49 protein-coding genes, 1 tRNA gene, 1 pseudogene, 1 CRISPR repeat array and 1 other annotated feature (1 of these 53 running past the window's edge) are annotated in these 57,671 nt (G+C 39.5%); of the genes and pseudogenes, 15 read left to right on the plus strand and 36 right to left on the minus strand.

Annotated features, from left to right (window positions below; translation table 11 throughout):
- Positions 1 to 172: 172 nt before the first annotated feature.
- From WKT03_RS08425 to WKT03_RS08435, 3 genes are all read right to left on the minus strand, one after another.
- The gene (locus WKT03_RS08425) at positions 173 to 871 is read right to left on the minus strand and encodes a CvpA family protein (protein ID WP_117808663.1); all 699 of its coding nucleotides are present in this window, start codon (positions 869 to 871) and stop codon (positions 173 to 175) included.
- Positions 868 to 2,142 carry a DUF5711 family protein gene (locus WKT03_RS08430; RefSeq protein WP_118616189.1) on the minus strand — a complete coding sequence of 425 codons (1,275 nt, stop codon included), beginning with the start codon at positions 2,140 to 2,142 and terminating at the stop codon, positions 868 to 870. Before WKT03_RS08430 ends, WKT03_RS08425 begins: the two co-directional genes overlap by 4 nt.
- Positions 2,143 to 2,212: 70 nt before the next feature.
- Positions 2,213 to 3,475: a LysM peptidoglycan-binding domain-containing protein gene (locus WKT03_RS08435; protein ID WP_340391546.1), complete on the minus strand. Its 1,263-nt coding sequence runs from the start codon at positions 3,473 to 3,475 to the stop codon at positions 2,213 to 2,215.
- Between the two features lie 232 nt (positions 3,476 to 3,707).
- Here WKT03_RS08435 and yyaC point away from each other — a divergent pair, with 232 nt between their 5' ends.
- Positions 3,708 to 4,283 (plus strand): spore protease YyaC, encoded by a 576-nt coding sequence (gene yyaC, locus WKT03_RS08440; protein ID WP_021943380.1) that lies wholly within the window; start codon positions 3,708 to 3,710, stop codon positions 4,281 to 4,283.
- Here the strand turns inward: yyaC and WKT03_RS08445 are convergent.
- Entirely contained in the window at positions 4,262 to 5,377 is a 1,116-nt protein-coding gene (locus tag WKT03_RS08445) for a hypothetical protein (RefSeq protein WP_117822879.1), read from the minus strand. The two genes, yyaC and WKT03_RS08445, sit on opposite strands and share 22 nt — an antisense overlap.
- Positions 5,378 to 5,648: 271 nt before the next feature.
- Between WKT03_RS08445 and WKT03_RS08450 the strand changes: the two genes are divergently transcribed.
- Positions 5,649 to 6,059, plus strand: coding sequence for a CBS domain-containing protein (locus tag WKT03_RS08450; protein WP_117808666.1), 411 nt, complete (start codon positions 5,649 to 5,651; stop codon positions 6,057 to 6,059).
- Positions 6,060 to 6,131: 72 nt separating this feature from the next.
- Here WKT03_RS08450 and WKT03_RS08455 read toward each other — a convergent pair whose 3' ends face one another.
- Both WKT03_RS08455 and WKT03_RS08460 read right to left on the minus strand, forming a co-directional pair.
- A complete protein-coding gene (locus tag WKT03_RS08455; RefSeq protein ID WP_118675614.1) occupies positions 6,132 to 7,793 on the minus strand; it encodes a 2-isopropylmalate synthase in 1,662 nt (553 codons plus the stop codon).
- Between the two features lie 108 nt (positions 7,794 to 7,901).
- Positions 7,902 to 8,140 (minus strand) — a binding site (T-box leader).
- A gap of 135 nt (positions 8,141 to 8,275) precedes the next feature.
- Positions 8,276 to 8,425: a hypothetical protein gene (locus tag WKT03_RS08460; RefSeq protein WP_021943377.1), complete on the minus strand. Its 150-nt coding sequence runs from the start codon at positions 8,423 to 8,425 to the stop codon at positions 8,276 to 8,278.
- A 229-nt stretch (positions 8,426 to 8,654) separates the two neighbouring features.
- Here WKT03_RS08460 and WKT03_RS08465 point away from each other — a divergent pair, with 229 nt between their 5' ends.
- On the plus strand, positions 8,655 to 9,329 hold the full coding sequence (locus WKT03_RS08465; protein ID WP_118675613.1) for a uracil-DNA glycosylase: 675 nt from the start codon (positions 8,655 to 8,657) through the stop codon (positions 9,327 to 9,329).
- A 138-nt stretch (positions 9,330 to 9,467) separates the two neighbouring features.
- Here WKT03_RS08465 and WKT03_RS08470 read toward each other — a convergent pair whose 3' ends face one another.
- Positions 9,468 to 10,124 (minus strand): HD domain-containing protein, encoded by a 657-nt coding sequence (locus WKT03_RS08470; RefSeq protein WP_021943375.1) that lies wholly within the window; start codon positions 10,122 to 10,124, stop codon positions 9,468 to 9,470.
- 367 nt (positions 10,125 to 10,491) lie between these two features.
- On the opposite strand from WKT03_RS08470, the gene WKT03_RS08475 reads away from it, so the two are divergent.
- Positions 10,492 to 12,639 (plus strand): Tex family protein, encoded by a 2,148-nt coding sequence (locus WKT03_RS08475; protein WP_118675612.1) that lies wholly within the window; start codon positions 10,492 to 10,494, stop codon positions 12,637 to 12,639.
- Positions 12,640 to 12,772: 133 nt separating this feature from the next.
- Positions 12,773 to 14,494: a polysaccharide pyruvyl transferase family protein gene (locus WKT03_RS08480; RefSeq protein ID WP_173784140.1), complete on the plus strand. Its 1,722-nt coding sequence runs from the start codon at positions 12,773 to 12,775 to the stop codon at positions 14,492 to 14,494.
- A gap of 157 nt (positions 14,495 to 14,651) precedes the next feature.
- Here the strand turns inward: WKT03_RS08480 and WKT03_RS08485 are convergent, their stop codons facing one another.
- Together WKT03_RS08485 and WKT03_RS08490 are read right to left on the minus strand one after the other, a co-directional pair.
- Positions 14,652 to 16,889, minus strand: a complete 2,238-nt coding sequence (locus WKT03_RS08485) for a transglutaminase domain-containing protein (protein ID WP_340391553.1) — start codon at positions 16,887 to 16,889, stop codon at positions 14,652 to 14,654.
- 173 nt (positions 16,890 to 17,062) lie between these two features.
- Positions 17,063 to 17,599 (minus strand): annotated as a pseudogene (locus WKT03_RS08490) (thiamine pyrophosphate-dependent enzyme).
- Here WKT03_RS08490 and WKT03_RS08495 point away from each other — a divergent pair.
- The 4 genes from WKT03_RS08495 (at position 17,558) to WKT03_RS08510 (ending at position 21,059) form a co-directional block, all read left to right on the plus strand.
- On the plus strand, positions 17,558 to 17,851 hold the full coding sequence (locus WKT03_RS08495; RefSeq protein WP_340391555.1) for a LysR family transcriptional regulator substrate-binding protein: 294 nt from the start codon (positions 17,558 to 17,560) through the stop codon (positions 17,849 to 17,851). The pseudogene WKT03_RS08490 and the gene WKT03_RS08495 overlap by 42 nt on opposite strands.
- Positions 17,852 to 17,927: 76 nt before the next feature.
- Entirely contained in the window at positions 17,928 to 18,248 is a 321-nt protein-coding gene (locus tag WKT03_RS08500; RefSeq protein ID WP_340391794.1) for a LysR family transcriptional regulator substrate-binding protein, read from the plus strand.
- A gap of 573 nt (positions 18,249 to 18,821) precedes the next feature.
- The gene (locus WKT03_RS08505) at positions 18,822 to 19,913 is read left to right on the plus strand and encodes a fibronectin type III domain-containing protein (protein ID WP_340391556.1); all 1,092 of its coding nucleotides are present in this window, start codon (positions 18,822 to 18,824) and stop codon (positions 19,911 to 19,913) included.
- 195 nt (positions 19,914 to 20,108) lie between these two features.
- A complete protein-coding gene (locus WKT03_RS08510) occupies positions 20,109 to 21,059 on the plus strand; it encodes a PIN domain-containing protein (RefSeq protein WP_119962638.1) in 951 nt (316 codons plus the stop codon).
- Positions 21,060 to 21,222: 163 nt separating this feature from the next.
- Here WKT03_RS08510 and WKT03_RS08515 read toward each other — a convergent pair whose 3' ends face one another.
- From WKT03_RS08515 to WKT03_RS08595, 17 genes are all read right to left on the minus strand, one after another.
- On the minus strand, positions 21,223 to 21,546 hold the full coding sequence (locus WKT03_RS08515) for a hypothetical protein (RefSeq protein WP_340391558.1): 324 nt from the start codon (positions 21,544 to 21,546) through the stop codon (positions 21,223 to 21,225).
- Entirely contained in the window at positions 21,543 to 21,935 is a 393-nt protein-coding gene (locus tag WKT03_RS08520) for a hypothetical protein (protein WP_340391560.1), read from the minus strand. The genes WKT03_RS08515 and WKT03_RS08520 overlap by 4 nt, the downstream gene beginning before the upstream one ends.
- Positions 21,936 to 22,040: 105 nt before the next feature.
- Positions 22,041 to 29,561: direct repeats of the CRISPR family, unit length 30 nt; unit sequence ATTCACATTCCACCATGTATCTATTAAAAC.
- A 169-nt stretch (positions 29,562 to 29,730) separates the two neighbouring features.
- Positions 29,731 to 30,009, minus strand: a complete 279-nt coding sequence (gene cas2 / locus WKT03_RS08525) for a CRISPR-associated endonuclease Cas2 (protein ID WP_117808676.1) — start codon at positions 30,007 to 30,009, stop codon at positions 29,731 to 29,733.
- Positions 30,010 to 30,012: 3 nt separating this feature from the next.
- Positions 30,013 to 31,005: a type I-B CRISPR-associated endonuclease Cas1b gene (gene cas1b / locus WKT03_RS08530; protein ID WP_117808677.1), complete on the minus strand. Its 993-nt coding sequence runs from the start codon at positions 31,003 to 31,005 to the stop codon at positions 30,013 to 30,015.
- A gap of 12 nt (positions 31,006 to 31,017) precedes the next feature.
- Complete coding sequence (locus tag WKT03_RS08535; RefSeq protein WP_242996181.1) at positions 31,018 to 31,512, minus strand: CRISPR-associated protein Cas4; 495 nt, start codon at positions 31,510 to 31,512, stop codon at positions 31,018 to 31,020.
- 9 nt (positions 31,513 to 31,521) lie between these two features.
- Positions 31,522 to 33,891: a CRISPR-associated helicase Cas3' gene (gene cas3 / locus WKT03_RS08540; protein WP_340391564.1), complete on the minus strand. Its 2,370-nt coding sequence runs from the start codon at positions 33,889 to 33,891 to the stop codon at positions 31,522 to 31,524.
- Between the two features lie 29 nt (positions 33,892 to 33,920).
- Positions 33,921 to 34,628 (minus strand): type I-B CRISPR-associated protein Cas5b, encoded by a 708-nt coding sequence (gene cas5b / locus WKT03_RS08545; protein WP_243000418.1) that lies wholly within the window; start codon positions 34,626 to 34,628, stop codon positions 33,921 to 33,923.
- The gene (cas7i, locus tag WKT03_RS08550) at positions 34,612 to 35,490 is read right to left on the minus strand and encodes a type I-B CRISPR-associated protein Cas7/Cst2/DevR (protein WP_117785336.1); all 879 of its coding nucleotides are present in this window, start codon (positions 35,488 to 35,490) and stop codon (positions 34,612 to 34,614) included. The genes cas5b and cas7i overlap by 17 nt, the downstream gene beginning before the upstream one ends.
- Entirely contained in the window at positions 35,483 to 37,165 is a 1,683-nt protein-coding gene (gene cas8a1 / locus WKT03_RS08555; protein ID WP_340391567.1) for a type I-B CRISPR-associated protein Cas8b1/Cst1, read from the minus strand. The genes cas7i and cas8a1 overlap by 8 nt, the downstream gene beginning before the upstream one ends.
- A gap of 20 nt (positions 37,166 to 37,185) precedes the next feature.
- Complete coding sequence (gene cas6 / locus WKT03_RS08560; protein WP_262530192.1) at positions 37,186 to 37,908, minus strand: CRISPR-associated endoribonuclease Cas6; 723 nt, start codon at positions 37,906 to 37,908, stop codon at positions 37,186 to 37,188.
- Between the two features lie 552 nt (positions 37,909 to 38,460).
- Positions 38,461 to 38,853: a pyridoxamine 5'-phosphate oxidase family protein gene (locus WKT03_RS08565; protein WP_340391571.1), complete on the minus strand. Its 393-nt coding sequence runs from the start codon at positions 38,851 to 38,853 to the stop codon at positions 38,461 to 38,463.
- A 35-nt stretch (positions 38,854 to 38,888) separates the two neighbouring features.
- Positions 38,889 to 39,509 (minus strand): flavin reductase, encoded by a 621-nt coding sequence (locus WKT03_RS08570; RefSeq protein WP_340391573.1) that lies wholly within the window; start codon positions 39,507 to 39,509, stop codon positions 38,889 to 38,891.
- 236 nt (positions 39,510 to 39,745) lie between these two features.
- The gene (locus WKT03_RS08575) at positions 39,746 to 40,375 is read right to left on the minus strand and encodes a manganese catalase family protein (protein ID WP_021943636.1); all 630 of its coding nucleotides are present in this window, start codon (positions 40,373 to 40,375) and stop codon (positions 39,746 to 39,748) included.
- Positions 40,376 to 40,639: a spore coat protein CotJB gene (locus tag WKT03_RS08580; RefSeq protein ID WP_008401169.1), complete on the minus strand. Its 264-nt coding sequence runs from the start codon at positions 40,637 to 40,639 to the stop codon at positions 40,376 to 40,378.
- 3 nt (positions 40,640 to 40,642) lie between these two features.
- Positions 40,643 to 40,966, minus strand: a complete 324-nt coding sequence (locus tag WKT03_RS08585; protein ID WP_021943635.1) for a spore coat associated protein CotJA — start codon at positions 40,964 to 40,966, stop codon at positions 40,643 to 40,645.
- Between the two features lie 148 nt (positions 40,967 to 41,114).
- On the minus strand, positions 41,115 to 41,432 hold the full coding sequence (locus WKT03_RS08590; RefSeq protein WP_021943634.1) for a type II toxin-antitoxin system RelE/ParE family toxin: 318 nt from the start codon (positions 41,430 to 41,432) through the stop codon (positions 41,115 to 41,117).
- Positions 41,422 to 41,682: a type II toxin-antitoxin system prevent-host-death family antitoxin gene (locus WKT03_RS08595; protein WP_021943633.1), complete on the minus strand. Its 261-nt coding sequence runs from the start codon at positions 41,680 to 41,682 to the stop codon at positions 41,422 to 41,424. Before WKT03_RS08595 ends, WKT03_RS08590 begins: the two co-directional genes overlap by 11 nt.
- 195 nt (positions 41,683 to 41,877) lie before the next feature.
- Between WKT03_RS08595 and WKT03_RS08600 the strand changes: the two genes are divergently transcribed.
- Together WKT03_RS08600 and WKT03_RS08605 are read left to right on the plus strand one after the other, a co-directional pair.
- The gene (locus WKT03_RS08600) at positions 41,878 to 42,456 is read left to right on the plus strand and encodes a nucleoside recognition domain-containing protein (protein WP_340391577.1); all 579 of its coding nucleotides are present in this window, start codon (positions 41,878 to 41,880) and stop codon (positions 42,454 to 42,456) included.
- Between the two features lie 294 nt (positions 42,457 to 42,750).
- Positions 42,751 to 43,275, plus strand: a complete 525-nt coding sequence (locus tag WKT03_RS08605) for a nucleoside recognition domain-containing protein (protein ID WP_117808741.1) — start codon at positions 42,751 to 42,753, stop codon at positions 43,273 to 43,275.
- A gap of 31 nt (positions 43,276 to 43,306) precedes the next feature.
- Here WKT03_RS08605 and WKT03_RS08610 read toward each other — a convergent pair whose 3' ends face one another.
- Entirely contained in the window at positions 43,307 to 45,112 is a 1,806-nt protein-coding gene (locus WKT03_RS08610) for a metallophosphoesterase family protein (protein WP_340391580.1), read from the minus strand.
- Positions 45,113 to 45,372: 260 nt separating this feature from the next.
- Between WKT03_RS08610 and WKT03_RS08615 the strand changes: the two genes are divergently transcribed.
- Complete coding sequence (locus WKT03_RS08615) at positions 45,373 to 46,989, plus strand: CTP synthase (RefSeq protein WP_021943629.1); 1,617 nt, start codon at positions 45,373 to 45,375, stop codon at positions 46,987 to 46,989.
- A gap of 503 nt (positions 46,990 to 47,492) precedes the next feature.
- Here the strand turns inward: WKT03_RS08615 and WKT03_RS08620 are convergent.
- From WKT03_RS08620 to WKT03_RS08630, 3 genes are all read right to left on the minus strand, one after another.
- Positions 47,493 to 49,364 carry a heavy metal translocating P-type ATPase gene (locus WKT03_RS08620; RefSeq protein ID WP_340391582.1) on the minus strand — a complete coding sequence of 624 codons (1,872 nt, stop codon included), beginning with the start codon at positions 49,362 to 49,364 and terminating at the stop codon, positions 47,493 to 47,495.
- A 104-nt stretch (positions 49,365 to 49,468) separates the two neighbouring features.
- Entirely contained in the window at positions 49,469 to 49,687 is a 219-nt protein-coding gene (locus WKT03_RS08625) for a cation transporter (protein WP_021943627.1), read from the minus strand.
- A gap of 24 nt (positions 49,688 to 49,711) precedes the next feature.
- A complete protein-coding gene (locus WKT03_RS08630) occupies positions 49,712 to 49,999 on the minus strand; it encodes an ArsR/SmtB family transcription factor (protein WP_226801041.1) in 288 nt (95 codons plus the stop codon).
- A 378-nt stretch (positions 50,000 to 50,377) separates the two neighbouring features.
- Between WKT03_RS08630 and WKT03_RS08635 the strand changes: the two genes are divergently transcribed.
- Positions 50,378 to 50,578 (plus strand): DUF378 domain-containing protein, encoded by a 201-nt coding sequence (locus WKT03_RS08635; RefSeq protein ID WP_008401155.1) that lies wholly within the window; start codon positions 50,378 to 50,380, stop codon positions 50,576 to 50,578.
- A 640-nt stretch (positions 50,579 to 51,218) separates the two neighbouring features.
- Here the strand turns inward: WKT03_RS08635 and WKT03_RS08640 are convergent.
- From WKT03_RS08640 to WKT03_RS08660, 5 genes are all read right to left on the minus strand, one after another.
- Positions 51,219 to 52,160, minus strand: coding sequence for a CPBP family intramembrane glutamic endopeptidase (locus tag WKT03_RS08640; protein ID WP_340391585.1), 942 nt, complete (start codon positions 52,158 to 52,160; stop codon positions 51,219 to 51,221).
- A gap of 69 nt (positions 52,161 to 52,229) precedes the next feature.
- Positions 52,230 to 52,610: a RidA family protein gene (locus WKT03_RS08645; protein WP_008401150.1), complete on the minus strand. Its 381-nt coding sequence runs from the start codon at positions 52,608 to 52,610 to the stop codon at positions 52,230 to 52,232.
- 26 nt (positions 52,611 to 52,636) lie between these two features.
- Positions 52,637 to 53,749, minus strand: a complete 1,113-nt coding sequence (gene aroB, locus WKT03_RS08650) for a 3-dehydroquinate synthase (protein WP_445293052.1) — start codon at positions 53,747 to 53,749, stop codon at positions 52,637 to 52,639.
- Between the two features lie 94 nt (positions 53,750 to 53,843).
- Positions 53,844 to 54,677 (minus strand): CvfB family protein, encoded by an 834-nt coding sequence (locus WKT03_RS08655; RefSeq protein ID WP_340391589.1) that lies wholly within the window; start codon positions 54,675 to 54,677, stop codon positions 53,844 to 53,846.
- A complete protein-coding gene (locus WKT03_RS08660) occupies positions 54,674 to 55,402 on the minus strand; it encodes an acyl-[acyl-carrier-protein] thioesterase (RefSeq protein WP_021943622.1) in 729 nt (242 codons plus the stop codon). Before WKT03_RS08660 ends, WKT03_RS08655 begins: the two co-directional genes overlap by 4 nt.
- Positions 55,403 to 55,616: 214 nt before the next feature.
- Between WKT03_RS08660 and WKT03_RS08665 the strand changes: the two genes are divergently transcribed.
- Positions 55,617 to 55,689, plus strand: a tRNA-Gln gene (locus WKT03_RS08665).
- A 397-nt stretch (positions 55,690 to 56,086) separates the two neighbouring features.
- On the opposite strand, the gene WKT03_RS08670 is transcribed toward WKT03_RS08665, so the two are convergent.
- On the minus strand, positions 56,087 to 56,938 hold the full coding sequence (locus WKT03_RS08670) for an amidohydrolase family protein (RefSeq protein ID WP_117808690.1): 852 nt from the start codon (positions 56,936 to 56,938) through the stop codon (positions 56,087 to 56,089).
- A 282-nt stretch (positions 56,939 to 57,220) separates the two neighbouring features.
- Here WKT03_RS08670 and WKT03_RS08675 point away from each other — a divergent pair, with 282 nt between their 5' ends.
- On the plus strand, positions 57,221 to 57,671 hold the 5' portion of the coding sequence (locus WKT03_RS08675) for an N-acetylmuramoyl-L-alanine amidase family protein (RefSeq protein WP_340391592.1). 284 nt of this gene lie beyond the right edge of the window; 451 of the gene's 735 nt are visible here — the first part of the coding sequence; its start codon is at positions 57,221 to 57,223; the stop codon falls past the right edge of the window.

Raw genomic sequence — 57,671 nt, forward strand, 5'->3', positions numbered from 1 at the left:
ACTTTCCAGATGAGAATCATCATGAAATCATTTGTCGTTGTTTGTTGCTGTCTCGAACAGCAACTCTGATATACTAACACATATCGTTAATGTTTGTCAACAACTTTTTTCGATTATTTTCAATCTTTTTTTGTTGCTCAAGCTGTTCTCGCGACCAGCAAGTGATACTATACTAAATCTTTTCCAAGATGTCAACTATTATTTTCAAAAAAATATCTTTTTTGTAAAGCCATGCCAAAAGCGGACTTTCATCGATCATCTGTATGACCTGATATGCCCAGCTAAATGTTGACAACAGCGTCACAATCCCCATAAAGATCCAGACAATCAGGATTCCCTGTCCGGCACCAAATATTGCACCTCCGGCTTTGTTAATGCTTTTTACGATTGGTATATAGTTTGCAACATCAAGCACCATAATCAATATATGAAGAAGAAGCAACAACACCAGGAGTGTAAGCACATAGGAAATTCCCCGCATTACCATCGCTGTTAAAGACTTTGCAATATAACTGCATACATTATCCACCCCACTCTCCAGGAACGTTTCTCCGTTGCAGTTTGCAATCAGCCAGCCTTTCACATTATCCGGAAGGTCCAGATTTTCTATCGTATCAATCTCTTCATTTCTTGTTGCCGTCTTTGTTTCTTCCGGCAGTTCAAATTTTTCTATGATTTTCTGTTCTATGACATCATCCAGAACGGTATACTGACACAACAGTTTATTCACGCCAGGATATAATATAGCAGTAAGAAGAACTGCCAGCACAATTCCTATCGCGCTGGCAGCACTTTTAAAAAAGCCTTTTCTATATCCACGAAATACCAGTAGCAAAATAAATGCCAGAATTCCGAGAACTAACAGATTCATTTTTTCTCCTTTTCGTTCTTTAACTTTAATTTGATCACCTGGGTTTCATTTTCAAATATCGCAATATACTCCAGCTTATTTTTGGATGGCACAATATTGATCAGATTCTTATTAAAGGTCGTTGCAAACTTTCTTGCTCCATTCAGATAATAAATACTGCAGTCGAATTCCCCCGAAATGATAAGTTCATCATCTGTTGCATATATATTGGAAAATGAATTGTTATAATCCGTTTCTGCTGTCAGCTTACCACTCATATCATAGATATAGATATGGTATCTGTTGTCACTATCTTCGTTATCTGCCGTGATATAACCCAGATATTTTGTATTTGCAAATACACCAAGCATCTCACGGTTCTCCAGATCGATCTCCGCTTTTTCACTTGGTTTTTCAGACATGGCGTATACAACGATCTTATTATCACCAAAACAGACAACTGTGTCATTGTCTACAAAATCTATGTATGGAAATATGGTGTCATCAAAGGTAAAGCCACCCATCAGACGATCCGCATTCTCATTCTGTCCCACAGATCCGAAATTATAGGCTGCAAGATAATCCGGCACAGAAGTCCCGTCTACCTTCACATAACTGGTAAATAACTTGGCTCCGTCATCTGATATTGCAATATCCAGCGGATACCCACTGTTCTCGATCGATGTCTTCATCTCATATATACTCTTGCTGTCTTTATCGTAAGCATTGATATAATTTTCTTTTTCTCCCGACAGGATCACTACATAAACGCCCTGTGCTGCCACGTCGATATTGGTAATATCATAGTTCAGTGTCTGGTTACTGACCTTACCGGATTTATTAAATACATACACATCTCTGCCATTCAGATCTGCAACTGCAGCATAGTCTCCATTTACAACTACCTGCGGCATCTTCATGGAATAGCTGCAGTCCCAGACAGTATTACCACTCTGATCAATATAGGATACTCCATCCTTTGTTACCTTCAGGACATTATCACTGAACAATACATAATTGGCTATATTATCTCCGGATGTCTCGGTAGATGTCACCACGTCATATGCTCTATATTCTCTTGTGCTGATGTATCTGCGCACGGATACGATCGTTACCGCTGCAATTAATATCACAAGTAAAAGGATCAGCAGCTTTAATCTTCCTGACATTCCTGGTGTTACTTCTATTATGTTGCTGTCTGTATCCTGTGTCCTGTCCTGTTTTTCAAAACGACGTTTCCCAAAAGCAGGTTTTCTTTTTTTATTCAGTTCTTCAGTTGTTTCTTTTGTCATACTATACCTCTATATTATCTGCAATTTTAAATAAGAGTTTTTCTTTTCACATGTGGACAGTATATCATTTTTAGTTTACAGATGGAATAGCTATTTTTTCCCCCGGATAGATTGTATCTCCTTCTTTAATTCCATTTGCATTCATCAGGGCATCCACATATTCCGGAGACTTGTACATCTTGATCGAAATACTCATCAATGTATCTCCTTCTTTAATCGTATAATACTGCAGAATTCCCTCTGCCATTGTCTCCTGGGTATTTTCCTGAGTATTGTCCTGTGAAGTTGTCTGTTCCGTTGTTATCAGACTCTCTGTATCCGGTTGATCTACCTGCGTTTTGTTCTGTGCCCCATTTGATCCTGTTACTCCTGCTTTATCTGTGCCGGCAGACTCTGTCTGCGTTTCCGTAACAGCCGATGTTCCGGCAGTCGTACTGTCTATATCTTTTGTATATATTGTCTGTTCTGTGTTGCTGTTTGAAAATACTTGTACCTCGGAATCTCCATTTTCCAGTTCCATTTTTCGGATCGTAGATTCGATGTTCTTCATTTTATCATAGTTTCCGGATACAGCAACTCCCATGGATAGTACAAATAAAGCTGCAAAAGAGGCTACTGCATACCGGACATAGGTGCGGTTCTTTTTTGGTTTTTCAGGTGTGTCACCGCGCATGGCGCGGAAATTCTTTACAAGCTCCGCATCCTTCCGTACTGCTGCGTTCTGCTTGTCCTCACAGGACATATTCTTACGGCTGATAATGTAGCTCTGCATTGCTTCATTTCTGACATAATAAATATAGTATCCACGTTGCCGCATCAGCCGGTTCTTCTCACATACATAAAAGGCATCATCACATTCCAGAGAATCCATAACAAACAGTACCTTATCTCTTCCCCGAAAATTTTCCAGATGAAGTCTGGTAATCTTGTCATTGATTTCTGTTGAAAATCCCATCCTGGATAAAAACCATCCCACAACTGACAGATTTTCAAAATATTTATTGATATCCGCATAGAGCTTGCTCCAGATATGATCATCAAATTTAATCTGTTCTACATCAAACTCCAGATTCTGTGCTTCTACCGCTCCACTGATGAACAAGGTCTCTGTATCCCCGTCTTTAAAATATTCCCCAAGCAGGATCGCACCGCGGGAGGTTGTATTTCCCGGCTCTGCAATCTTGCGAAGAAATGTCATTACATAATCTTCTATGTATATCTTCTTTTTATCCGGGGCATTTCCTATCTGTCTGATATTCTTTGGCATTCTGTAGTGACCATCATTTTTTGCATTTTTTTCTGCTGTCGCCTTGTCATATACAATCTCTATCATGATAACACTCCCCATTCTTTTATTTACTTTCGTTCTATCGAAAGTTCTCTATTTTGAGATTAATTCTGATAATAGCATTCCAGATAGCCTGTACTTATCAAATTTTGTCAACAGATCCTTCAATCCATATTTTTTCTTTTTTATTATTTCGACATTTTATTTTTCAGCTTTGTGTAAACTTTATCAATCCTGGTAATACTTTATAGTAAGATACATTTTCTGGAAGGTGTTTATGAATATCAGCAAAAAACAAACGAAACGAAAAACTGAATATTTTGATCCCAGCCGTAGCCATACCTGTAAAGCACTTGGGGATAAGATCATAGAAATGATATATGAAATGGATGGTGCTTCCAAGGATATCATCGTTATCTGCATCGGCACAGACCGCGCAACCGGAGATGCCCTTGGTCCTCTGGTCGGTGATTATATCCTGGCTCACAACACAACCTATCAGGTTGCAGGCACGCTGCAATACCCTGTCCATGCTTTAAATATCAAGGATACCATCGAACACATTTATGCGGACTTTGACAATCCTTTTGTAATTGCTGTCGATGCCTCTCTTGGCATGTCAAAGGACATGGGACTGGTCACGCTCACCAACTCCCACCTTTTTCCCGGAAAAGGCGTAAATAAAAAACTTCCGGCAATAGGCGATATGTCCATTACCGGAATTGTGAATCTGTCTGGTCATACCGGAGCAAATCTTCTCCAGAATACCAGATTATATACAGTTAAACAAATGGCAGAATACATCGGAAAGGCTTTGATCTATGCCGATCATCATCTGTCATCTCCCTTATAAACTTTGATAGCCTCAGATACTGTACTTGCTGATCCTTCTTCCATAATTGAGATCAGATCAGATAATTTCTCTTCTGTACAAAAATCCTTTCCGAGATATGTTTCATATTTGTTCGTGATCATAAGCTCGTATTCAGATATCTTCTTCTGCGTATCACCGAAATCATTTTCCAGTGTATCACGTTCGGATTTCAACCGGTCCAGTTTCTCTTTTCTGCGTCCGGTAATCTCATCCGTAATCAACTGCTTGGTTTCTTTCTCGAATGTACGAAGCGCATCCAGTTTTTCATCACTGATCACTCCACCTGCATCCTCTAATTCCTGAATCTTTTTATCATATTTACCCAATCTGTAAATACTCTCATCCTTATCCTTTGCAATTGAATTCTTGATCGCTTTTACAGCCTTCTCATTGGCTATGATCTTATCGCGGGTTCTTCTTCCCTCCCGGATCAAATCCCTATGTTTCACCTTTGTCAGGTTAAATACAATAAAATAAATAATAAACTCAGCAATTATGATCAATGCTGCAATCAATACGCACATTGCAGTATGACTTCCTGTCTTAAACTTTGTATTCATCAAAACCGCTATCACTGCTGCAGGAATTCCTCCACATGCAACCAAAAGAATTACAAACAGCTCCAGAAATTCGCTCATGCCTTTTGGGGAAAACAGACAATAATACATCTTCGTATTACAAAACGGCGGAACATGGTTCTTTTTGAATAAGGTCTTGATAGTCGCATTCAGCTGACGATTCTCCTCCCGGATATCTGCCGTCTCCTTATTGATCCTATCTTCCATTCTCTGGCTTTTCTTTTTATCCTTCTTCGTCTGCACTTGACGGATCTTGGAATTATTTACATCGATCTGTCTGTCATAGCTTGCAGCGATCTGTTCTTTTCTTTTCTTTAACGTGGCACTGATCTCATCGCCGGTCGCCCGTTCTTCCCGGACGATTGCCCGTTTATTCTTCTTCTGGAGCAGTTTGATCTCCTCCAGCTTATCTTTTAAATCTTCTAATTCGGAGATTGTATCACGTGCTTCGATCAGGTATTCCTGATCTTCATCATATACGTTATCCGCAGCCATAGTTTTCCTCCTGTCTGTAAATGTACACGCACAAGCCTGCACTATATTTATTTTAACAAATAACCCCTTATTAAACAACCAGAAGTTTTTTCTCTGGTTTCTCTGTAATCTGTCACACTTTTTTCAAACAAAATTAAGAGAATGTAAATTGCAAACCGTGTCCACTTCTTCTATAATAGAAAAAACAACTACCGGTACAACAAAAACAATACCGGCAGATATGACTTTTAAACAGCATATATTTTACATAAAGGAGGATTTAACCTGACCTATGAATATTTTATTTTTTCTGACTCCCAAGAGCGAGGTTGCATTTATAGAAAATACATTTACTTTAAGACAGATTCTTGAAAAGATGGAGATCCATCGATATTCAGCAATCCCGATTCTGTCGGGTAACGGCGAATATGTCGGAACAATCACCGAGGGTGATATTCTCTGGTTCTGCAAGAAAGCCGGATTAAACCATCTGTCCGAATCTGAAGATATCCATCTGTCCGACATTCCGAAAAAATTCGAATATGCCTCCGTATCAATCAACTCAAACATGGAAGATCTGATTGCCCGTGCAATGGCACAGAACTTTGTTCCGGTAGTCGACGACCACAACAAGTTCATCGGTATCGTAACCCGAAAAGATATTATCGGCTACTGCTATAAAAAGCTGAGCCAGACTTCATAGTCTTTTTTCAAAAAAATTAAAAAGCCATCCAACCGATACTATTATTATACCGGCTGAATGGCTTTTTATTTATTATAACACGCCTGTTCTGTTGATTGCTGAGATTAAGGCATATACAGATGCATCAATAATATCATCCTTAATGCCTGCACCCCAGGTAACTGTTCCATCTTTTCCTTCCAGACCTACATAAGCGACTGCCTGTGAGTTAGAGCCAACCTGTAATGCATGCTCCTCATAGCAGATGATCTTGAAGTCAATGTCAAAATGCTTTTTAATTGCATTGCTGACAGCATCCAGACGTCCATTTCCTTTACCATGATATACTTTCTTCTCACCATATTTCATGATCGTGATCTCCGTTGAGATTCCATCGCCCTGCACAAAATGGCATTCTAACATCTGAACCGGGCCTTCAATATTGACATATGTACGCTGGAAAATATCCAGTACTTCTGCAGCGGATAATTCTTTATGTGCCTTATCGGATACATCTTTAACTGTGTATCCAAGGTCTTCACGGAATTTGGCCGGAAGATCAAAGCCATACTTGGACTGAAGAATATAACCGATTCCACCCTTTCCTGACTGACTGTTGATACGGATAACATCTCCGTCGTACTTTCTTCCGATGTCTTCCGGATTCAGAGGCAGGTATGGTACTGTCCACATGCCGTCTCCCTGATCTTCTCTGTACTTCATACCCTTTGCGATCGCATCCTGATGAGATCCTGAGAATGCCGCAAAGACTAATTTACCTGTATATGGAGAACGCTCGTATACATGCATATTTGTCACGCGCTCATATAATTCTGTCAGCTTTGGAATGTCGGACAGATCCAGTTCAGGATCTACTCCATGTGTGAACATGTTCATCGCAAGTGTGATGATATCTACATTACCGGTTCTTTCACCATTTCCAAATAAAGTTCCCTCGATTCTGTCTGCACCTGCAAGAATACCAAGCTCCGCATCTGCTACGCCACAGCCACGGTCATTGTGCGGATGTAAGGACAGGATAACATTTTCTCTGTCAATCAGATGTTCGCTCATGTACTCGATCTGACTTGCATATACATGTGGCAGTGACATCTCTACGGTTGCAGGAAGGTTGATGATAACCTTACGATCCGGGGTAGGCTTCCATTCTTTAATAACTGCATTACATACTTCCAGTGCATAATCGATCTCTGTTCCGGTAAAGCTCTCCGGTGAATATTCAAATGGATAGTTCACTCCATGTTCTTCTGCCATCTGATTCAAAAGTTTTGCTCCATCGACAGCAAGCTGTAAAATCTCTTCTTGGGATTTCTTAAATACCTGTGTTCTCTGTGCATAAGATGTTGAATTATACAGGTGAACGATTGCATTCTTTGCGCCGTCAATTGCTTCAAATGTCTTCTTAATAATATGTGGTCTTGCCTGTGTCAGTACCTGAATGGTTACATCATCCGGTATCATATCCTTCTCGATCAGGGTACGGCAGAACTCATATTCTGTTTCTGATGCTGCAGGGAAACCGATCTCGATCTCTTTGAAACCGATTCGTACAAGTTCCTTGAAGAACTCCAGTTTCTCATCCAGATTCATCGGAACGATCAGTGCCTGATTTCCATCTCTTAAATCTACACTACACCAGATCGGTGCCTTATCAACGTATTCCTTTTCTACCCATTTTGTAGACTTTTCCGGCGGCATATAGTAGCCTCTTTTGTAATGCTCAAAATTCTTCATGTTTAACCTCCTGTTTCTGTTTTCTGTATAAGCTCCTGTAACGGCTTTTGTTCTCCGATTCATATATTACATAAAATATGGCAATAAAAAAACCTACATCTCATCACCTATAGAGACGTAAGTTATACGCGGTACCACTCTATTTCATACATGTTGTATGCTCTCGTTACAGATACAGATAGAATCTCTTATATCCTCCTGCTATAATGGTCAGGTTCCATCCCATCCTACTTCCTTTCAGCGGGCTACTCTGAGGCGAGTTCAAATCTGTTCCACTGTTGTCTCACACCAACCGACAACTCTCTGAATGCTTCATAGATTCTACTATTCCTCTTCATCGTATTATCTGTATCGACTTTAACACAGTGTCTCGCTGTCTGTCAACCCCATTTTTACAGAAAAACTCCGTCATGAAAAGATCTGCAAAAAATATGCACGCGGCAACTGTTCTTCCTGTATCCGCGTGCATAGGATTGTCATTCCTACCATACAATATGACGTTTGTTCTTCAAGAGACAACCGCCTGATGCGATCATCAATATACCGGATGCAAGTCCAAGCACCAGAACCACTACGCCTAATGCAATATTTATTGCGCCTGAAGTTTTCATTGTCTTATATGCTTTCTCCATTTTCAGCACCCCTTCTGCAAAAATTTCATTTGAAAAGATGATACCACAAAGTCTCTCACCTGACAATGTTTCAGAGTAAAATTACACCTTAAAATTTACATTAAATATTCTTTATGTTACACTATTTTTAAAAATGAACACATATGCTATTCTTTTTATTTTCAGAATGCAGAATGTCGTCTCGAAATGAAAAACGTATCCTATACACTATAGATAAGGAGTCTGAATTATGCCAGCTATTTCAAATGACTGGGCTGCGGAACTGAAGCCCGAATATAAAAAAAAATATTATAAAGAACTGTTTAATTTTGTCGGACATGAATATGCCACAAGAGAGATCTTTCCTCCTGCCGATGATATATTCAATGCGTTCCATCTGACACCATTATCAAAGGTCAAATGTGTTATCATCGGTCAGGATCCTTACCACAACGTAGGGCAGGCGCATGGTCTGAGTTTCAGCGTAAAGCCGGGTGTCGACATCCCGCCTTCTCTTGCTAATATCTATCAGGAGCTTCACGATGACCTTGGCTGCTATATACCCAATAATGGTTATCTTGTCAAATGGGCAGAGCAGGGTGTCCTGATGTTAAATGCTGTTCTGACCGTCCGGGCGCATCAGGCAAATTCCCATCAGGGACATGGCTGGGAACAATTTACAGATGCCTGTATGGAGATCTTAAACCGCCAGGATCGTCCGATCGTATTCATCTTATGGGGATCGTATGCACAAAAAAAAGCTTCGATGTTAAACAATCCGAATCATCTGATCTTAAAAGCTCCGCATCCAAGTCCGTTATCTGTCTATCGTGGTTTCTGGGGAAGCAAGCCTTTCAGCAAAACGAACAACTTCCTGACCGAGCACGGTGTTGAACCGATCGACTGGCAGATTGAAAACATATGACAATAAATCTGCCAAGCAAATAAGCAACGTGTCTGTATAAAGACAACGCTGCTTATTTATTTGGCAGATAAACAGATATGCGCAAGAAGGGCGAATAGCTGTACGATTTCGAAAGTCCGACGGACAGAGAAATCGGTATTATTGAATTGTCTCCCGCTTCTTGTCCAGTTCTGCCTGAACAACAGCAAGTTGTTCGATAATTTTATCTTTTAACATAGATATCTCGGAAGCATAGTTCTCTCCCAGATTGTCTTTTACCTGTTCTAACCGGTCAAGGATATCGGTATAAGTCTGATTTACTTTTCTCTGGATCCATTTGCGATTGGATACAAAAAGGATAGTTCTTAGATTATGCAGTCTGTCTGCAAGTTTGATCATGACCACCTGTGCCGGGGCGTGGTCAAATAGACGTTTTGAATAGTCAGAGAAGGTCTCTCCTTCAAGTTTACTTAATAAATATACATGATCCCTGATATCCGTACCAAAGATCTTTTCAATATCTTCAAATGTACAGTCCGTATCTTCTACCGTATCATGCAATAACGCAACTACAAGTACAGTTTCATCCTCTACATGGCATTCGTCCTTTAATATATGGTAAACGCCAAGAATATGTTCATCATAATACGGCACTTTGCCATCTCTTCCAAGACGTGTCTGCCCCTGATGACATTGCCTGGCAAATGCCATTGCAGTCTTCACGCAATCTGCTTCTGCTGCTTCTGTCTGACAGCCACATTCTTCTATATAAGAAATTGTTTCATTCCTGTCTGCTGTATTTGTAAAACCCTGCATGTTCTGCTCCATTCTGTACCTTAACTGGTATTTAATATGATATAACCGGACATGTCCACCCGCACCTTGTATCTATTTCAGTATAACACAGCCGCCCATATCTTTCCAGCAAATCTGTCATTTTATAGATACTTCATTTTTTCATCTGCTTCGTTTTTCTGTCTTGTACTTTTCCATAATTTGTCTGTCTCCAAGCTTGAATCCTGCCGGAATTTCGCATATACTAGATTCTGCTTTCCCGTAATATTCAACTATATAATGTTCCAACCTGTCCGTGCGGGTTGCAACAAGCGGACTTGAACGCACAATATATATGTCATTGCCTGTTACGGTGAATGATACAAATTAAGAAAGAGGTTTCACGATTATGGATATTATTTTGAAAATCAGTCAGGAACTTATGTGCCGGCAGGAGCAGGTAGCTGCTGCCGTTAAATTGATAGATGAGGGATGCACGATCCCTTTTATTGCAAGATACAGAAAGGAAGCTACCGGTTCTTTAAACGATGAACAGCTTCGTACTCTGGATGAACGGCTCACTTATCTCAGAGGACTGGAAGACCGGAAGGAAAAGGTCCTCGCTTCGATCGAAGAACAGGGCATGCTGACCGATGAACTAAAGAAGTCAATTCTGGCTGCTGAAACACTCGTTGCAGTGGAAGATCTGTATCGTCCTTATAAACCAAAGAGAAAAACGCGTGCGACAATCGCACAGAGCAAAGGTCTTACCGGACTTGCCAACATCATCTCCCTTCAGATGACAAATAAGCCGATTCTGGAGGAAGCACTGGCTTATGTATCCGAGGAGAAAGAAGTCCACTCTGCAGAAGAAGCCATCGCCGGAGCTATGGACATTATTGCAGAATCTATTTCAGATAATGCTGAATATCGTACAGAAATCCGAAGCCTTACAATGGACAAGGGTATTTTAATGACAACTGCCAAGGACCCGGAAGCAGAATCCGTATATGAAATGTATTATGATTTCAGCACACCCGTACGCAAAATGACCGGATACCGTACACTTGCGATCAACCGTGGAGAAAAGGAAAAATTTCTCTCTGTTAAGATTGAAGCACCAGTTGATGAGATCACCGGTTATCTGATCCGTCAGGTGATCGTACGCGACAATCCAAATACAAATGACATTTTAAGGAACACTATAACTGACAGTTATGAACGTCTGATCGCACCTTCTATTGAGCGCGATATTCGAAGCAGTCTGACAGAAGCTGCTGAAGATGGCGCGATCAAGGTATTTGGCAGCAACTTAAAGCAGCTTTTAATGCAGCCACCGATCAATGGTCATGTGGTTCTCGGCTGGGATCCTGCTTTCCGTACCGGATGTAAGCTGGCAGTCGTTGATGCAACCGGAAAGGTGCTCGCCACTAAGGTTATTTACCCAACTGCCCCTCAGAACAAAGTGGAAGAATCCAAGAAGATCTTAAAAGATCTGATCAAGAAATATCATATTTCCCTTATCTCAGTTGGAAACGGTACTGCTTCCCGTGAATCCGAAGCGATCATTGCAGATCTTATCCATGAGCTGGATACAAAGATTCAATATGTGATCGTAAACGAAGCCGGCGCATCCGTCTACTCTGCAAGTAAACTTGCAACAGAAGAATTCCCGAACTTTGATGTAGGCCAGCGTAGTGCTGCTTCAATCGCAAGAAGACTTCAGGATCCGCTTGCTGAGCTGGTCAAGATCGATCCAAAAGCGATCGGTGTCGGTCAGTATCAGCACGATATGAATCAAAAGAAGCTGACAGAAGCATTAGACGCTGTTGTAGAAGATTCCGTAAACCAGGTCGGTGTCGATCTAAATACCGCTTCCGCTCCTCTGATGGAACATATTTCCGGTATCAACAAAACCCTGGCAAAAAATATCGTAGAATACAGAGAAGCAAACGGCCGTTTTAAGAACAGAAAAGAACTGTTAAAGGTTGCTAAACTTGGCCCGAAAGCATTTGAACAGTGTGCCGGATTTATGAGGATCACTGGTGGTACAAATCCACTGGACGCAACCTCTGTCCACCCGGAAAGCTATGAGGTTACTGAAACACTGATCCAGCATCTCGGTTATTCCATGGATGATCTTGCATCCGGTCAGTTAAAGGGCATTACAAAAGCAGCCGGTGATATCAAAGCACTCGCAAAAGAACTGGGTGTCGGAACAGTAACCGTCACCGACCTTGTAAAAGAACTGGAAAAACCAGCCAGAGATCCTAGAAGCGAAATGCCACAGCCGATCCTGCGTGGTGATATCCTTGAAATGAAGGATCTGAAGGAAGGCATGATCTTAAAGGGAACCGTCCGCAACGTAATCGATTTTGGTGCATTTGTCGATATCGGTGTTCATCAGGATGGTCTGGTGCATATCTCCCAGATGTCCGATAAATTCATCAAGCATCCATTGGATGTCGTCAGCGTCGGTGACATCGTAACGGTTAAGGTTATGAGCGTGGATCTTGCCAAGAAACGGATCCAGCTTACAATGAAAGGAATTAACTGATCGATTTCCCACGACAAATGTCTGATTCTGTCTTTTACGCTTGATTTATATATAATTATAAGATAAAATAAAACTATATGTGGCCTGTTAAGGTTTATAAATTACTTGTAAAGTTCAGGGAGGAACTATCGTTTTGAAGATAGGGATTATTTCAATAAATACACATACGAAAGCACTTAATTTTGCGTGTCCTTTACACACATATGCTTTCCAGCAATTTTTATCAGATCATGGCATCGAAAGTACAGTCATTGACTATATGCCTATCTACAATAACAAAGAATACGATCCGGTCTATCCTCTGCATTTTTATCTGCAACATGGCTACAACAAAGCTCTGACAGAAATAATGCCGGAAGGCCTTACAAAAGATGAACAAAAGGTCTGGACACATAAGCATAACCTGAAAATACTTACGATCAATAAATTTGCCAAGTTGTACACGATATGGCCAAAGCGGTATCAGAAATTTGAGAACTTTATCAATGCTCATTATATCCGCACCAAAGAAACCTATCACCATGACGATCTGGATGATCAGAAACTGGATTTTGACTGCTACATCTGTGCTACGGATGTTATCTGGCAGTACAATCCGGATAAAGGCTTTGACCGTGGATTTTTTCTGGCTGCCGAGCCTATGAAAAACGCTCCGAAGATCGGATATGCTGTCAGTCGTGGTGTCTTTAACGGCTGGACAAAAGAACAGGAAAAAGAATTTATCGAATATACAACGCCATTCGAGGCAATTGCTGCGAGAGAGTCAAGCTTTGCCGAACACATTCATGAACTGACGGGGAAAGATGTTCCGGTTGTACTGGATCCTGTATTCTTAAAGGATAAAAAATTCTGGCACGATATTGCGATCCCGCCCAGAAATCAGGAACGCAAATATGTCCTGCTCTACGCTGTAATGGAGCGTGCGATCGACTCCATCCAGAAGGCTCTGGCATTTGCAAAGGAAAAAGGTCTGGAACTTATCATTCTGTCCTCCTATGAAAGCAATGTCCATCTGCCAAAAGAAGGCGATTACAAAGTCATCTATAATGTTGGTCCGGATGAATGGCTTGGATATATAGAACAGGCAGAATACATCTTTACAAATTCATTCCATGCCTGTGCATTCTCGATCTTATTTGAAAAGCAGTTTTATGTTGGTGCAAGACATGGCGATAAAGTTGATACAATCTTAAAGACCTTTGATTTAGAGGATCGCCGTTTTACAAAAACCTATGACAGTACAAAATCAGCAAAACCGATCGATTATAGCAAAGTTGGTCAGCTTCTGGAGGAAAAACGAAAAGCCTCCGGTGATTTCATACTGAATGCGATCCATTCTGTTGAAAAGAAATACAATCTGGCAGATACGCATTTTAAGAAGGAACCATTTAACCTGATCTATGCTTCCTCTGCTAAGAATAAAAATCTTGTCTGTCGGTTATTTACTTTTGGATTGAACAAATCGATCCGGGAAAAATCGATTGAATTCCGTCCAAATGAGAAATATGACGGCAACGCAGTTGTAAAACTGGCAAAGAATCCATTCCGTTATAAAGGCTTTACCTTCCTTGGATGGTATTGCCGTACAACTTTTCACGGTATCTACAAATGGTACTGTACGGACGGACAGTTCCACACCGCAGCCGAGATTCTATATCATGATGATATCGAATTATGTCGTTTTCAGGATCAGGAACAGACGGATGCCTTTACAAGGAATCGTTTCCTGACCGGAAATTCATTCTTCCTGCAGGCGGTATGGCAAAATAATGAAAACGGACATATTATTCCGAATATCGAGCGAAGCCTGCGTGCCTCTTTCAAAGAATATATGGTACAGGCTCGTAAAAAATAAATAATGACCCGGATTTTATCGGATAGAAACACAGGAGACCGTGTACAACTCATGCTTGTATACTGTCTCCTGTTTTAATTCGTCTTTATTTCTATTTTTTGATTCTTTTTTATTTTGTCGGTTCTTTGCCCTCGTTTATATTCTGAACAAGCATGTGTCATCTGGCAAGATAGGTCTGTGCTGTCTGCTGATATATAACCATAGCTTTCATAACCTGTTCCAGTGTGCTTCCATATGTCTGAGCCGACAACACCGTATACGCATAACTTAAAACACCATATGTTATCGCTCCACTCTCTCCTGCTGCCAATGTATTCATCTGTGTAATGTTCTGAATATGCACGGCAGGAATTTCTATATAAAACATATTGGATCCGACGGATACCGGAGTTACTGCATTTCCATTTAAGGTAAATGTTATATCACTCAGCTCCACATCACCTGCTTTTGTAAAATAATGACGGATCAGTGTTCCTGAACGTAGCACCAAGGAGCTTCCATAATAGGAAATTCCATCCGGCATATTTCCTGCCTGCACGGACTGATAGGATGCAAGTGCAGTCAGATCCATGCTTCCTATCTGACGTTCCGTCTCCGGCAGAATTGCATTTGCCAGATCACCGGTATGATAACCAAACAATTCCTGTGCGGCAGTTCCGTAATTCAGCATTGCCTTCACGACCGGAAGTTCTGCTGTATAGGTACTACTCCGGTCTAACATATATCCCGCATAATCCTGAACCGAATACCGATATATTGTTCCACAGGCAGTTCCATCGGACAGAAATACCTGTGCCCGGATATCATCCGCCATCTCCTTTGCTGCCACATAACAGGTAAATACATAATACTGTTTTCCATTTACTGTCTGCTTCTCTGCATCCGTCACCTTCTGCTGCTTTGTGCTTCCATCCGGCATCGTAAATTCCATATATGCACCGCTGTCATTTAAAACTATATTTGTAAACCGCAGATAAAAGCAGATTCCCGTCTCCTCCTCCAGCCGGAGCGAATATCCGGCAAGTAATGCGCTCATACCATCTAACATTGCATTACACAGATCACAGATTCCATCTCCATCCTGATCTTCATGATACAGGTCTGTACTCAGCTCCGGATAGACAAATTCATATGCGCCATTTGCATCCCAGGCGCCTTCTGCTATATGACAGCTTCCGAAATCGGTCTTTGCAAAATGATCCGGCTTCGTTGCAGATCCAACCAAAAAGAAATCATAATAGGTCCGGCTGGTCTGGTCATCCCAGGTCGCATCTACTCCATACCAGATACCGTCCTCCATTTGAACCAGATCCCACATATGGGCTCCGCCGGTATCTGTCACTCCGGTCACAAGCACACATGGTATTCCATATGCATCGCACAACAGCTTAAAGCCTCTGGAATATCCTGCACAGACCGTCTCCACCGTTCCATCACCATTCGTGTCACGAAATGCACTGTAAGCCGATTGATATTCACTGCTTGTCGTATTAGATTTTGCATAGGATGTACTGTTACAGATATAATCATGAATCTCTTTTGTGGTCTGATATCTGGATGTACTTCCCCCGAGCTTCTTATTGATCGATTCCGTTGCTTCCGACACGATCGTATCCATCTCCGCCTTTGTAGCATCCACCGACGGTTCTTTGATATAAGTCGTAATATATGGAACTGTTATATCTTTTACCATACTGTTATCTTCATCCAGTTCCGACGGATTATATGAAATTCCATTTATTTTGTATGACATGTAATAGGTTGCACCCGACAGCCAGCTAAGCTCCGGATGGTCATAGATCAGGGCAAGAAATGCCGGAGTCAGCATGTCACGTTCCCAGCTCAGCACCTGTGGATGAAAGGTGTCCGGCATGACCATCTTATTATCCGATGTGATCGTAATCTTCTGATCCTTCCACACGCTGGAATAATTCAACGTGATCGTACTCGTTGTAGAGCCATCTTTATAGGCATCATATAAGATATTATAGATTTCTTTTGACACATCATCCAACTGATCATAATACCGGTCCGTTGCTGTCCTGTCTTCCCGAAGATTATAGGCGGATATTCCATTTCCCATCGTGACCGCATTTACGTCACCCAGGACTTCTTCCCAGCCATACTCATCCTCTTCCGGCTCCGCAGCCAAAATCTCATCTTTATCTGTTTCTTCTTGTCGATCTTCAACCTGTGTAGATGTATCCGCTTCTTCCTCTGTCTGTTCTTCCGTTTCTGACAGAGTATCGTGCGTTTTATTCGTTGTTATCTCTGCCGTTGTTGTTATCTCTGCCGTTGTTGTTCCCGCTGCAAATACGGTTCCGCCGCCCGTTGCCGCCGCTGCGATCATGGCAAGCCCTGCCACAAATATTTTCAGTTTCCTATATCTTCTCATAGCATCACCCCTGTATCAATCTGCTGTGCATCCAGTCTGTGCACCCTCTTGTTTTATACTGTATTCCGTACCTTTTATACTGGTTCTATTTTATCATAGATGGTAAGAGGATACTATGAGATTTTTTATTGCTAAATAGCTGCATGATGTGCTTCGCGCATTTCATACATTTATCATTCCAATTCTGCGATCATCTGTTTTAAGTGTCCCGTCAGTTTTGTATTCTCTGCATAGTCAACCGGGCAGTCAATGATACAGACTTTACCAGATGCAAATGCCTGTTCCAGAACATCCTTCAAATCTTCTGTTTTATCTACACGAAGTCCGACTGCATGCATGCTCTCTGCCATTTTTACAAAATCCGGATTTGTAAAATCTACAAAACAGTGATCGCCAAACCGGTCATCCTGTTTCCATTTGATCAAACCATAGCTGTCATCCCGCATGACCAGAACGACGATCGGAACATTCATCCGAACAGCTGTTTCAATCTCCTGACAATTCATCATGAAACCACCATCACCTGTAACAGCAAGTACCTTTCTTTCCGGATATAACATCTTCGCTGCGGTTTAACCGGGAACCGCTATACCCATCGTTGCAAAACCATTTGAGATCAGACAGGTATTTGGCTCATAGCAGTTATAATGTCTGGATATCCACATCTTATGGGCTCCAACATCAGATACCAGAATATCCTCCTTACCCATAACGGATCGGATATCGCAGAGGATTTTCTGCGGTTTAACTGGGGTGCACTTCTGCTTCCAACGATCTTAACGAAGTTCCAGACCGACTACCCGGATATCAACATCCAGGTTATCGAAGATAATTCGATCGAGCTGCAGAACATGTTGGTAAAAGATGATATCGACCTGATGTTAGAACAGCTTCCGTTTGCCGATAATATTGCATACTATACCTTAGGGGGAAGATCATCTGTACCTGCTGGTTACGGATGAATATCTAAAAAATTGTTTCGGACCGGACTTCAGTCACGTCAAGAGCATCCTGATCAGCACCGGAAGGATCCAGGTTCTGGAACCTTGCAATTTTCTTCTCAATAAAACCGGCAATACGATTCGGAGTGCCATGAACAGCATCTTCCAGTCTGAAAAAATGGCTGTCAAGGTTGGTGTGGAATCCAACAATCTGGAAACCTTATATAATCTGTGTATCAACCACTATGGATGCACGATTTATCCCGGCAATTTTCTGTCTGACCGGAAGCTGGCCGACAACCTCAATGTGATCCAGCTTAACTATCCAAGCGCCAGCTATACACTTGGCATCGGCTATATGAACGGGCATTATCTGTCAAATGCCGCAAAAGATCTTATCCGGCTGATGGAGGGGTGATGTGATAGCGTAACCTTGCTTATGGTGTTTGTATCGACCCCGACATAGCACATATGACTCGCTCCGTTTTCTATAGAATGCATATGTCTAATTCGTAAATACTCCTGTGCCAACTCGCCTTCGGCTCAAACAGGCACTCGTATTTACTGACAATATGCATTCTATTACGAAAGCCTCGCTAATGTCATATCATGCTATGCCTTGGTCGATACAAACACCATAAGCAAGGACTGTATTTGAACGCATCTACCCATCATCCAATCTCAACATTTATCTCAGGCAGGCTGATATGGAACAGGATATTTATTAATACTTTCGGCTTACTACTTTGATTTATCTATCGCAGGTCGTCAATGGACTTTATAAGGGAGATTTTGATAGAATGTATAATCTGCCAGATATAGCCGCAAACCGCCTATTTTCTTGATTTTTTCGTCATTTTGACGATACTTTTTCAGTACCGGATGTGCATATGTATATGGTATAATTTATATAAGCATATCAATCTGATGATATGTTGGAATTTAGGGTTATGGAGCCGTATATATCGGACGAAGAAAGGAGTTGAAGGTTATGAACAAAAAGATTATCAGTCTCATACTCATGTTTATTATGATCGGGGAGCTCATGTTTACAAGCATGCCGACAGCAAAAGCCAGTGGCTATCTTGAAATAAAGGCAACCGCTACATCGATGACCTCGGTAAAAATAACATGGAAAGCACAAAAAGGAGTTACTCAGTATAAAATCTATCGTGCCACAGAAAACAAAAACGGAAATGTCGGCAAATATAAGGTGGTAGCAACCATCTCCGGCAATAAGAAAAGTTACACCGACAAGAAATTAAAAACAGAGAAAACTTACAGCTACATGGTTCGTGGCTATAAGAATAAAAAATGTGTAATTAAAACCGGAGTTCCGGAATCTGCCTATACCGGACTGACATGTTCATTTGACGAATACCAGTTTGCAGAAGCCCCAAGAAGTACAAAGTCGATCACGCTGAAATTATACAGTTCAGGCGGCGTACTTCCAACCGGATATGAAATCTACCGGAAAGAAATGGGTATCGTGGGCTACAAGAAGATTGCAACAGTCAAGAAAAGTGTAGACAGTCTGAACTATAAAGACAAGACGGTAAAAGCCGGCAAGACATACCGCTATAAGGTCAGAACTTATATTAAGGTCGGCAAGAAGAAATATTACAGTGCATTTACAGACTACGAACAGATATCTGCAACAAACCGAAGCGGTAAATATACGTTCAAATTTGACAACAGTGTAAAATGTGCTGATAACGAAACAGTATATAAGATTACCAGCAAAGCCTATAATGACACATTGAAATTATATGACAATGCTGTACTGACGATTGAACTGGATAATGGTTCGACCATTGAAACAGGTGTTGATATCATTTCCTATCGCAAAGGTGATGGCCCTTGGAAGAAATACAAAAGCAACCAGAGCCTGACTCTTAAGGCAAATGAAACACTCCGGCTCAAGGTTCGTGCTACACAAGATGTAAAGATTAAGAATCTCAAAAATGTACAGTCCTATGAACTGAATATGGATGTTACTTATAGTAAAATAAGCAGTTTTCTCTGGGCTTACCCTTATGCCGGTACAGCTAAGACTGTTATGAATTCAGAAGCGATCCATTAAATAACCGCATAATATAAAGTACCTCTGCTCCATGGTGGTTATATGATACAAGACAGAATTTCTGAAATGTATTGCATATGAAACTACTATGGGGTGGAGGTGTTGTTTTTTGCCGACATTTATGTTGATATTTTCTTGTTCAGTTCGATAAAATTATATGCTATACTTATTTTGTTCTGGTTAAACGAGGTGATCATGAGAAATATATTTTTTGTAGATAGTGAGAACGTCGGTGATTCCTGGATACAACTATTTGATTATCTGAATGACGATGACTGTATCCTTGTATTCTACACCGATAAATCTCCTAACATGTCCTATGCAAATGTTGTCGCATTGAAACAGTCCCCTTTTGAACCTGAGTTCATCCTCTGTGAAAACGGAACTGATAATGCCTTAGATTTTCAACTTGTAACCTACCTTGGTTCGTATACAGTTAAAAATCCGGACGACAACCTCATCATTGTTTCAAAAGATAAAGGTTTTGACAGCGTGGTACATTTCTGGACGGAACGCGGATACCATGTATGCCGTAAGGCTCCCTCCATTTTCCACACACTGGCAAATGAACTATCTGTACAAAAGCCAATGCTTCCTGCAATTCCAGCTTTTACTGCAGTACCGGAAAGTATTGATGATTCAGTAATAAAGGCAGAAAATCCAAAGCCGGACGTGATCGTAGAAGCCACTCCCGCTGCGAATCCTGTCAAAATTGCTGTTTCTGCTAAGATTGATAAACAGGCTGCTATTCCAGAAGCTGTATCTACGCCGCTGTATGATAAGGAACAGGTCGATACATTACTTTCCTGTGTCGGGAAAAGTAATCTATCCGCCATCCACAACATACTTATATCAATCTACGGTCAGGAAAAAGGAAGTTATATCTATGGTATAGTAAAGAGTTCATCCTACGAGATACCAAAGGTCAACTGGCAAAAGAAAACAAAATACCGAAAATTCTTATCGATTGTTTACTCTAATGCCGGTATTGCTCTCACTGATGATTTCTATAAAAAACTATACCCGCATAAAGCAAACCTTCGGGAAATTCACAACCTCTTCGTGACCAAATATGGTCAGGAAAAGGGTACCGAATACTATCGCTACTATAAATCGCATGCAGAATTTCTGCAGAAGACATTCTAGCATGTAATAAAAAGGAACCAGAACAAAGTTCTCCCCCGCCGCAGGAGCCGAATCGCATATAGGGGATGTGGTAAGCAAGGCTGTGGTGGGGGGGAGATATGTACATGTGCCACTTTTCGGTCTCAGTGTTACATTTGTATCTATATGGCCTTATCAAATTCTCTTATAATTTATAACTGCATATATCTATATAGCTTACTTCTTGTTCTTTTATGGTTGTATAGCAAACCAATCTGGGGTTCTGCTTTATATAGCACTGATTCTCAAAATCCCATTCACATATAAACACCTTTTCAAATGGTGATTTCTCTATAACCCTAAGAAAATAATCCGTAACACCGTTTCTTCCTTTTGTTTTTAACAAATGTTCCATACAATCAAATTCATCATCTAAAACAAATATAAACAAGTCCGTATCCCCTTTAGGATGTAATTTCTCTTTTTCCCTTATTCCCGCAATAATATTATCTATATCAGCTTCTATCACTGGTATATCCGATTTAAATTCTGAGGGCTGCCCATCTTTGTAATTAAACTTTTCGCAAGAAGTCGTTTATCTTTATCGAATTGACATTTTCCTTCTTCTGTAAATGAACCATCGATATTTCTTTCATAATCCAATGCAATAAAACGCATTTGTGCTTCACTCATTTCCTGTAATTTCTCCGTTTTCTCTCTAATAGATAATCTATCAAATTGTGTTGGAGATTTTGCTATTTTATTATTATGTTGCGTATGTGTTACTTCTAAATAATTCCCTCCTTGAAATTTTAGATCAGGCATACTCTTACTTGAATTATCATCATAATATTGATTGTCAAATATATAGCCTTTTAATTGTAAAATCTCCTTTGCTTCCTGTTCTCCTTGCTTCATTTTATTTTTTCCCCTTTTATGTTAATTATATTTTCTTTGTTATCATTCCACACTATGTATCTATTAAAACGTAACTCAAGCTCAATACTATGTAAAATGTCCATAATCCACATTCCACCATGTGTCTATTAAAACCCGGCATATCCGATACAGCCGACCAATCCTTGCGCCAATTCACATTCCACTACGTATCTATTAAAACAAAGATCCCGGCTCCGGTCTATTTCGTCCTCTATAAATTCACATTCCACCATGTATCTATTAAAACTGGCATAAGGCCTGCAATAGTTATACAAAATGCAGTATTCACATTCCACTATGTATCTATTAAAACAACAATAACCGCCTTATCCGTCGTCATGCTCCAAAATTCACATTCCACCATGTATCTATTAAAACCCGATTTTATGCCGGAATGAGAATAACAACACGCATATTCACATTCCACCATGTATCTATTAAAACGGATGTGAGCTCAATCCGGATTACTTCAGAGATGGTGTATTCACATTCCACCATGTATCTATTAAAACCTTGAATCCCAGGTCTGACAGGCTGGCTTCTTTGCCATTCACATTCCACCATGTATCTATTAAAACTATTTTCTTCGTGTGATTATATATAATATAAACACATTCACATTCCACCATGTATCTATTAAAACTGAAACTTCCTCAACACCTGCGCCGAGTTTGTTCGTATTCACATTCCACCATGTATCTATTAAAACGAAGATCGAAAAACATTTTACGACTTTTATCATGCTAATTCACATTCCACCATGTATCTATTAAAACCCGTTTTCCTCAATTCCAAACCCGCCGGCTGATCGATTCACATTCCACCATGTATCTATTAAAACTTCGATATGTCGGGAATTTAATGTAAATGAAGAAATTCACATTCCACCATGTATCTATTAAAACTTCGGCTTTAAAAATGCAAAAGTAAAGGCTATTGAATTCACATTCCACCATGTATCTATTAAAACATCGGGCAACGATACGACCAACGCCGCAATAACCTCATTCACATTCCACCATGTATCTATTAAAACTGTAACGCCCGTTGACTTCCAGCGTTCTTCTTCCAAATTCACATTCCACCATGTATCTATTAAAACGGAAATTGCTTGAACTCCGCTTTGTACGATAGACATTCACATTCCACCATGTATCTATTAAAACAATAGATAAATCTATTTCCTGTACTATCGTATTTTCATTCACATTCCACCATGTATCTATTAAAACTACCTTTATGCATTGAAATCGCAAGTTGAGAATATTATTCACATTCCACCATGTATCTATTAAAACTGTGCAAGAAGATAACTGATGATTGCTGCATCTACATTCACATTCCACCATGTATCTATTAAAACTCCGGCGTTCAAGCGCAGCTCTTTCTTTAAATACATATTCACATTCCACCATGTATCTATTAAAACGGTTTTATATTAAACCAAGTACACAAGCTCTCTGTATTCACCTTCCACCATGTATCTATTAAAACTTGTAAACACTCTGATTCAAAGCAAGACACATGCTCATTCACATTCCACCATGTATCTATTAAAACAAGCTGATTGACGATCTCACACGACCGCCAGCTCTTATTCACATTCCACCATGTATCTATTAAAACTGATACTTCTTCAACACCTGCGCCAAGTTTGTTAGTATTCACATTCCACCATGTATCTATTAAAACAGCAGGATTGATTGAAGCAGGACCGCAGATAGTGTCATTCACATTCCACCATGTATCTATTAAAACCGGAGCAGACGAGCTGATAGATGCGCTGGAGAAGAATTCACATTCCACCATGTATCTATTAAAACAATATACTGCTTTGCGGCATCTGCTTTTGTAAATACATTCACATTCCACCATGTATCTATTAAAACCAAATTCACAATCCGGTTGATTCCATTAAAAGACAGATTCACATTCCACCATGTATCTATTAAAACTGAAGTATCCGGTGATGCTGAGGTATATGGTAATACATTCACATTCCACCATGTATCTATTAAAACCCTGACCTTTCTTAAGTACACCACCTTCTGCAAGCTGATTCACATTCCACCATGTATCTATTAAAACAAAATTCACAAATTCAGAAAGCATGGCAGTGCTTGATTCACATTCCACCATGTATCTATTAAAACGATAAGTACCAAATGACCAGAATTGTAATAGCAACATTCACATTCCACCATGTATCTATTAAAACAACATTGAATCATCAAGCTCAATAGCCCATTTCATATTCACATTCCACCATGTATCTATTAAAACGTGGAATACACTGGAATTGATTATGAAAAAAGATATGATTCACATTCCACCATGTATCTATTAAAACTTATGCACATGGATAGAAATATGACATGTATATACATAATTCACATTCCACCATGTATCTATTAAAACCTGACCTTTCCCTTTAATTTGGGGCGACTAAACTTATTCACATTCCACCATGTATCTATTAAAACGAGTCATTGAATGTCTTATTAGATGGCAGTGAATCATTCACATTCCACCATGTATCTATTAAAACTTTGATGCCGGGGCGTGCCGCTACTAACTATGAATGATTCACATTCCACCATGTATCTATTAAAACCATCCTGTTTTGGTTGTTCTACATCCATCAACTGCATTCACATTCCACCATGTATCTATTAAAACCCAATTCATTTAAGGTTTTGAATCCGCTGCCTTTTAAATTCACATTCCACCATGTATCTATTAAAACCGTTCAATATTCACTCACAGCGAAATATCCACCCTAATTCACATTCCACCATGTATCTATTAAAACAACAGGAGGTCAAAGATGAATAAGGCAAATTTACTATTCACATTCCACCATGTATCTATTAAAACCCTCAATCATCCCACATTCTAACCTTTGTTTCCTCATTCACATTCCACCATGTATCTATTAAAACGCGGTTAGAGATACACTACTAGATTGTGTCAAATATATTCACATTCCACCATGTATCTATTAAAACTCCTCTATGGATTCCGAGATTAGCGACTTAATTCTATTCACATTCCACCATGTATCTATTAAAACGGAGCTCAGCAACAAGGCATTGTCTTCCCTTTTTAAATTCACATTCCACCATGTATCTATTAAAACTCTCTTGCGTTATGTAAGAGAAGCCTAGCATCTTCATTCACATTCCACCATGTATCTATTAAAACAATGTCGTTGAGTGTCATCTTTGATGTATCAATGATATTCACATTCCACCATGTATCTATTAAAACTGAGTTCCCATCCTTTTTCTTGCTGGAGCGTGTCAAATTCACATTCCACCATGTATCTATTAAAACGTATCTTCCCATTCACCTGCCTGCCCGGCGGCAGACACATTCACATTCCACCATGTATCTATTAAAACGAACGGAAAGAAGAGATCATAGAGCTGATACGCTCATTCACATTCCACCATGTATCTATTAAAACTTAATCCCTCTTGCAGGTGGCTCCCACGCATTCAAGTATTCACATTCCACCATGTATCTATTAAAACAATCACAGTAACCTTATCATATAATTCACATTCCACCATGTATCTATTAAAACGTATGATCGTGTGACGATTGAAACCTTGCTTAATACATTCACATTCCACCATGTATCTATTAAAACAGCTGTTGTACTATTTCACATGTTTTAAAGCTTTTATTCACATTCCACCATGTATCTATTAAAACTTAATTCTTTCATAAGCTACAACCTTGCCTTTCTGAATTCACATTCCACCATGTATCTATTAAAACGCAGCATATGATATATATGATCCGGTAGAGATGTCATTCACATTCCACCATGTATCTATTAAAACCATGATCTTGAAAATCCGGTCGGTTGGATATATCAAATTCACATTCCACCATGTATCTATTAAAACGAAAAAACAGCATTAGACTATGAAACATATGAGTTATTCACATTCCACCATGTATCTATTAAAACTCGTGTATCATATAACGCCAATCAGATTTTATAAGATTCACATTCCACCATGTATCTATTAAAACGTTGTAGGATAGTAATTTGCTCCCATCGTCTGTGCAAATTCACATTCCACCATGTATCTATTAAAACTTAAAAATCCACGATTGGCTTCGATCACCGGAACGGATTCACATTCCACCATGTATCTATTAAAACAAGAGGTTAATCTCCGTGGAGATATCAAGTTTAAGAATTCACATTCCACCATGTATCTATTAAAACATTGCCATTTTTATAATTACCCGACTTGCGTATAAAATTCACATTCCACCATGTATCTATTAAAACGGTTTGCTATAACTTTTACTTATAGCAATAGATCCACATTCACATTCCACCATGTATCTATTAAAACAAAACCGGCTTCTCTAAGATAATTTGTAAATTCTTCATTCACATTCCACCATGTATCTATTAAAACACGATCTATCGAGTAGATATAAGCATCATCCTTATTATTCACATTCCACCATGTATCTATTAAAACATTTACACCACCTACAGTTCTTTGTATCTGTTGTTTTATTCACATTCCACCATGTATCTATTAAAACATATACACTCCATCCTCTTGATATATTTTTATATTGATTCACATTCCACCATGTATCTATTAAAACATTTTCATTTCCGTAGCAAATCTTAACTGTATCATCATTCACATTCCACCATGTATCTATTAAAACAGGGACTTCTGTTGATACTTCACTTCCAAATGCTAAATTCACATTCCACCATGTATCTATTAAAACGCACTTATCTACTTTCGAATATGTCTTTAGATGCGATTCACATTCCACCATGTATCTATTAAAACTCAGTTGACCACATAAAGCGATGCAAAGCGTCGCTTATTCACATTCCACCATGTATCTATTAAAACAAAAATCGTCTTTATATGTAGTCAACACGTCAATCTCAATTCACATTCCACCATGTATCTATTAAAACATCAACTGCTCCCGAAAAACTCGCAAAACATTTGCTATTCACATTCCACCATGTATCTATTAAAACCATTTGTTTTTTTCAAAAATAAATTCCTCTCTTTCATTCACATTCCACCATGTATCTATTAAAACCCGTACATATTTGCGATTTTTCCGGCTGAGATCATATTCACATTCCACCATGTATCTATTAAAACATTTTCCAAGCCTATAAATTTACCGAAATTTTCAAATTCACATTCCACCATGTATCTATTAAAACTAATGAGTTACCAGAACGGATACGGACAGAATTTCATTCACATTCCACCATGTATCTATTAAAACGGACACGACAACGGAAGAATTATAAATTTTAAAGGTATTCACATTCCACCATGTATCTATTAAAACGGACACGACAACGGAAGAATTATAAATTTTAAAGGTATTCACATTCCACCATGTATCTATTAAAACTCGTATGACAAATTGTGAACATATACTACCATCCGAATTCACATTCCACCATGTATCTATTAAAACCAATCTTTCATTGATTCCATGAGTGTATCATTGTAAAATTCACATTCCACCATGTATCTATTAAAACCAAATACCCACCAAATTCCATACGCGAACGGTACACATTCACATTCCACCATGTATCTATTAAAACGTGTCAGTTAAGATCAATGTATGACAATCTTCTGCATTCACATTCCACCATGTATCTATTAAAACTGCTGATAAATTTTTATTGCTATCCGTTCCGGTTGCATTCACATTCCACCATGTATCTATTAAAACCCATTCCGGTAGTTCTGTTAAGGTCACATTTAAAAGATTCACATTCCACCATGTATCTATTAAAACCGATCAATCGAGTATATATATGCATCGTCTTTGTCATTCACATTCCACCATGTATCTATTAAAACGCGGATATTCCACTGTTTACATTACCTAAATTGATGTATTCACATTCCACCATGTATCTATTAAAACTTTCTGTGCAAGACTTGATATACCTGTAACTATCCTATTCACATTCCACCATGTATCTATTAAAACACTGACACTTTCAAGTGATTTATTAGTGCCATCGATATTCACATTCCACCATGTATCTATTAAAACACATTTCTGAAAATTCATACCAAATCCACAAATAGAATTCACATTCCACCATGTATCTATTAAAACAGAAAACAGTCACAGCACGAAAGAATGACGGAAAATAATTCACATTCCACCATGTATCTATTAAAACACGATCTCATCATTATGAATCCACCATTTTCAGAATTCACATTCCACCATGTATCTATTAAAACCCGTGATGTAACCGACTTTATACCATGTGTAGCATTATTCACATTCCACCATGTATCTATTAAAACGAAGCCAAAACAAGAGTTATATCCCCGGTATAGCAATTCACATTCCACCATGTATCTATTAAAACTGGTTCTCCTGCATCCATAAAAAGCCAGCCAACATATTCACATTCCACCATGTATCTATTAAAACTCAGACGTAGTTACAAAAGATGCAGTTGATTCAGAATTCACATTCCACCATGTATCTATTAAAACGGTGATGCTGACACAACCGAACAGTCATTCAATAACATTCACATTCCACCATGTATCTATTAAAACTATGTTTATGTGATGAGGACGGGCATATCATTGAACATTCACATTCCACCATGTATCTATTAAAACTCAAGTCCCCATGCATCAATAACCTTGATTGCTTCATAATTCACATTCCACCATGTATCTATTAAAACGATTTAAGCGGTAAAAAGTATATCTCAAGTGACGGATTCACATTCCACCATGTATCTATTAAAACCATTCCGGTACCGTGTAATTCGTTATCCCATTAATATTCACATTCCACCATGTATCTATTAAAACCAAAAGAAGGAGTTCCTGCTGAATCAAAGATAGTATTCACATTCCACCATGTATCTATTAAAACAGCTTCCATTGCGTTAGGAAATAAAACAACTTCAAGATTCACATTCCACCATGTATCTATTAAAACCGGTAGCACCGCTTTCGTTCGTGTCACCATCAGCATATTCACATTCCACCATGTATCTATTAAAACTGTGTATGGAACACTTACGTTTCCGACCGGTCAACATTCACATTCCACCATGTATCTATTAAAACCATCAAAAATCTTTGCGAATGTTTTCGGTAATACATTCACATTCCACCATGTATCTATTAAAACCGTAGTTGCATCATTAGATATTGCATATCATATGATATTCACATTCCACCATGTATCTATTAAAACGATATTTCCGTATTTACATTTCCAAGGTTGATAGAAGCATTCACATTCCACCATGTATCTATTAAAACGTTACTGTCAATGAACCTTTTGATTTCATCTAAAAACATTCACATTCCACCATGTATCTATTAAAACTCCGGTATGTCCGTAACCTATAGTCCATACACCTGCATTCACATTCCACCATGTATCTATTAAAACTTTTACTAACAGTCTAACTCGTTTGTTTAAATCTTTAATTCACATTCCACCATGTATCTATTAAAACACTTCCAAATCGTGCCGGTTTATTTCTTCTAAATGATTCACATTCCACCATGTATCTATTAAAACCAACACTATAAAAAAGCAATATTTTACAATGCTTTCATATCCTCTTTCTGTCGACCTTGCTTCAATACTGGGAATACACATTCTATTTTTTAATTGTATATTCCATTTTTCTATATTTCATCACATTGTCGACTGACGGCAGTTTTTGCAATATTTATGGTCGACAATTTCAAATAAAGAAACTGGCTTTGTCATCTTCCTTACCCCAAAATTCTTTATTCAACCATTTTTCATGCCTGCTTTTAAATATAATAACGGAATCCAATTCATGATCAATATATTCATCCAGCTCCTGTTTCAGCTTCACAAGTTGTACTTTTGTGATATCTCCCTCAAAAACAGAATTTTGTATATGGGACAAATACCTTTTACAAATCTTAAAAATATGATTCCATCGTTTTTGTCCATTGTTTTCTTTATTTATGTCATATACCAATACTACATACATATTTCACCACCATATTCTGAATCCTTCATATTCTTTTTCACCGATCAGATGCTTGATCAACTTGTATAACTCTAAACGCATCAGATACTGATATGTAACAGGGCGACCTAAATCTTTATGCATAATTGTCTGCTGTAATTTTTTCTCCAACTCCTGTGCAATCAATCTGGATGCATCCCTATTCAAATGCAAATAGTTCAACTCCTTCGTAAAACTTTTTTCTGTTATCTGATTACGGTTTAATAAAGAAAAAAGAAGTCGATCTCCTATCAACGGTTTGAAAATTTCTGCTACATCCAGACATAGCGAAAATCTTCTGACACCAGGTTCATGGAGATAACTTATCGTCGGATTCAATTGTGTATGATATACCTCACTAAGAACCTTTGAATAAATCAGAGAATTAACAAAAGAAATCAACGAATTAATCATGTTATCAGGCGGATGCATAACTCTTTTATCAAACTCTATTTCCTGATCAATGATAACATTCCACGCTGCATAATAATGTCTTCGTATATTTCCTTCTATTCCCATTAACTCTTGAATCGTTGATGTTTTGGGTAATTCTTTTCTCAACGAATCAATTTCTGACATATAGGAAGACACATCCTTACCTCGCCCGTTATAATACCGGAGATTTCGGTAAATATTATCGGCAGCCGCTTCTATAATTTTTTTTGCAATGGTCAATCTCTTGCCATAATCAGTATAATGTTCAACCTGTTTTACCAATAATTGACCTGCCAACAGCTTTTCTTTTGGATAAAAGCTACCTGTATAAAAATTATAATAATTGAAGAAATGTATCGGGATTCCATATTGAGAAATGTAACTCAAAAATGTTGTATTAAATGACATTTCTGACATGACATAAATATCATCAATTCGTTCAATCGGAATATCTCTTTTTTCTCCACCTGTAGATATAAATTGAAGTGTATTATCTTTTCTTTTTAAATCTCCACTATTGTAAATATAAAAACTTTGTCCCATTATCCCTCCATGTTAGATAAAACACAAATCATGATATGCGCACTTTCCACATATTTTTTGTTTTTCAAATGCTGGTGGTTGTTCCTGCATTTTTAACTTTTCTATATCTGCAACTGTCTTCTGCAACTGTACTTCATCATCCTCTGACAGTTCAACAACAATATTTTTCTTGATCAATGGATAATCAATCTTTGCCGTTAAGCCCTTAACTCCTCGTTGTTTCAAATAATATAGATAATATTTAACCTGCCAGATTCCTGCTTCTTCTATTGCCTTGCTCTTTTTTATCTCATGTAATTCCTGATGCTCTTTTATAAAATCAATATTTATTACATTATCGATATTAATGTGTTTATCATCACGCCGGTAACTGTTCTCATCAAGTAATTTACCCAACATAACATTTTCATTATCGGATTCCATGTTTATTTCATTTATGAAATACCATAATTTTCTTTTACACACAAAATAATAATAAATCATTACACCAGTAACTCGATTTTCCACAATTCCTCCTTATATGAAATTCCACTCATCATCATACTTCGTTAACGATAAGCCCATACCCCGTCCTGTCATTTCATCAAAATCATATAATAAGCATGTCCTGTGAATATCTAATCTGTCATTTATACAATTCAAATCCACACCATCTAATTTTCTCCGATCCGAATACAGATTCAGATTAAGAGTTATATCTGCCAGTTTTGCTTTCAATATCCTTCGTATATTACTGTCAACATATGGTGTATCTAAAACACCCGTTATTGCCTCGATCAGCTCCTGATTTTCCTGATATATTCTATCTGGGATTACTGTAATACTTTTTATTCCACGAAAATCCTCATCGATATCTTTCTTAGATGTATAATCTAACGGCTGCAACGATTTAAATTTAGCCAGATTTCTTTTTATCGTTTGGAAGTAAGCCGTATTCTTTAATGCGTCTACATCATAAACTTTATTCATATACTGAACTTTATCTTTTTCGGAAAAAAGCATTCCATTATATTCCTCTAATAACCGTACAGATCTATCATATATATCACTGTCATATATTCCTTTTCCATTCTTCATACATCCTGAATAATTAACATAAATTAATACATTTGCATCAGTTATATCCTTTTTTCCTGCTCTATTACACCGTCCCATTCTTTGCAATAAACTGTCAGCCGTACACATCTCCGTATAAAGAACATCAAAATCAATATCCAGACTTGCTTCTACAATCTGGGTTGTTACCCATATACCTGTCATCTCATCATTATCGGAAAAATCCATTATCATCTTTTCCAACTGATCTCGATGTTTCCGAATATATCTGGAATGAAGCAGGAATACCTCGTCTGTTCTTTGGGATAATTCTTCATATACCTTCTGTGCCTTTGATACTGTATTGCACATGACCAAAACTTTTTTCTTGTATCCATCTTCCGCAATTCTGTCAAAATCAAATTCTTCATGAAATAATGCGATCGTATGCCTGTCTGTTCCCATTGTATCGGAAAAATCTCTAAAAATATAATCACGATCCTTTATCAACCGATATTTTCGCATAAAAAATTCTAAAACCGGCGGAAATGTTGCTGTTATGATTGCGAATTTTCCTTCCATTTGTTTTAGTTCTGACAAGCCGTAAATTAATGCTGCTACTATCTTAGGAGAATATGACTGAATCTCGTCTATAATTAATTTTGAATATTTCAGTGTTGCTGCAAAAATCTCAGTTCCCGGGGCTTTATAAACAAATTTAAATAATTGATCTACCGTGCAGACAGTAAGTGGATACGAGAACAATTTTGCCTGCTCATATCTGGTATTCCCATCTGTAAATTTCCCATCTGTTCCATCAAAATAACTGCTTAAGCTATCAGAATGAAGCAATGCTACATCCTTATACATATACCTGTCCTTTATTCTGCTATATATGGCATTAGAAGAAACTTTTAACGGTAATGTATAAAAACCTTTCTCGCCATTTGCCCATAATAAAGCTGCCTCTGTTTTTCCTGATCCAGTAGGTGCTATAACTACAACATTATCATCACTATGTTCCTGCATAAAAACCTGCAACTCACGCAATGAATTTGAAAAGTAATCGCGAATCGTGCTGCATAATTTTTTCTCAGCAATGTCACTGTGTAATTCTGCTTCTTCATATCCTGCACTTACCGTCCAGTCAAACTTATTCAACAAGCCCTTTATCAACATATATTCACACCATGTTTGCTCATCTACACTTCTCAATTTCATTGTAGGATTATTCGAATACAACAGTTGATTACGATTTGCGGCAGAAAATTTCACATCTTCCTTTCCCAAATATTCCTGCAAATATTTTTTATACCATTTATCGTAATAGTCATAAAAATCCTTATCAGAAAAACTATCCTTCCGATCATGATGATAATAGACGGCTGTCAATAACACAGAAAAGTCATCGCCTGTACATTCTGGTATTTCCTGCTTAACCTGTTTCTCTGATAAACTAAGTGCACTAAGAAAACCATGTGGTATCTGCCTTTCAGCCATCCTTGTAAGTTGGGGATTGACAATTGTCTGGAAAATATAATTAGCTTTTCCAAGGTCATGCACTCGGCATGCCTCTAAAACCAGATTCTTTTCCTTTTCTGTAAAATACATATAAAAAATCTCAAAGAATTTTCCTGCACAGTTAACAATATCCTTCTCATGTTCTCTTAAAGTTTTTTGCTCCTGAACAGTTTGCTGTTTCAAAGAATCCAAGTAAGAAATGATCATCTTCGACTCGTTTTCATTCAATTTATCCATCTGGTTGTCCAAAAGATAAATCAATATGTTTCTGATGTCATTTACATTTTTAACCTCTTTCTTGGTGTCATTTGACTTTGCATAATATTCCATATCGTATTGTCAATCCCTCTCTTATCTTGTTATGCGAACGCAACAACATCCCCATAGGTATCGATATATGCATTCACTACTGAAGTATCCTTCGGCATATAATGCGCTTTTATCTTTCCACCATCCGGTTTCCATCTGCGATATCCCTGCGGTGTTATCTCGTATTCCTTTGTTAACATGTAAGTCGTGCTTGTACGTCGTCCAATATCCAGTTCTGATTGAAATGGAATATAGATATTATTTCGAATCGTTGCTGATTCAACTTTCTGTAATTCAACAATTTCTACATTTTGAATATCCAGCAAATCTTCATACCGCCCTAATGATGGATAAATAATCGGACACTTCAGTGCCTGATAAATCTTATCAAAATCTTCCTCCTCAGGTATAATATGTAAAACCATCCGATTATCACAGATCAGTTCTACATGTGCAATCCCCTTAAACACACCATAATCTTTGTCTTCACCTTTGATACAGAGCTGATGTCTTCCTTCTTCATACTTTGTATCGAATTTGAATGAATATCTTGTGTATAATTCTGATACAGAACCTGCGTTTTCTCCCTGGATACTTACCTGCATCTTGTGATAACTGTCAAATCCACTAATTGCATGAATCATACCAATAACAGTTGAATATGGTGGCAACGGATAAGATTCTTTTATAATGAAACTACTTGGTTTTCTGTAGTTCGCAAGGTTTTGAAAACAATCAATTCTAATTGCTCGCTCCATAATATTCATCAACTTCCTTTTTCAACTGTTTAAATACATCCGCAACGGTCTTTGCATGCAATGTATCTTTTAATTCTGCATCATTCTGGAAAATACCTGTCACAACTCCAACACAGGTATTGTTCTTTATATCCTCATCACTTTCAATAATCTCTTCAAGCATCTTCGTGTTTATCGCACCATTTTCCAAAGATACTCTATTTTCAAAGAACGGATTTTTTCTTATATATCGACCACCGATTGCAAATACAGGACTAAGGTTCTCTCTTCTTCCCTTTATATCACGATATAAATACTGGATCGTATCAAGGAATTTCTTTACTCGATCTGCTTTTTCTTCTACAGATATCTCAAGATCTCCATCCACACCAATACGATCAAGATCTATCGTGATCGTATATGAATAAAATGATTTCTGTATCTCACTCTGTGCGATCGCATTATCAAGATCCTGACGTTTTGCCAAGCCAATATTGGTTAAAAATTCCAGATCGCTCTGATAAGGCTCTAATGATACCGCATTACTCAGTCGAACAACTGCACTTCTGGTATCTGCTCCGCCTTTTTTATCCTCTCCTTTTGCGCTGGTCTTCATATAACCAAAAAAGTCAATTTCCGGGTAATCTTTTATATTGGCAGTTGGTGCAAACTGAACCACTCCACTCTTACCATCAACAGGTGTTGTATCCCAGCCTAACTGCTGAATAATATTGTATCTTAATGCCTGTCTTGATATATAAGAATACTGCTCATATGTTCCTCGTGATAATTTTTTGAGTGTCGTAATATTACCTACGCCCTCTCCATAATTTGCACTTTCTGCAAGAAATACCATTGTAAGTGTTAAACCATTCCTAATCATTAACCTTTTCCTCCTTCTTTTCATAATGACTTCCTTCTAATCCCATAAGGAATGCATATCCATACTCTCTAAACTTCTCTCGATTATCCAGACACTCTATGAATGCATCCGGAACTGTCAGATTTACAGAACAATAGATACGCATTATAATTTCCATAAAATGAGAAACATCTCCAACTGCAACTGCATTCAGTAATCGATATACAGTACCTCTGATTCTTGAATCATCGCTTGTGCCTTTCGCAGCCAACAGTTTATTTCTTAATTCATATCCACACTCTCTAACTTTGTATCGATTCACTATCGCACCTCCTATCCTATTCTTATCTACATTGTCTTTCTTCAATAAACTTACACGAATCTGAATGTCATATACCCAGTATGCATCTACCAAATATGTCTTTGTATCCAAAGACTGCCTTAACAAGATATTTAATAATGGATATTGATTTCTATACCGAAGAATATTCAATATTACTGTTTCATGTATATTTATATATTCAGTCCCCTTTTTTATATATGGGTATTTACTTAATACATCAAGTCCAGCCCTTACTTTCTCATCATTTAATATTGCAAGGATATTTTTATTAATAATATCAAATGTATAACGTTCGCTTTCATCTCTGCCTCTGGTTATAACCTGAATATTACCAAGTTCTTCTGTCTTCATCTTCAATAACAGATTCAATGTTCTGGAAATCCATGAAGTATATCGTTCTTCATCTTCCCTTTCCGCATCCTGCATGACGCCATCCTTACGATTTGCTTCTAATAATTCCTGAATGTTCTGATCCGTATTAATAAACAAAAATCGATTTTCCATCAGATAAAAACCAAGCGGAGATAACGCATATACAAATGCACACACCGGACACAGGAAAGCATCTACCTTACAATTCCAGAAAGCTGATTGTTTTCTTGCCAGATCATCTGCCTGATCCTTCATAAATGCAAGTGATACTTTCGTCTTCGAATCAATCATTGCACTACAATCAATGCATATCTCCTTTGCCTTCTTTTGATCAATTGCTATATAAGTCCGAAATGGTTCTGAAAAATCATTTTCAAAAACCTCTCGCATATTTTTCGCTGCATTTGCACGTAATAGAAAACATTTTCCATCCCAGAAACGATTGATGTAATTGTATATAGCACTTTTCATGATCAAGGTTTCTGCACAAATGGGCTGAATAAGAAATTCATATAACTGAACCAATCGATCCCGCAACAGTTCCGGTTCCATAGATTCTTTCAGTTTTACCGCCTTAAGCAGCTCATATGCTTCTGTGGTATCAACCTCATCCTTTATACTGGCAATGCCCGATTTATAACTGTTAGACAAAAGTTTATCGTTAATGAATTTGATATCATCTTTCCACTTTTTACCATCCCATTCCGGCAAATCCAGTACAGCTAACAAATTCTTAATCTTATCCAATATTGTTTGATATACACTATGTGACCTGTAATATGTCGTGATCCCACGGAAGTATAAATCCGTCCAGTCCGTTTTCTGACAGAAATCTGTATCAAGCCATAATTGCTGATTATCCTCCGTATAGCCATAATCCAAATCTTCCGATGCATCAGCAATTTCGTCCAGTATATAATGCATACCTACGATTCCCGCATTTTTCAGAAAATCACCCATTGGTATATAGATTCTACCCAAACTTATAATCCTCCTTTCTTCTAACCTAATACTTCAAACTTTCCATTTCCCGTCGACCTGCGCGCTCCAATTCCGGATCTCTGCAAAACATTTAATAAAGCAACAGAACCTTTCAATTTGAAAATGCCAAGCGACGCATCTGTATTTCTTCCAAACACTGGTATTACAACCTTTTTCCCTTTGATTGCCTGAATAGAAAAATCATCTGTCTCAACCGGAATATTCATTCTTTCAATAAAGATCTTAACATTCTCTTTCACAACGTCTGCAAACTCATTCTTATCAAACGTATAATAAGTATCTGAATTCGTATCATTATCATGATATCTTGCCAATAATGGGCTCTGCATTTTTATGATGATTTCATCGTCTGTAATATCATTTATATTCTGAATATACACAGACATTAATTGCATGGAATTTTTATTCATCGAATAATGTCTGAATTTCATAGTCTGAAACGCATTAAACAAATATAAAAATTCCTTATCATCAGCATCCGTAAAAAATACCATGAATTCGTCCTTATCAAGAAGTATCTTATCAGCTGTAAACTTAGCTCCAGGCAAATAATACGAATAAGTAAACGTCTTCATGATTGATCTGCTCTTATCATATAAACGCTGATACAAATCTTCGGAAATATTCTTCGTCGCAGCCTTTAAAAAACTTGTAAACAATCGATCCATCTCTTTCGGAAGAAACGAGTATTCCAATTTAAAACAAAGCTTAATCTGATACATTTTTTCACCTCCTTGTTAATTTATTTTTCTTTGTATTATCAAAATAGCATATATTTATTCTCAGTCAATACCAATAACTTAAAAATAATTTAATTGGTATTGTTTTTTGTAAAAATCATCCTGTTGTAATTTTCTATCATTCCATATATAATTTTAAATACATTGTGGAATGTAAATACTAATTTATTATTAAGATATTTAGTAATAGCCACATATTGGAACGTGCCTTATATTCCACAATGTATTTTTTATTACAATCAATCATTAATATGAATATACTAATCTATACCATGTACAAAAAATCGTCCATCATATCAATTTCACTTCATAATTATAGGGATTTCTTATTAGAGAAAATAGAAAACTAAAAAGCCTCTATCTCAGACCCGCCCCCCTTTTATTATGGGAATATTATACCTTTATTTGTCATAATGTGCAATAATATACGCATATTTTGTCAAATTTTAGAAAATACACTTTCAAATACCAATAACCTATTGCAAACGCCCCCGCTTATACAAGCGAGGGCGTTTTGCAAACCATGTAATACATTTAGAACTTCACAACTTCCGGTTCGTGTGTAAATGATGAGAATGTTGCTGTGGCATTCTTAAAATAAAATACCTCGGTATTACCATCATCTGTGGAATACATCTTCTGTAATGAAGGGTATGCATCCAGCATAGACTGTCTTGCTTCTCTGCGGTCATCTTCCACCAGTTCTCCTGCTACACGAAGCCATTCTCCATTCATAAAAGCACAGATCTCAACCTTCGGATTTGCATGGATCTGCTTTGATACATCTTTTACTTTGCCTGTCTGTATGTATAACTTGCCTTCAAAAATATGGGCAGTTCCAAATGGTCTGACTCTTGGCTGGTCACCCTCTACAGTTGCTAAATAATAAGTTTCTGCGTCTTTTAGAAATTTTGCTACTCGTTCCATAGCATTGTCCTCCTGTTTATAAGCTTTTTAATAGCTTACGCCTCATACACCGGCTCAAAATCCTCTACCCCATGTCCACATATCGGGCAGGTGAAATCTGCCGGCAGCTCGCTTCCTTCATATACATAATTACAGATACGGCAGCGCCAGCCTACGATCTTCTTGTCCTGGGCTTTCGGTTCTGCTTTTGGTTTTACCTTTGTCTGATAATCCGCATAAGTCAGTGGTGCATTTTCATTGATCAGCTTGGCATCTACGACTTCTGCAATAAATAACGTATGTGTGCCGAGGTCATGCTGTTCTACTACTTTTCCGCTGATCACGGCACAGGCATTCCAGCCCATATACGGAATGTCGTTGCAGTCCTTCGGCATCTGCAGATCTGCGAATTTGTCCACATCTCTGCCGGACTGGAACCCGAAATGTTTTATCGTTGCAAATGAGCAGGTCTGATCCAGAATACTCAAAGCGAATATCCCGCTCTCTTTCAACAGGTCACATGTATAATTCGTGTTTAATACAGATATTGCAACCCGAACCGGATTACCTGCCACCTGCATACATGTATTTGTGATGCAGCCATTTACCTTCTCCCCTGATCTGGTGGATAACATGAATACACCATAGGATAATTTATAGATTGCTTTTTTGTCCATATGCTTGTACCTCCCTTTTACAAAATACGATTTGTTTTTTCATCCTTGCAAGCAAGTGATTTTATACTCATTATACCACAAACCGAATAAATTTATAATTCTTTTCAAGAATTATTCTCAATAATATACATTGTGAAAAAATCAGGCAGCTTGATATCCCCGATTCAGGATTGCTGCCTGATTTTCCTGCTTCTGTCACTACTATATAATAATAAACAACCGGTAGCGACTATCTCTTACTTCCCACATTTCTCCACGCATGGAGCACTTGTATCAAATGCTGAGTTAAATGCATAGAAGTTCTTTGTATCCATCTTGTCGCGGACAATGCCAAGGCTTTCACCGAAGCGCTGGAAATGTGCGACCTCACGTTCGCGAAGGAATTTGATCGGCTCATATACATCCGGATAGTCCTTGCAGAGACGCAGGATATTGTCATAAGTCGACCGGGCTTTCTGCTCTGCTGCCATATCTTCGAAAAGATCCGTGATCGGATCACCCTTGCTCTGGAATTCGCAGGCGTTAAATGGAATGCCGCCTGCTGCCTGCGGCCAGATTCCTAAGGTGTGATCGATGTAATATTTGTCAAATCCCGATGCCTTAATCTCCTCGATCGATAACCGGCAGGTAAGCTGGTAGATGATCGTGGCAACGATCTCCAGATGTCCCAGCTCCTCTGTACCGATATCGGTAAGAATTGCTTTCACCTTATTGTCCGGCATCGCATAACGCTGGGACAGGTACCGCATAGATGCACCCATTTCACCATCCGGTCCGCCGTATTGTGAGATTATCGCCTGTGCAAGCTGTGCATTTGTCTCTTTGATATTTACCGGAAACTGTAATCTTTTTTCATAGATCCACATTTAACAACCACACTCCCTTTCCCATGGCCAAGGTTTGTCAACCCAGTCAAAATAATTGTCATCATTTACCTGATATCGGTTCAATGGACCATAGGCGGTCGTGTATTCGCGGACTGCCTGCTGCCGCATTGCTTTATAATTGCTGTATGCTGCCAGTGCCTTCGGACATTCCGGGTGAGTGTCCAGATACAGGGAAATGTCATCCAACGCGAAGGACACTTCTGTTATAAAGGCAAAGAGCTGCTGTTTGTTCATATTATTCATTGCCTATTTCCCCCTTACACCACAAAAGATCAGATTCAGATCCGGGAACATGGTTCCTTCGCACAGACCCTTTTTCGCATCATAGAGTTCCCCAAATTCCTGACTTGGCACATACGCCATACCAATCGGATGCGGACTGAATCTGCCACAGGTCTCTACATCCTTTCTTGTTGTTTCGCAATGATCCTGTCTGGAAGGACAGCCGCCTGTGCCCTGACGGTTTCCATTGCAGGAAGAGGCATTGCGGTTATTTGCATATTGCATCATGAGATTTGGCTGAGCAGGATATCTGCCGCCATTTCTGTTGCAGTTTCTATACTGTTCCAAATGAATATACCTCCTGAATTTGCATATTATTCATCTCTCTATACTTTATGGGGAAAATGTAAAAATGTGACATATTACAGGATGATTGAGACGAATACATATAAAAAGAGCAGTAAATCTGATAATTTTACTGCTCTTTTTATATGTATTAATTTAACAAATTTTCTATATTTCTTGCACCATACAATAACCGTCGTACTTCCATAACATCATCAATTACCACATAATAAATCACATAATTTCTTACATAGATCCGGTAATATGGATATTCACGTTTTTTTCTGGAATGATATGGTTCAAACGCTACCGGATTGTTTAATCTGGCTAATATTGCTGTTTCAACATCATTTATCAGTCGCATTGCCGCTTCTTCATTTTTTAAAACCTTCGAAATATAATTCACTGTATCAAGCAAATCCTGTTCAAAAAGTGGCAAATATCTTAACTTGTAGATTTTATCTTGCATCTATCACACTCCTTGCTTTGCTAAATACTTCTTCATGTGAAAGTCTTTTATCTGTCGCTTTTGCCTGTCTGTCAGCTTCATCAAGTTTCATTTCAACATTCTCTGTAAGATTAGCATACTCTTCCATACTTAAAACAACCATCGCCCCATATCCATTTTTCGTTAAATATACAGGCTTTCCACTATTCACAATTGTTTCAATTTCAGGGAACTTATTTCTAAGATCTGAAACCGGTCTAATCTGTATCATTTTTATCACTCCTTTTTGTTCGATGCTCCTTGGAGCTAATAACTTATCGTTATTTTATCTTAATTTTAATATTATTGCAATAATAAAATAGGCAAAATTTGTTTTATATAGATTTTAAACTAATAATACTATAGCATATCTTCCCCATCTCCCCGCATATATTCATTATGTAACAGCAAAATCAAAGGGGATTCTATGATTAATCTGATCTGGGCTGCCATGATCTTAGTCGGTATTATCACCGCACTTATGACCGGGCATATGGAAGATGTGAATGCAGGTATCATTGATGCCGGGAGTGACGCCGTTTCACTCTGTATCACCATGCTTGGAATTGTTACGATGTGGTGTGGAATTATGAAGATTGCAGAACGCACCGGTCTGATGAAGAAATGGTCATCGAAAATGTCCCCTGTCATGAGATTCTTATTTCCGAGACTTTCACCGGAGCATCCGGCATATGAATATATGTGTACGAACATCATTGCAAATATTGTAGGGCTTGGGTGGGCTGCAACACCGCCGGCACTAAAGGCGATGCAGGAACTGGCTAAGGACAACAAGGGAAGCAAATCTGCCAGTCGAGAAATGTGCGTCTTCCTGATCCTGAATATTTCTTCGTTGCAACTGATCCCGGTAAATATCATTGCCTATCGTGCAACCTATGGTTCTGAACATCCTACCGCCATTATCCTGCCCGGCATCATCGCAACGGTCTGCTCCACCGCCGTCGCCGTCCTGCTGGCCGTCATTATTAACAAACGAGGAAAATGAAGCGGCGAGTTCACTTAGAAATCTTTAATAAGCAGCGCAGTTGACTTTCATAATACAGAATATATCTGTGTATATATTTCGGTTTGGCAGGTTATTTATCGCAGACGTATGTCTGATTTTGGAAAAGTCAACGAGCATCGTTTGAGTTTTCGAAGCATGTTTGAGCCTGTTTACAGGCGAGTTCGCGTAGAAAACTCATAATAGACAGCGCAGTTGACTTTCAAAATCGACATGTCTGCTAAATAACCTGCCAAAACGAAATAAACATACACAGAATCTTAATGGAGGCTTGTCATGCTGACAACAATCTCAAACAGTATCATCCCGATGGTCATATTTGCTGTTGTGTTATACGGCTGTATTAAAAAGACGAATGTCTATGAAGATTTTATTGACGGAGCATTTGACGGAATGAAGATCGTAGTCGAATTAGTTCCAACATTGATCGGCCTATTTGTGGCTGTGCGAATCCTGAATGATTCCGGCGCCCTTGGCCTGATCACAACCGCTCTGAAGCCGATTGCTTCTCTCATACATACCCCGGATTGTGTGATCCCCGTCATTATAACGAAGCTGTTCTCCTCCGGATCTGCTACCAGTCTGATGCTAAATATCTTTAACGACTATGGACCTGATTCCAGAGAAGGACTCACCGCTGCCATTATCCTTAGCTGTACGGAATCTTTATTCTATACGATGTCTGTATATCTGATGGCTGCCAAAGTCCGCAAATCCCGATATATCATTCCCTGCGCCCTGTTGTCTCTCGGTGCAGGGATCGTCGTAAGTATCCTGCTGGCAAATATGTTAGTATCCTAGGGCACCTGTTTTTCAAGTGCCCTTTTTCTTTTTATTCTAACATCCGCATCGCTTCTTCCATCACCTGAAGCTTGTAGATCGTCTGCGCTACAAGATCTTCTCTTGCATTCACATCCGACTGGATCTCCCGCCGCTTCGTGTCCTGTAACTGATATCCGGTTCTGACTTCGTGAAGCTGCTCGCCTTTTGCAGCCAACTCGCGTTCAAGCCGTTCTGCATCTGCGCGTTCTTTTCGTATTCCGTCTGCCTTATTCTGATCGATCAGTCGCGCAAATACGTAACCGATCACAAAGCAGAGCACGATCGCAAGTATTGATGTAACCAGAAAACGAACCACATCTGTACCATTCATACGCTCTGACATTTGAATGTACGCCCGTGGCATCAGGAACAATGCCATGATACAGAATATGACAAATGGAACAATGGCGGCACGGATACCGGTTCGTATCCATTTGCTTCTGTGTCTTGGTACGATCTGCGCCTGATTGTTCCGGACAGTCAGAAGTTCCAGTTTGTTCTTCCGTTCCATTGCCCATGCTTCATTTAAGCGTTCCAGTACATCCGGACTTTCTGCCAGCCGTTCCTTTGCCTGTTCATATGCCTGAATATCCTTTGAGGTACGGAGTTTATCCATATCCTGTTTCAGATTCTCAAGCACTACCCGGATCGTTTCCTCATAAAGCCGGTCATTCATTTTCCGGCTGCTTCTGGTGTATATCTTTGATCGTTCTATAACGAGGTCAACTGCCAGCTTCGCCCCATCCTCCCGGATCGGAGAGTCGGCATCCAGTTTATCAAGCAATCGTCCAAATGCATTTCCCCGGTTTGCTTTTCTGTATTCATCATAATCCTCACGCTGATACACTTCTCCGCTCAGCGCGGCAATCCGGTAAGTGGCCAGTGCCTCCTGCAAATGAAAGGACTTCTCACATTTTTCCGGTCGTACCAGATAGATCGAATAAATATTTTTTTCTCCCTCTCTTGCAATAATACGATGCAATTCATCTGCCAGTTCTTCATCTGACATATAATTACTGACCGGATAGCGGATCGTCTTATATTCTTTTTGTGATGCAGGCACAAGCCGTACCGATACCACGCCATCTGATAACTTTCCCTGCACATAGCCATGCGGTCCGGTCTCCCTGTTATTGTCCGGTTCCAATACACCCGGATAACAAATCCTGCCATTGTACATATTTTTATAGGAAGCTTCATGTCCTAATCCGATATAATCAAATCCTGCTTTCCGGATTGTCGGATAATCGATCGGTATCGCGCCATGATTTCCGGCATGAGCCAGCAGAATATTTGTCATCTCATCATCCGCCGGTGTCAGTTCATCTAAAACTGCCATCTGCGCTCCGGCACTATAATAGCCGGCACAATAAAGTACCGCATTTTTTTTCGGAAACCGGATAACATCGATCATGGCAGTTGCATTTTCATGCTTTACTCCATATATTGCAGAGTCTGCCGGAACCGGATTCCGATACTCGCTGCAGCCTGCCACATAAATATTTGACCGGAAAGAATAGTTTGCAAGCACCCCATCTGATTTCATGTAATCATGATCTCCCTGACAATAAATGACTGCCGTCTTATCAAGCGGCAGAAATATCTCATCAATCCACGCAAGATCTTCTTCTGTTGCCGGATGGTCAAAGAGATCCCCTGTGATAAATACAAAATCAGCCTGTAATTTTCCTGCATCAGAAACAACCTGTTTCAAGGTCGTTATCCCGTCCTTTTCACAGGTCTGTCCGAACAGTAATTTGTCTGCTTTTCGTCCGATATTCACATCACTGATATGGATAAACTGAATTGCTCCCATCGAGATCTCCCGTCTTCTAACTTCATTTTCCTGTCAAATGTATATTTTTCACTTTATTTTCTAAAGTTTGTAAATAATTTTCCATAATTTTATTAAGTTTGACTTCTTATATACTATCATACCATATTTTTATGCCGGATACATCCTGTTTTTCGATACGGCTGATTGACTTTTGAAAAATGCTCTCGTATAATAATGAGTGTTTTTTTAATGAGAGCGTATGTCTATGCGTTTTTAGAATATATCAGGAGGAAATTATTATGCCTATTAAGTACGTGTTTGTCACAGGCGGTGTCGTATCCGGTCTTGGTAAAGGTATCACTGCTGCCTCCCTTGGTCGTCTGCTCAAAATGAGAGGCTACAAGGTTACCAGCCAGAAATTCGATCCATACATCAACATGGATCCGGGTACTATGAACCCGATCCAGCATGGTGAAGTATTCGTAACCGATGATGGTGCGGAGACTGATCTGGATCTTGGTCATTATGAGCGTTTTATCGATGAAAGTCTGAATAAGAATTCGAATGTTACGACCGGTAAGATCTACTGGAGTATCTTACAGAAAGAACGCCACGGCGACTTCGGCGGACACACCGTACAGGTAGTTCCACATATAACAAATGAAATCAAAGAGCGCTTCTATCGGAATCCGGATGCAAAGGATACCGAGGTTGCGATCATCGAAATTGGCGGTACAGTCGGTGATATCGAGAGCCAGCCTTTCTTAGAGGCGATCCGTCAGTTCACACATGATGTCGGACATGAGAATTGCATTATGATCCACGTTACTCTGATTCCTTATCTGAAAGCTTCCGGTGAATTAAAGACAAAGCCAACGCAGGCGAGTGTTAAGAACCTGCAGGGAATGGGTATCCAGCCGGATATTCTGGTCTGCCGTTCTGATTATCCACTGGACCAGGGCTTAAAGGATAAGATTGCATTATTCTGTAATGTACCTAGCCAGAATGTCATCCAGAATCTGGATGTTGATGTATTATATGAAGTTCCTCTCGCTATGGAGAAAGAGCATCTCGCTGATGTTGTATGCAAATGCTTACATATGGATTGTCCTGCTCCGGAACCACATGCATGGAAGGAATGGAATGATATGATCACTGCCTGGAAGAATCCGAAAAAAAAGGTTCGTGTTGCTCTCGTCGGCAAATATGTCTCACTGCATGATGCATACATTTCCGTTGTTGAATCCTTAAAGCATGCCGGTGTTGCAAACGATGCCGAGGTCGAGATCAAATGGGTAGATTCCGAACTTGTAACTCCTGAAAATGTGGAAGAAACACTGGGTGACGTCGATGGAATCCTTGTTCCGGGCGGTTTTGGTGACAGAGGTATCGAAGGCATGATCACAGCGATCCGGTATGCAAGAGAGAAAAAGGTTCCTTACCTTGGTCTGTGTCTCGGTATGCAGCTCACGATCGTTGAATTTGCAAGACATGTCCTTGGTTATGCAGATGCCCACAGTTCAGAATTCAATCCGAACTCTTTCCATCAGGTTATTCATATCATGCCGAATCAGCATGATGTAACAGACCTCGGTGGAACATTAAGACTTGGTTCTTACCCATGTGTACTCAGCAAAGATTCCAAATCCTATGAGCTCTATGGCACAGAATACATCCATGAGCGTCACAGACATAGATATGAAGTCAACAATGACTACCGTAAGGCTTTAACAGATAATGGTATGGAACTGGTTGGTCTCTCTCCTGACGGTCATATCGTTGAGATGATCGAGATTCCGGATCATCCTTGGTTCATCGGAACTCAGGCACATCCGGAATTCAAGTCCAGACCAAATAAAGCGCATCCGCTTTTCAAAGGCTTTGTTGCTGCGGCACTCGCCCACGAAGAAGCCTAAACATATCCAGTATAATAAAAATGCAGGGTATGGTGGTCTGTATATCTTTATTACGCAAGACGTTTTCACTCTATTCCAACGCAACGGTGCTAAGCTCTTCGCCTGCGGCGACTCACTAAGAACCGGCGTTGGTAACTGAGACCTTAGCGAGGCTCGCCGAGGTTAGTTCGAAGTTACACAGAGTGAACAGGCTTGCTTCATAAAATATACAGACCGCCATACCCTGCATTTTTATATGTCCTATTCGAAGTAAAAAGGGCGCGTAGAGTCGTATAGCCTCCGCCATACAGGTTACCCTGTGTCATAATGACATTGTGAGAATTTCGTCGCGAGTTACACATTGTCAGCGAATGCGGGCGCATGTTTGAGTCCGTAGGACGAGTTTGCGCAGGAGCATAAGCGAATCAGACATGTGTAACGAACAGAAATCGCAACAAGTCATTATCGCAGGGTAATCTGTATGGCGGAGGCTATATATCTCTACGCACCCCTATCTTTTTACATCATGGCTTCAGTGCGCGGGTTGCGTTGATGATCGCGAGGAAGGCAACACCGACATCGGCGAATACCGCTGCCCACATATTTGCAAAACCAAGGGCACCGAGTACCATAACAATGATCTTGACAGCAAGTGCAAACACAATATTCTGCTGCACGATACGAACCGTCTTTCTGGCAATTGCATATGCTACGGCAATCTTGCCCGGATCATCATCGATCAAAACGATGTCTGCTGCTTCAATCGCAGCATCCTGACCCATAGCTCCCATTGCGATACCGACATCGGCACGCATTAAAACAGGCGCATCATTGATTCCGTCACCGGTGAAGATCAATGTACTGTCTTCATCCTTCTCGCGGAGAAGCTGTTCTACTTTATCTACCTTATCACCCGGCATCAGCTCTGCACATACAGTATCAATGCCAAGCTCTTTTGCTACACTGTCAGCAACCTCTTTCTTATCACCGGTCAGCATAACAACATTATCAATTCCACATTTCTTGATTGATGCGATCGCATCCTTAACGCCATCCTTGATCTCATCAGCGATCGTGATACATCCCTTATATGCACCATTTTCCGCTACGAAAAGGACTGTTCCAACCTTGGATGGCTGTTTTGCTCCTGCCATGGATATCTTTCTGGAATCCAAAAGCTTCTTATTTCCGACTAACACTTCTTTTCCATCTTTTAAGACCTTGATACCCATTCCGGAGATTTCCTCATATCCATCGAGGCGGTCGATCTGTACCGTTCCCTTATATGCAGCCTTGATCGATGCTGCGATCGGATGGTTGGAGTAATATTCGCCATATGCTGCAAGCTCCAGAAGATCATCCTCACTGATTCCATTTGCACATGTCTCTACAACCTTGAATACACCCTTTGTCAGAGTTCCGGTCTTATCAAATACGGCAATCTTTGCTTTACCCAGAAGTTCCAGATAGTTACTTCCTTTTACAAGGATACCTGCCTTGGATGCTCCACCGATTCCACTGAAGAAACTAAGTGGAATGGAGATGACCAATGCACATGGACAGGATACTACCAGAAAGATCAGTGCACGGTGGAACCATTTACCAAATTCACCTACAAAAATCGGCGGAATGATCGCTACTGCAAGTGCAAGGAAACATACGACCGGTGTATAGTATTTTGCAAATCTGGTAATGAACTGCTCGTACTGTGCTTTTCTCGTACTTGCATTTTCCACCAGTTCCAAAATCTTCGATACGGTCGAATCGTCAAATTCCTTTGATACCTTGACACGGATCACACCGTTCTGGTTAATCACGCCACTTAACACTTCGTCACCAACAGACAGCTTTCTAGGTACGGATTCACCGGTAAGCGCTGCTGTATCTACAAATGTTTCACCTTCGATAACAGTACCATCGAGAGGAACTTTTTCACCCGGCTGCACGATGATGATATCACCGATCGCAACTGTCTCCGGTTCTACCTGAACGATCTGTCCATCTTTTTCAATATTTGCATATTCCGGCATAATGTTCATCAAATCTGTGATACTGGCTCTTGATCTGTTGACTGCATATTTCTGGAACCATTCTCCGACCTGATAGAACAGCATAACGGCTGCCGCCTCGCCAAATTCTCCGGTTCCGTATGCGCCTACAGTTGCAACTGCCATCAGGAAGTTTTCGTCAAATACATGACCTTTGCTGATATTCTTGATTGCCTTTAAAAGGACATCATATCCTGCCATCAGATATGGTACTGCGAACATCGCAGCCTTTACAACTGTATCCCACACTCCATTCAAATGGATGAGCTTCTCTGCAATCTCGCATGCGATAAATACCACCAGTGCAACGATGATTCGAATTAACATCTTTTTCTGCTTCTTACTCATAATCCATCACCTTTTTTCTGCTATCTGCGATAATTTTCTTATTTTATCTTCTCTTTCAGCTTATGTAAATCTGTAACGTCTTAATGTTCAGATCTGCATTATTTCTAATATTCGATCGTAGCTTCCTCATCAATGCTCTTGATGATCTTTTCTGCCTGCTTTAAAATTTCGTCTAATTTATCTTCGTCTGCGTCTAATGTAAGTTTCTGTGCCATGAAGCTGATAGATGCGCTGTTAACTCCCGGTAACTTGCTGATCTGCTCCTCCATCTTTGCTGCACAATTTGCGCAATCTACATCACTTAAATTATATCTCTTCTTCATAATATCTACCTTTAACCTTTCTTATTATTCAAATATATGCTCAAGTCCCATTCGCATGATCACTGCTACATGGTCATCGGCAAGCTCATAAAACATATTCTTTCCGGCTCTGCGGTTCTTGATCAGCTTCGCCTGTTTTAACACTCTTAATTGATGAGAAATGGCAGATGCATTCATTCCAAGCTCTTCTGCGATGTCACCAACACTTTTTTCATGATCCAGCAGTGTGTATAAGATCTGGATTCTGGTAGAATCGCCAAATACTTTAAACAACTCGGCCAGATCATACAGATTCTCTTCGTCCGGCATCATCTCATTAATCTCAGCGGTGATCTCAGCAATATCGTTCTCTTTGCATTCACATGCTTCCCTGCTGTCCGTATTCATTCTGTTCCTCCTCTCGTTGTTTTTATTGAACATTTGAATATCTGTTCATATGTTGTTTTTAATATAACATTATGTTTGTACCCTGTCAACTGATTTTTATATTTGCTTCAAATAAATTTTTGTCGCCAGATTCATTATGTTATATTTTTTCATTTTATGATTTCATCCTGTGTATACATTTTTCCCTTATAATGGCAGTATATTTTTTTCATGTTCGCACAGACTAGAGATATGGAACCATTAATTTTGCGACACCTTGCCAAAAACTAATGTCCAAATAACTAGAAATCAGAGAGGAATGCCATGAAAGTATTTAATGTTATTTGTCTTACTCTTGTGATCGTTGGGGCGATCGTTTGGGGTATCATCGGAATCTTTAATTTTAATCTTGTAGATGCTTTATTCGGAACCGGCTCCGCCTTTTCCAGAATCATCTACACACTCGTTGGTATCGCCGGACTGTACCTGATCTCCTTCTACGGTCTGATCTGCAACGAGGACTAGCCGAACACGCAAAAAATCCCCCTTATGGTTGTGTGCCCTCTTCATATGCTGGTTCTTCCACTAACAATGACCTGCTGCGTTTTCTGTATGTTGCACATGCCTGATCCGTAAATACTCCTGTGCCAACTCGCCTTCGGCTCAGACAGGCACCCGTATTTACTGGCAATGTGCACCATACAACGAAAGCCTCGCATATGTCATATTTTAGTGGAAGAACCAGCATACAAAGAGGGATTTACGATCCACAATGGGAGATTTTTTCTGCTATTGATATTTCCACTATGATAAACTCGCGAATGTTTTTCATAGTGAAAACACCAACACTCGAAACTGGATAAATCCCTGTATATCGAATGGTGTATTTTTCTGTTTATCTTTTTATTACTCATTTACATATAGCAACAAAACGCCCACCAAACAAATCTGATCTGGTACCTGCTCTATTATAATATGACATTAGCGAGGATTTCTTGATGAATTGCACATTGTCAGCGAATGCGGGTGCTTGTCTGAGTCCGAAGGACGAGTTAGCACAAGAGCATGAGCGGATAAGACATGTGCAATGAATAGAAACCGCAGCAAGTCATTTATAATAGGGTAGGTATCAGATCAGATTCATTTGGTAGGCGTTTTTCTATAGTTAAAATAAAAATTCTTCGACAACGCAGCGGATCAGGCAGTAGAGGATGACCACGATCATAAGCGGGGTAAGCAGTCGAAGCTTTTTGCCATTTTCATCGTACCGGTTAAAAGGTTCGGTGAATACAGCGGCGAAGCTCTCCTTTCTGCCATTTATGACTGCAAGCAGATAAATAATTCCTGCTGATATTACAGTGCCAACCAGTGCCATAGGTATATATACCCGGATGGTACTGAGCAGCATCGTCTGTGTTACTTCTGTATTTTCTGCCTGATCTTTTAACGCCGGAATGATATTTGCAATATGCTTTATAACAACAGAAAAACCATTGATCAGAAAATGCATGATCATTGTTGGAATAATGCTTCCGGTTGCTTCTACAACAAATCCAAAGATCAGACCGATCACAACCGCATATGCCATCTGATTAAAATTCATATGCATCAGTCCAAATAAAAAACCTGACATCAATATGGCCTTTAATCTGCCGGCTTCATGAAAGCTTCCGAACATGACACCACGATACGCCAGTTCTTCTATCACACACGGCAAAAATGCCATGAAAAAAAGCGAAGTCCCAAGTGTATTATGATCAACCAGTGCTGAAGCTGCATTGCTGATCTCATTTCGCACAAATAACATTGAGATTGCATTTAACAATGTAATAAGCGGCTCCATAAACAGAACCAGTGGTGGAAGCAGCAGGAGTGTCAACGGATGAAATCTCCGAAACCAGATGATATCCTTTACATGCTTTCTCATGATGAACAGATATAACACTGTTGGTACAAATATCAGACTCTGACTGAATAATATGTTTTGTTTTATCGTGATGCCGGAAAACAGATCTGTAAATAACGCCAGCACCGTTACGACCTCGTAAACTGCGATCAATGCTGTAAACAAACATTCAGCTCCAAAAATTTTCTTTCTTGTCTCCATATACCCTCTTATAATAATGTGGCAGATATCATTCATACATCTGCCACACCATCATTTTATAATCTTTATTTATACAACTGCTACTGCTTCGATCTCAATCAGTACGTCTTTTGGAAGTCTTGCAACTTCTACACAAGAACGTGCAGGGAAATCTTTGTTGAAATATTCTTTGTAAATATCGTTGATAATTGAGAACTGGTTCATATCCTTAATAAATACTGTAGTCTTTACAACCTTGTCACAGGATGAACCGGATGCCTCGATCAGATTCTTCAGATTTGAGATTGCCTGTTTTGCCTGAACTGTGATATCTCCTTCTACTAACTGATTCGTTGCAGGATCGATCGGAACCATTCCTGATGTAAATAAAAATCCGTTAGCAACGATTGCCTGTGAATATGGTCCGATTGCCTGTGGTGCTTTCTCTGTGCTGATTATCTTCTTATCCATTTTTATATCCTCCTGAAATTTAATGCCTACATCTCCATAATAATCTCTCTTGCCAGACTCTCCGGTATGGCTTTTGCGTACTGGTCACCATCAAATACCTCGATCGCGCCGATTCCATGCTGTAAAACGAAACGCAAATGTCCGTCTCTGACCTTCTTATCGGTATACAGCTTCTTAACCAGAGCGTCACGGTCAATATAATCCGGAATCTCCGTTGGAAGATCTGCCTGCTTCAACATGGCAACCATAGCTGCTTCATCCTCTGCTGTACAGTAGCCAAAATATTCTGCCATCTTCACCTCTGCAACCAGACCGATCGCAACGGCTTCTCCATGCAGCAGCTTATAATCACTGACTGTCTCGATGGCTCTTCCAACCGTATGTCCAAGGTTCAAAACCTCACGCAAACCGCTTTCCCGCTCGTCCTTCATAACGACCTGATATTTGATCTCGCAGTTCTTCTCCGCGATATGTCTGCATACCTCGTCCTTTACTGCAAGCACATCTTTGATATGCTCTGACAGATAATCGAAGAATCCCCTGTCTGCAAGGCAGGCATGCTTGATCGTCTCTGCAAGACCTGAAGATAACTGTCGCTGTGGAAGTGTCTTCCATGTTGCGATATCCAGATATACTTTCTGCGGCTGATTAAACAGTCCGATCAGATTGGTTGCAAGCGGTGTATCGACCGCTGTCTTTCCTCCCACGGATGCATCCGCTGCCGCAAGTAATGTCGTTGCATAATTGATAAATGGAATCCCTCTGCCGTAGGTTCCGGCTACAAATCCTGCAAGGTCTGTCACCACGCCACCGCCAACGGCGATAATGCAGCAATCTCTCCGATATCCCTTTGCAAGCATGGTATCTTCTACATACTCCTTTGTCGCTCTGGTCTTGCTCAGTTCTCCTGCCGGAAAACTTATAAGATCTGCCTTGTATCCTGCTTCTTCAAGCATCTTATAAATCTTGTCCGCATACAGCTCTTTTACATTGCTGTCTGTAACTACTACAAATTTGGATATTTTTCCAACCAGACCGGCTTTCAGATCATCGATCAGCTTCTGTTCCAGCTCATATCCAATCTCGATCTCATAGCTGTCGTCTACTACTTTTTTTAATTCAACCTTGAAATTACTCATATTCATCCTTTCATTTCCTGGTACTTTTCAGCCATATAACATGCACAGCTGTCTTTTTGTTTCTCCTGAACATTCCTGCTCATTTATGAATACATTATTTGATGATAATGTTTTTCTCTGTGATCTGGATCTTACCCTCTTTTAACAGATGTCCAACCGCACGCTTAAATGCATTCTTGCTAAGTCCGAACTCTTTCTCGATCACTTCTTTATCTGCCTTGTCATTAAATGGTAAGGTTCCTCCATAGCTTTCAATGATATTGTATACCATCTCGCTGTCATTGTTGATCTGTTCACGGATCGGCTTCTGTAAACTCAGATTGAGTTTGCCGTCTTCTCTGACATTTGCCACACGGGCTTCTACCGTCTCACCCACATTGATCCGGGAATGGATCTCCTTCATCGGGATCAGGGCTGAATAACGATTATCAACCGCAACAAATGCTCCCAGATTCTGATTAAATTCAAATACCGTTCCACTTACGAAATCCCCTGCCTTATATGGGGACTGTGTCTCCAGATAGGCATATACCTTCATGCTGACGCACAAACGCTTGGAACGATCCTCATACATCCGGACCAGATACGACTGACCTTCCCTTACCTTGCTTGTCTGCTCTTTAAAAGGAAGCAGGATATCTTTTTCCAGTCCCCAGTCCATAAATGCACCGATGCCTGTCACATTGACACATTTTAATACTGCAAGTTCTCCCATCGTTATAATCGGATGATTTGTTGTTGCGATCAGACGATCTGCGGAATCACGATAGATAAATACATCTAACTGATCTCCCATTCTTGTTCCCGCAGGTACCTGTTTCTTCGGAAGCAGAACTTCCTCGTCATCGTATTTTTTCTCGGCAAGGTAAATGCCGAAATCTTTCTCTTTTACAACCTCTAAATGGTTCCATTCGCCAATCTTGATCATGCTGTCTGTCTCCCCGTTCTCTTTGTTTTAAATTCTACTATACATCTGGTCTGATCTTCTTCATCTGCAAATACAAACTGTATCAGATCATCTCTTTCTGCTTTCTTTATTACGATACATTCATCTTTTACAAACTGCCGCTTATACTCGCTTCTGATCTGACAGATCATGTCATCCGAATCGATATATTCCAACGCCAGCGCAATATATGCTTCATTATTCATGTGGTTATTCGAATCAATCTGATAAGGCAGAACAACCCTTCTGTCTGTCTCTTCCATGCCTTCGATCAGCCGGATCTTTCTCGGAGCATATTCCATCGGAAGCTTTTCTGCAAGAGGATATGCTGCTCCTACTTCAGGCTCAATTCTTACAGGACGAAGCGTATCAGTATCAATATAACTCCACTGGGAAGCTGCCTGTACAATATTCGCTCCATTCTCATCCCGAATAACTATATTACGATATCCCATGGAACCTTTAAAATCATATGCCCAGGTTCCAACCCTGATCTTCTCCTGTAATACCGGATACCGCTCCACATCGATCTGCCACGAGATCAGAAACCATGCCCGGTTATGGTCCTTCAGATATTCAATTCCAATTCCTGCCTGTTCTGAATCGAAGATCGCACAATCCTGAAAGTAATTTGCTATCGTTGCCGCATTTGCTTCCTGTCTTCCATGCGTTTCGCTGTATCTTACGATCGCATCAAAACTGTACATATGTATTCTCCATTTCCTATTATAATGTCATCTCCACAAGTGCTCCCATTATACAACAGCCGGGCTATTATTTCTACCTGGATTTTCTATTTCCATTGATTTTTATTCTCAAATTTTTCGTGTTCATTGCGTATAAATAACTTTTTGTAATTTTTTTAAAAAAGTGCTTGCTTTTTTCAAACTGTTATAATATAATATCATCTGTTGACAGCAATGGGCTATCGCCAAATGGTAAGGCACTGGACTCTGACTCCAGCATTTTCAAGGTTCGAATCCTTGTAGCCCAGCTCTTAAGAACCAGATGTGATCTGGTTCTTTTTTTGTGCAATCAACCATCATGCAGAAATTGTGCTTGCAACGCAAGAGCACAAATTTCTATATGATGGTCAATGTTCATCGAGTCGTTAGACGAGAGGAACCTGATTGCACAAGAAAGGGAAAGGGACCGCCATCTTACAGGCAGTCCCTTGTATTTATGAATATTTTTTTGTGAAAAAAACAACGACTTAAATTTCGGATGTCTCAGAAGCTATCTTCTCTCCCTTTCTTATTGTAACAAAATTGTAACACATTTTTAATTTTTGTGCAATGTCTATTTTTACTAATTTATCGGAAATTTATTTTACTTTTATATATGAATCCTCTAATGCTTTCAAATATATTGTATAGTTCTCTTTATATTTTCTATTCTGCATCCGGCAGTCCCAAAAGCTGCAATGCGTTTTCTCCAAGGATCTTTTTCTTGTCTTCATCTGATAACGGAAGTGCCTGTATGTCCTTTATGGCCCGCTTCTGATCTGTCCACGGACTGTCTGTTCCAAATACGATCCGGTCTGCTCCATGTGCTCTGATCAGTTTCAGGAACATCTCCTCTGATGCCAGCTTCCAACGATGTTCAGCACCCGAAAGCCATGCAATCTCTCCATAGGAAAATGCTGTATCCATATATACATTTCTTCCGCACAGCTTCGCAAGTACCTCGTCCCAGAGATTCCAGCCACCCATGTGTGCAAGAACGAGCCGCTCCGGCTGAACCTCATCTAATACTTCACACACCATGTCCGGTGTACAATGTGTTACAGAGGGAAGTCCGATATCTACTCCGGCATGAACCACAACGACCAAGCCAAGCTCTGTTGCGTAACTGATAATCCGTTTATAACGGATATCATTGAACATGGCATCCTGATAATCCGGATGCAGCTTAATTCCCTTTAATCCGGCAGACTTGATACCATTTAAAATCTCTTTATAGTTATCATTTCCGGGATGGATTCCGCCAAATGACCAGACACCACTACCCGTAAACTGGGCTGTTACTGTCTTTGCCACGGTATTGATCCGCTCCACCTGATGAGGTGCGGTTACAACAGGAAGGACAACAGAGATATCAACGCCGCTTTGCGCCATTGAATGCTGCAAGCCTGCAAGTGTACCATCTGATGCCGGCTTTGTCTTTGATCTACTTACTAACAGTTCAAGTGTCTTTGAAGCTATTTTATCCGGATATGTGTGAGTATGAAAATCTACGATCATCTTTTATTCCTTTTCTTATCTTCTCCCTGCCACCCTATATTAGGGTAACACTCATATTTTCATTTGACAATATTGAAATCTTTAGAAATTTATCGGTTTCTTTTGGTTTTTTCTATATAAATTGCTGTATTATGTCACCTGTCGTTCCATCTTTCTTCGTATATTGCCCATATACACAAATATTAAATCTTTTCCATCATATTGAAAATCCGGTCATTTTAGAGTATCTTAGTTGAGAATAAACTAGAAACAGAAAGGGCTGCTCCGGCAGTTTTATACATTATGGCTGGAAAAACAAAAAAGAAACTGACCGTTACACAGATGCGGTCTGTCATAAAATTCCTGATCGGTGTCAACATCGTCCTGCTCATCGCCGTTATCGTTCTGTCCGTCCTGTTGGCGGTCAGTCGGTCAAAAAGCAGCAAGGATGCTGTCTCGATCATAAAACCGGACGGAAAATACACAGTCTGTCTGGATCCGGGACATGGCGGTTCTGATATCGGTGCAACCGGAATTAATAATATTCATGAAAAAGACGGAAATCTGAAGCTTTCCTTAAAGGTTGCAAAACTATTAAAGAAAAACGGAGTAAAGGTCGTTATGACGCGTGATGATGATTCTACTGTTTCTTCCGAAGATCGTGCTGCGATTGCAAATGACTGCAACGCAGATCTCTATCTGGCACTCCACAGGAACTACGCAGCAAACCCTGAGGCCTGTGGTGTAGAAACAT

The organism is Coprococcus sp. HCN-4056, from assembly GCF_037892645.1.
In the GTDB taxonomy this organism is placed as follows: domain Bacteria; phylum Bacillota; class Clostridia; order Lachnospirales; family Lachnospiraceae; genus Coprococcus; species Coprococcus ammoniilyticus.

What these genes read in the sequence shown, in the direction of transcription:
- WKT03_RS08425 (WP_117808663.1), bottom strand. Translation starts at nt 871, where the DNA reads ATGAATCTGTTAGTTCTCGGAATTCTGGCATTTATTTTGCTACTGGTA.
- WKT03_RS08430 (WP_118616189.1), bottom strand. Translation starts at nt 2,142, where the DNA reads ATGACAAAAGAAACAACTGAAGAACTGAATAAAAAAAGAAAACCTGCT.
- WKT03_RS08435 (WP_340391546.1), bottom strand. Translation starts at nt 3,475, where the DNA reads ATGATAGAGATTGTATATGACAAGGCGACAGCAGAAAAAAATGCAAAA.
- yyaC (WP_021943380.1), top strand. Translation starts at nt 3,708, where the DNA reads ATGAATATCAGCAAAAAACAAACGAAACGAAAAACTGAATATTTTGAT.
- WKT03_RS08445 (WP_117822879.1), bottom strand. Translation starts at nt 5,377, where the DNA reads ATGGCTGCGGATAACGTATATGATGAAGATCAGGAATACCTGATCGAA.
- WKT03_RS08450 (WP_117808666.1), top strand. Translation starts at nt 5,649, where the DNA reads ATGAATATTTTATTTTTTCTGACTCCCAAGAGCGAGGTTGCATTTATA.
- WKT03_RS08455 (WP_118675614.1), bottom strand. Translation starts at nt 7,793, where the DNA reads ATGAAGAATTTTGAGCATTACAAAAGAGGCTACTATATGCCGCCGGAA.
- WKT03_RS08460 (WP_021943377.1), bottom strand. Translation starts at nt 8,425, where the DNA reads ATGGAGAAAGCATATAAGACAATGAAAACTTCAGGCGCAATAAATATT.
- WKT03_RS08465 (WP_118675613.1), top strand. Translation starts at nt 8,655, where the DNA reads ATGCCAGCTATTTCAAATGACTGGGCTGCGGAACTGAAGCCCGAATAT.
- WKT03_RS08470 (WP_021943375.1), bottom strand. Translation starts at nt 10,124, where the DNA reads ATGCAGGGTTTTACAAATACAGCAGACAGGAATGAAACAATTTCTTAT.
- WKT03_RS08475 (WP_118675612.1), top strand. Translation starts at nt 10,492, where the DNA reads ATGGATATTATTTTGAAAATCAGTCAGGAACTTATGTGCCGGCAGGAG.
- WKT03_RS08485 (WP_340391553.1), bottom strand. Translation starts at nt 16,889, where the DNA reads ATGAGAAGATATAGGAAACTGAAAATATTTGTGGCAGGGCTTGCCATG.
- WKT03_RS08495 (WP_340391555.1), top strand. Translation starts at nt 17,558, where the DNA reads ATGGGCTCCAACATCAGATACCAGAATATCCTCCTTACCCATAACGGA.
- WKT03_RS08505 (WP_340391556.1), top strand. Translation starts at nt 18,822, where the DNA reads ATGAACAAAAAGATTATCAGTCTCATACTCATGTTTATTATGATCGGG.
- WKT03_RS08510 (WP_119962638.1), top strand. Translation starts at nt 20,109, where the DNA reads ATGAGAAATATATTTTTTGTAGATAGTGAGAACGTCGGTGATTCCTGG.
- WKT03_RS08520 (WP_340391560.1), bottom strand. Translation starts at nt 21,935, where the DNA reads ATGAAGCAAGGAGAACAGGAAGCAAAGGAGATTTTACAATTAAAAGGC.
- cas2 (WP_117808676.1), bottom strand. Translation starts at nt 30,009, where the DNA reads ATGTATGTAGTATTGGTATATGACATAAATAAAGAAAACAATGGACAA.
- cas1b (WP_117808677.1), bottom strand. Translation starts at nt 31,005, where the DNA reads ATGGGACAAAGTTTTTATATTTACAATAGTGGAGATTTAAAAAGAAAA.
- cas3 (WP_340391564.1), bottom strand. Translation starts at nt 33,891, where the DNA reads ATGGAATATTATGCAAAGTCAAATGACACCAAGAAAGAGGTTAAAAAT.
- cas5b (WP_243000418.1), bottom strand. Translation starts at nt 34,628, where the DNA reads ATGGAGCGAGCAATTAGAATTGATTGTTTTCAAAACCTTGCGAACTAC.
- cas7i (WP_117785336.1), bottom strand. Translation starts at nt 35,490, where the DNA reads ATGATTAGGAATGGTTTAACACTTACAATGGTATTTCTTGCAGAAAGT.
- cas6 (WP_262530192.1), bottom strand. Translation starts at nt 37,908, where the DNA reads ATGTATCAGATTAAGCTTTGTTTTAAATTGGAATACTCGTTTCTTCCG.
- WKT03_RS08565 (WP_340391571.1), bottom strand. Translation starts at nt 38,853, where the DNA reads ATGGAACGAGTAGCAAAATTTCTAAAAGACGCAGAAACTTATTATTTA.
- WKT03_RS08570 (WP_340391573.1), bottom strand. Translation starts at nt 39,509, where the DNA reads ATGGACAAAAAAGCAATCTATAAATTATCCTATGGTGTATTCATGTTA.
- WKT03_RS08575 (WP_021943636.1), bottom strand. Translation starts at nt 40,375, where the DNA reads ATGTGGATCTATGAAAAAAGATTACAGTTTCCGGTAAATATCAAAGAG.
- WKT03_RS08580 (WP_008401169.1), bottom strand. Translation starts at nt 40,639, where the DNA reads ATGAATAATATGAACAAACAGCAGCTCTTTGCCTTTATAACAGAAGTG.
- WKT03_RS08590 (WP_021943634.1), bottom strand. Translation starts at nt 41,432, where the DNA reads ATGCAAGATAAAATCTACAAGTTAAGATATTTGCCACTTTTTGAACAG.
- WKT03_RS08595 (WP_021943633.1), bottom strand. Translation starts at nt 41,682, where the DNA reads ATGATACAGATTAGACCGGTTTCAGATCTTAGAAATAAGTTCCCTGAA.
- WKT03_RS08600 (WP_340391577.1), top strand. Translation starts at nt 41,878, where the DNA reads ATGATTAATCTGATCTGGGCTGCCATGATCTTAGTCGGTATTATCACC.
- WKT03_RS08605 (WP_117808741.1), top strand. Translation starts at nt 42,751, where the DNA reads ATGCTGACAACAATCTCAAACAGTATCATCCCGATGGTCATATTTGCT.
- WKT03_RS08610 (WP_340391580.1), bottom strand. Translation starts at nt 45,112, where the DNA reads ATGGGAGCAATTCAGTTTATCCATATCAGTGATGTGAATATCGGACGA.
- WKT03_RS08615 (WP_021943629.1), top strand. Translation starts at nt 45,373, where the DNA reads ATGCCTATTAAGTACGTGTTTGTCACAGGCGGTGTCGTATCCGGTCTT.
- WKT03_RS08620 (WP_340391582.1), bottom strand. Translation starts at nt 49,364, where the DNA reads ATGAGTAAGAAGCAGAAAAAGATGTTAATTCGAATCATCGTTGCACTG.
- WKT03_RS08625 (WP_021943627.1), bottom strand. Translation starts at nt 49,687, where the DNA reads ATGAAGAAGAGATATAATTTAAGTGATGTAGATTGCGCAAATTGTGCA.
- WKT03_RS08630 (WP_226801041.1), bottom strand. Translation starts at nt 49,999, where the DNA reads ATGATGCCGGACGAAGAGAATCTGTATGATCTGGCCGAGTTGTTTAAA.
- WKT03_RS08635 (WP_008401155.1), top strand. Translation starts at nt 50,378, where the DNA reads ATGAAAGTATTTAATGTTATTTGTCTTACTCTTGTGATCGTTGGGGCG.
- WKT03_RS08640 (WP_340391585.1), bottom strand. Translation starts at nt 52,160, where the DNA reads ATGGAGACAAGAAAGAAAATTTTTGGAGCTGAATGTTTGTTTACAGCA.
- WKT03_RS08645 (WP_008401150.1), bottom strand. Translation starts at nt 52,610, where the DNA reads ATGGATAAGAAGATAATCAGCACAGAGAAAGCACCACAGGCAATCGGA.
- aroB (WP_445293052.1), bottom strand. Translation starts at nt 53,749, where the DNA reads ATGAGTAATTTCAAGGTTGAATTAAAAAAAGTAGTAGACGACAGCTAT.
- WKT03_RS08655 (WP_340391589.1), bottom strand. Translation starts at nt 54,677, where the DNA reads ATGATCAAGATTGGCGAATGGAACCATTTAGAGGTTGTAAAAGAGAAA.
- WKT03_RS08660 (WP_021943622.1), bottom strand. Translation starts at nt 55,402, where the DNA reads ATGTACAGTTTTGATGCGATCGTAAGATACAGCGAAACGCATGGAAGA.
- WKT03_RS08670 (WP_117808690.1), bottom strand. Translation starts at nt 56,938, where the DNA reads ATGATCGTAGATTTTCATACTCACACATATCCGGATAAAATAGCTTCA.